General features: G+C 64.7%; 42 protein-coding genes and 4 pseudogenes. 23 read left to right on the top strand and 23 right to left on the bottom strand.

Features of this window, described 5'->3' with window-relative positions; genetic code table 11:
* A partial coding sequence (locus KVP70_RS20215; RefSeq protein WP_217943973.1) for a hypothetical protein occupies positions 1–218 on the top strand: 218 nt, incomplete at its 5' end.
* A 177-nt stretch (positions 219–395) separates the two neighbouring features.
* Entirely contained in the window at positions 396–4,403 is a 4,008-nt protein-coding gene (locus KVP70_RS20220) for an FAD-dependent oxidoreductase (RefSeq protein WP_217943974.1), read from the top strand.
* 117 nt (positions 4,404–4,520) lie between these two features.
* On the opposite strand, the gene qhpG is transcribed toward KVP70_RS20220, so the two are convergent.
* From qhpG to KVP70_RS20245, 5 genes are read right to left on the bottom strand one after another with little or no spacing between them, the layout of a single operon-like run.
* Positions 4,521–5,999 (bottom strand): flavin-dependent monooxygenase QhpG, encoded by a 1,479-nt coding sequence (gene qhpG / locus KVP70_RS20225; protein ID WP_217943975.1) that lies wholly within the window; start codon positions 5,997–5,999, stop codon positions 4,521–4,523.
* A 5-nt stretch (positions 6,000–6,004) separates the two neighbouring features.
* Entirely contained in the window at positions 6,005–7,417 is a 1,413-nt protein-coding gene (locus KVP70_RS20230) for a radical SAM/SPASM domain-containing protein (RefSeq protein WP_217943976.1), read from the bottom strand.
* The gene (locus tag KVP70_RS20235; protein WP_217943977.1) at positions 7,407–8,231 is read right to left on the bottom strand and encodes a hypothetical protein; all 825 of its coding nucleotides are present in this window, start codon (positions 8,229–8,231) and stop codon (positions 7,407–7,409) included. Before KVP70_RS20235 ends, KVP70_RS20230 begins: the two co-directional genes overlap by 11 nt.
* The gene (locus tag KVP70_RS20240) at positions 8,231–9,649 is read right to left on the bottom strand and encodes a hypothetical protein (RefSeq protein WP_229224961.1); all 1,419 of its coding nucleotides are present in this window, start codon (positions 9,647–9,649) and stop codon (positions 8,231–8,233) included. The genes KVP70_RS20235 and KVP70_RS20240 overlap by 1 nt, the downstream gene beginning before the upstream one ends.
* Before the next feature lie 6 nt (positions 9,650–9,655).
* A complete protein-coding gene (locus tag KVP70_RS20245) occupies positions 9,656–11,245 on the bottom strand; it encodes a ferritin-like domain-containing protein (RefSeq protein ID WP_217943978.1) in 1,590 nt (529 codons plus the stop codon).
* A gap of 356 nt (positions 11,246–11,601) precedes the next feature.
* Between KVP70_RS20245 and KVP70_RS20250 the strand changes: the two are divergent.
* The 7 genes and pseudogenes from KVP70_RS20250 to KVP70_RS20280 form a co-directional block, all read left to right on the top strand.
* Positions 11,602–12,828, top strand: a pseudogene (locus tag KVP70_RS20250) (MFS transporter); the annotation flags it as partial.
* Between the two features lie 87 nt (positions 12,829–12,915).
* The gene (locus KVP70_RS20255; protein ID WP_217943980.1) at positions 12,916–19,950 is read left to right on the top strand and encodes a hybrid non-ribosomal peptide synthetase/type I polyketide synthase; all 7,035 of its coding nucleotides are present in this window, start codon (positions 12,916–12,918) and stop codon (positions 19,948–19,950) included.
* 158 nt (positions 19,951–20,108) lie between these two features.
* A pseudogene (locus tag KVP70_RS20260) lies at positions 20,109–21,143 on the top strand (purine-nucleoside phosphorylase); the annotation flags it as partial.
* 63 nt (positions 21,144–21,206) lie between these two features.
* A pseudogene (locus tag KVP70_RS20265) lies at positions 21,207–22,139 on the top strand (purine-nucleoside phosphorylase); the annotation flags it as partial.
* A 152-nt stretch (positions 22,140–22,291) separates the two neighbouring features.
* Positions 22,292–23,161, top strand: a complete 870-nt coding sequence (locus KVP70_RS20270; RefSeq protein ID WP_217943981.1) for a creatininase family protein — start codon at positions 22,292–22,294, stop codon at positions 23,159–23,161.
* 45 nt (positions 23,162–23,206) lie between these two features.
* Positions 23,207–24,511 (top strand): YncE family protein, encoded by a 1,305-nt coding sequence (locus KVP70_RS20275; RefSeq protein WP_217943982.1) that lies wholly within the window; start codon positions 23,207–23,209, stop codon positions 24,509–24,511.
* A 43-nt stretch (positions 24,512–24,554) separates the two neighbouring features.
* Complete coding sequence (locus KVP70_RS20280; RefSeq protein ID WP_217943983.1) at positions 24,555–24,998, top strand: GNAT family N-acetyltransferase; 444 nt, start codon at positions 24,555–24,557, stop codon at positions 24,996–24,998.
* A 10-nt stretch (positions 24,999–25,008) separates the two neighbouring features.
* Here KVP70_RS20280 and KVP70_RS20285 read toward each other — a convergent pair whose 3' ends face one another.
* The 4 genes from KVP70_RS20285 to KVP70_RS20300 all read right to left on the bottom strand — a co-directional run bounded on the left by KVP70_RS20285 (position 25,009) and on the right by KVP70_RS20300 (position 28,908).
* Positions 25,009–25,719, bottom strand: coding sequence for a glycine-rich domain-containing protein (locus tag KVP70_RS20285; protein WP_217943984.1), 711 nt, complete (start codon positions 25,717–25,719; stop codon positions 25,009–25,011).
* An 89-nt stretch (positions 25,720–25,808) separates the two neighbouring features.
* Positions 25,809–26,291, bottom strand: a complete 483-nt coding sequence (locus tag KVP70_RS20290; RefSeq protein WP_217943985.1) for a hypothetical protein — start codon at positions 26,289–26,291, stop codon at positions 25,809–25,811.
* Positions 26,288–26,800 carry a lysozyme gene (locus tag KVP70_RS20295; protein ID WP_217943986.1) on the bottom strand — a complete coding sequence of 171 codons (513 nt, stop codon included), beginning with the start codon at positions 26,798–26,800 and terminating at the stop codon, positions 26,288–26,290. The genes KVP70_RS20290 and KVP70_RS20295 overlap by 4 nt, the downstream gene beginning before the upstream one ends.
* Positions 26,801–26,925: 125 nt before the next feature.
* Complete coding sequence (locus KVP70_RS20300; RefSeq protein WP_217943987.1) at positions 26,926–28,908, bottom strand: TonB-dependent receptor; 1,983 nt, start codon at positions 28,906–28,908, stop codon at positions 26,926–26,928.
* Positions 28,909–29,118: 210 nt separating this feature from the next.
* On the opposite strand from KVP70_RS20300, the gene KVP70_RS20305 reads away from it, so the two are divergent.
* A complete protein-coding gene (locus KVP70_RS20305) occupies positions 29,119–29,862 on the top strand; it encodes a substrate-binding periplasmic protein (protein ID WP_229224962.1) in 744 nt (247 codons plus the stop codon).
* Here KVP70_RS20305 and KVP70_RS20310 read toward each other — a convergent pair.
* Complete coding sequence (locus KVP70_RS20310) at positions 29,859–30,050, bottom strand: hypothetical protein (protein ID WP_217943988.1); 192 nt, start codon at positions 30,048–30,050, stop codon at positions 29,859–29,861. The two genes, KVP70_RS20305 and KVP70_RS20310, sit on opposite strands and share 4 nt — an antisense overlap.
* Before the next feature lie 718 nt (positions 30,051–30,768).
* Here KVP70_RS20310 and KVP70_RS20315 point away from each other — a divergent pair.
* Positions 30,769–34,464: a ubiquitin carboxyl-terminal hydrolase gene (locus KVP70_RS20315; RefSeq protein ID WP_217943989.1), complete on the top strand. Its 3,696-nt coding sequence runs from the start codon at positions 30,769–30,771 to the stop codon at positions 34,462–34,464.
* A 65-nt stretch (positions 34,465–34,529) separates the two neighbouring features.
* Here the strand turns inward: KVP70_RS20315 and KVP70_RS20320 are convergent, their stop codons facing one another.
* From KVP70_RS20320 to KVP70_RS20340, 5 genes are read right to left on the bottom strand one after another with little or no spacing between them, the layout of a single operon-like run.
* On the bottom strand, positions 34,530–34,736 hold the full coding sequence (locus KVP70_RS20320; RefSeq protein ID WP_217943990.1) for a hypothetical protein: 207 nt from the start codon (positions 34,734–34,736) through the stop codon (positions 34,530–34,532).
* 31 nt (positions 34,737–34,767) lie between these two features.
* Entirely contained in the window at positions 34,768–35,700 is a 933-nt protein-coding gene (locus tag KVP70_RS20325) for a PaaX family transcriptional regulator C-terminal domain-containing protein (RefSeq protein WP_217943991.1), read from the bottom strand.
* Positions 35,697–37,028, bottom strand: coding sequence for a permease (locus KVP70_RS20330; protein WP_217943992.1), 1,332 nt, complete (start codon positions 37,026–37,028; stop codon positions 35,697–35,699). Before KVP70_RS20330 ends, KVP70_RS20325 begins: the two co-directional genes overlap by 4 nt.
* Entirely contained in the window at positions 37,025–37,285 is a 261-nt protein-coding gene (locus KVP70_RS20335; protein ID WP_217943993.1) for a DUF2249 domain-containing protein, read from the bottom strand. The genes KVP70_RS20330 and KVP70_RS20335 overlap by 4 nt, the downstream gene beginning before the upstream one ends.
* A complete protein-coding gene (locus KVP70_RS20340) occupies positions 37,282–37,749 on the bottom strand; it encodes a hemerythrin domain-containing protein (RefSeq protein WP_217943994.1) in 468 nt (155 codons plus the stop codon). Before KVP70_RS20340 ends, KVP70_RS20335 begins: the two co-directional genes overlap by 4 nt.
* A gap of 144 nt (positions 37,750–37,893) precedes the next feature.
* Here KVP70_RS20340 and ubiU point away from each other — a divergent pair, with 144 nt between their 5' ends.
* Genes ubiU through ubiT form a run of 3 tightly spaced genes read left to right on the top strand, consistent with a single transcriptional unit; the run spans position 37,894 to position 40,336 of the window.
* Positions 37,894–38,931 carry a ubiquinone anaerobic biosynthesis protein UbiU gene (ubiU, locus tag KVP70_RS20345; protein WP_217943995.1) on the top strand — a complete coding sequence of 346 codons (1,038 nt, stop codon included), beginning with the start codon at positions 37,894–37,896 and terminating at the stop codon, positions 38,929–38,931.
* 14 nt (positions 38,932–38,945) lie between these two features.
* Positions 38,946–39,848, top strand: coding sequence for a ubiquinone anaerobic biosynthesis protein UbiV (gene ubiV, locus KVP70_RS20350; protein ID WP_217943996.1), 903 nt, complete (start codon positions 38,946–38,948; stop codon positions 39,846–39,848).
* A complete protein-coding gene (gene ubiT, locus KVP70_RS20355) occupies positions 39,845–40,336 on the top strand; it encodes a ubiquinone anaerobic biosynthesis accessory factor UbiT (protein WP_217943997.1) in 492 nt (163 codons plus the stop codon). The genes ubiV and ubiT overlap by 4 nt, the downstream gene beginning before the upstream one ends.
* On the opposite strand, the gene KVP70_RS20360 is transcribed toward ubiT, so the two are convergent.
* Entirely contained in the window at positions 40,333–41,040 is a 708-nt protein-coding gene (locus KVP70_RS20360) for an anaerobic ribonucleoside-triphosphate reductase activating protein (RefSeq protein ID WP_217943998.1), read from the bottom strand. The genes ubiT and KVP70_RS20360 overlap by 4 nt on opposite strands.
* 1 nt (position 41,041) lies before the next feature.
* Positions 41,042–43,255: pseudogene (locus KVP70_RS20370) on the bottom strand (ribonucleoside triphosphate reductase).
* A 188-nt stretch (positions 43,256–43,443) separates the two neighbouring features.
* On the opposite strand from KVP70_RS20370, the gene KVP70_RS20375 reads away from it, so the two are divergent.
* From KVP70_RS20375 to KVP70_RS20385, 3 genes are all read left to right on the top strand, one after another.
* On the top strand, positions 43,444–43,872 hold the full coding sequence (locus KVP70_RS20375) for a GNAT family N-acetyltransferase (RefSeq protein ID WP_217944001.1): 429 nt from the start codon (positions 43,444–43,446) through the stop codon (positions 43,870–43,872).
* Positions 43,869–44,513: a dihydrofolate reductase family protein gene (locus KVP70_RS20380; RefSeq protein ID WP_217944002.1), complete on the top strand. Its 645-nt coding sequence runs from the start codon at positions 43,869–43,871 to the stop codon at positions 44,511–44,513. Before KVP70_RS20375 ends, KVP70_RS20380 begins: the two co-directional genes overlap by 4 nt.
* Before the next feature lie 330 nt (positions 44,514–44,843).
* The gene (locus tag KVP70_RS20385; protein ID WP_217944003.1) at positions 44,844–45,308 is read left to right on the top strand and encodes a GNAT family N-acetyltransferase; all 465 of its coding nucleotides are present in this window, start codon (positions 44,844–44,846) and stop codon (positions 45,306–45,308) included.
* Positions 45,309–45,319: 11 nt separating this feature from the next.
* On the opposite strand, the gene KVP70_RS20390 is transcribed toward KVP70_RS20385, so the two are convergent.
* From KVP70_RS20390 to KVP70_RS20405, 4 genes are all read right to left on the bottom strand, one after another.
* Positions 45,320–45,904, bottom strand: a complete 585-nt coding sequence (locus KVP70_RS20390) for an SCO family protein (protein ID WP_217944004.1) — start codon at positions 45,902–45,904, stop codon at positions 45,320–45,322.
* Complete coding sequence (locus tag KVP70_RS20395; RefSeq protein WP_217944005.1) at positions 45,901–46,716, bottom strand: formylglycine-generating enzyme family protein; 816 nt, start codon at positions 46,714–46,716, stop codon at positions 45,901–45,903. Before KVP70_RS20395 ends, KVP70_RS20390 begins: the two co-directional genes overlap by 4 nt.
* Positions 46,717–46,718: 2 nt before the next feature.
* On the bottom strand, positions 46,719–48,134 hold the full coding sequence (nirK, locus tag KVP70_RS20400; protein WP_217944006.1) for a copper-containing nitrite reductase: 1,416 nt from the start codon (positions 48,132–48,134) through the stop codon (positions 46,719–46,721).
* Positions 48,135–48,428: 294 nt separating this feature from the next.
* Entirely contained in the window at positions 48,429–50,699 is a 2,271-nt protein-coding gene (locus KVP70_RS20405; RefSeq protein WP_217944007.1) for a nitric-oxide reductase large subunit, read from the bottom strand.
* Positions 50,700–50,878: 179 nt separating this feature from the next.
* On the opposite strand from KVP70_RS20405, the gene KVP70_RS20410 reads away from it, so the two are divergent.
* The 6 genes from KVP70_RS20410 (at position 50,879) to KVP70_RS20435 (ending at position 56,891) form a co-directional block, all read left to right on the top strand.
* Positions 50,879–51,307: an Rrf2 family transcriptional regulator gene (locus KVP70_RS20410; RefSeq protein ID WP_229224963.1), complete on the top strand. Its 429-nt coding sequence runs from the start codon at positions 50,879–50,881 to the stop codon at positions 51,305–51,307.
* 97 nt (positions 51,308–51,404) lie between these two features.
* The gene (locus KVP70_RS20415; RefSeq protein ID WP_217944009.1) at positions 51,405–52,673 is read left to right on the top strand and encodes an MFS transporter; all 1,269 of its coding nucleotides are present in this window, start codon (positions 51,405–51,407) and stop codon (positions 52,671–52,673) included.
* 25 nt (positions 52,674–52,698) lie between these two features.
* The gene (locus KVP70_RS20420) at positions 52,699–54,084 is read left to right on the top strand and encodes a NarK family nitrate/nitrite MFS transporter (RefSeq protein ID WP_217944010.1); all 1,386 of its coding nucleotides are present in this window, start codon (positions 52,699–52,701) and stop codon (positions 54,082–54,084) included.
* Between the two features lie 14 nt (positions 54,085–54,098).
* A complete protein-coding gene (hemN, locus tag KVP70_RS20425) occupies positions 54,099–55,517 on the top strand; it encodes an oxygen-independent coproporphyrinogen III oxidase (RefSeq protein WP_217944011.1) in 1,419 nt (472 codons plus the stop codon).
* Between the two features lie 9 nt (positions 55,518–55,526).
* A complete protein-coding gene (locus tag KVP70_RS20430) occupies positions 55,527–56,207 on the top strand; it encodes a Crp/Fnr family transcriptional regulator (protein WP_217944012.1) in 681 nt (226 codons plus the stop codon).
* A gap of 9 nt (positions 56,208–56,216) precedes the next feature.
* The gene (locus KVP70_RS20435) at positions 56,217–56,891 is read left to right on the top strand and encodes a carbonic anhydrase (protein ID WP_217944013.1); all 675 of its coding nucleotides are present in this window, start codon (positions 56,217–56,219) and stop codon (positions 56,889–56,891) included.
* 31 nt (positions 56,892–56,922) lie between these two features.
* On the opposite strand, the gene KVP70_RS20440 is transcribed toward KVP70_RS20435, so the two are convergent.
* Positions 56,923–57,168, bottom strand: coding sequence for a DUF3079 domain-containing protein (locus KVP70_RS20440; protein ID WP_217944014.1), 246 nt, complete (start codon positions 57,166–57,168; stop codon positions 56,923–56,925).
* A 1-nt stretch (position 57,169) separates the two neighbouring features.
* Positions 57,170–57,544: a hypothetical protein gene (locus tag KVP70_RS20445; RefSeq protein ID WP_217944015.1), complete on the bottom strand. Its 375-nt coding sequence runs from the start codon at positions 57,542–57,544 to the stop codon at positions 57,170–57,172.
* Positions 57,545–57,671: the final 127 nt, after the last annotated feature.

Below are 57,671 nucleotides of genomic sequence, written 5' to 3' on the forward strand. Positions count from 1 at the left end.
GCCTCCAGGCCGACCTTGCCCTTGAACTCCGCCGTGTGCACCCGCCGTTTTTTTCCTTCACTCATTTGCTGTCATCCTTTCACGGACCACAGCTTAAACCATCGTCTCAGATTCGGGATCCACTATACCAAAGCGTGGATCCATCAGGCAAGCCGATTTGCGATTTCGGCTCGGACACCAGTTTGTTTTTTATTGAGAGCGATCATGAAACGCCATAAAGCCTTGTAAATCAGGGGTTTATGGCGTTTTTTTTCGCCCTCCGCCCAACCGCTAATGAAAAACAAACTGTTCCATTATTACAATTCGTGAGATTCTGCCGCACGATACGGTCCATACTGGTTCGGCTCCATCCCCCTCCGGCACCTCGTGTAAACATTCCACTTCACAGGACCATCATGAGCTATCTGACTTTTAAAACCGGCGCAGCCTCGGCGCCTGGCCGCGTGAATTCCCTGCGTTCGGCCTATTCGTCGTGGTTGCTGGCCAATCACGGCCATACCTATCGCGCGACCGTTGACCAGCAGTTGAAGCAGGCCAGCAATAAAAAATTGCTCAAGGCCGCGTCGCGCCCGGCCGGCGTCGCCGAGCCGCTCACGGTCGGCATCGTCGGCGGCGGCTTCGCCGGGCTGTTCTCCGGGCTGATATTGCAATCGCTGGGCATCGAATGCGAGCTGTTCGAGAGCTCCGACCGGGTCGGCGGCCGTATCCACACCTGGTATTCGTCCGACTACGATCCTGCCCATGAGGACACGTCCGGCCTCTACGGCGAAATGGGCGGCATGCGCCTGCCGCAGTTTTCCGCCGACATGCTGCCGGTGCAGCAGCTTGCGCTGGCGGTCAACGCGGTGCTGGAGCGGCACGGCCTGGACGAGCAGAAGGTCGTCTGGCGCAAGTTCTATTACGATTCGCCGGTCCAGCGCATGCGCTTCAACAATATGAAAGATCCCATCCTTAAACAGGATGCCGATCTCAACACGCTGAATTTCGACGTCGACAACGGCGGCGACGTGCCGCAGGTCTGGATGACTCCGAAGACCGGTAAGGACGGTCTCTACCTGCCGGTCAACATGGTGATGGGCCAGGTCAACGCCGACTTCATGGCCGCTATCACCGCCTCCTTCCCCGACGGCTTCGCGATGCTGATGCAGTACGACCAGTACTCCATGTGGGATTACCTGACCACCGTCTTCACGCTCGGCGATATGGGCCAGTACTACGATCCGGCGATGGGCGCCAAGAGCGATCTGCTGCCGTGGTCGATCGCCAGCTATCTGGAAACCACCTCGGTCGGCACCGGCATGTTCTCGGTGTCGTTCGTGGAGATGGTGATCGCCAACTACGACTGGGGCGGCAGCAAGAATCCCTACGACGCCAAGGACAGCAATGTGTACATGCTGACGGTGGCGCAGGGCATGCAGCGCTTCCCCGACGCCTGCCGCAGGGTGCTCGACATGGCGGCCGGCGTGCGCGAGGAAGACGGCAACAGCGCGCTGGTGCGGGTGGGATTGAAGAAGGACGCCAACGGCCGGTACACCTATGCGCCGGACAATCTGACGCCCGACGCGCAGCCGCCCGGCAGCGTCGCACCGGCCGCCGCGCCGACATCGCTGGCGCGGCAAGCGGCGCCGCAGGAAAAGCAGCGCGTGTTCCTGAAACATAAAGTCGTCGAGCTCTCGCACGACCCCGCGCTGTTCGATGGCGACGGTGGCATGAAGGTCAAGGTGCGCAAGTTGCAAGGCCCGTTCGACGAGCATGACCAGCCGCTGCGCAAGCGCGAACAGCCGGGCGACGAATTCATCGACAAGCATTATCGCTATGTGATCACCACGCTGCCGAACGGCGCGTATCTGAACGGCGAATTCAAGACCAACCTGCTCAACAATATTTCCTTCGACAAGGCCCAGGCGATCCGCGAGAGCCAATTCATGCCGTCGTTTAAAGCCTTCCTGACCTTCAAGACGCAGTTCTGGGCCGAGCTCGGCAAGCGCCAGGACAAGGGCCTGGGCGCGGCGTCGACCGATCACGCCAACCGCCAGATCATCTATCCGTCCTATGGCTACGACGGCAAGCAAGGCGTGCTGCAAGTCTATTGCTGGGCGCAGGACGCGCGCAAGCTTGGCGCGCTGGACGACGAGGCGCGCGTGGCCGAATGCCTGAAGGGCATCGCCCATCTGTACCCGGAAGTCGACATCGCGGCCCAATTCGCCGGCTACCACGACGGCAAGACCACCAAGACCTGGTTCTGGGACGAGAAGTCGGGCGGCGGGGCGTTTGCGCTGTTCAATCCGGGCCAGTTCAAAAACATCTATCCAGCGTTGCTCACACCGGAATTCGACGGCCACCTCAACTTCGCCGGCGAATGCTGCTCGGTGCATCACGGCTGGATCGTCGGCGCGCTCGATTCGGCCTACAACGCCGTCTACCACGTGCTGCAGCATGCCGGCCGCCACGATGCGATCGCCCAACTGCACAAGACCTGGGGCGTGGACGAGGCGCCCGATATCGAGCAGGACGAAGTCACCGCCAATCGGATGGAATACCAGTACGCCTACAACCTGGCCGACCGCGATCCCGCGTGGCCGGCCCAAGGCGCGGTGGACAGCATCTACCCGTCCGGCCACAAGGTATTCGAAGGCAGCGTGCCGGCCTTCATCCGCGACTTCGCCAAGGTGCCGCAATCGATGAAGGGCACGGCCAAGGACCGGCAAGTGTTGCGGATGCTGGGCGATCTGTGGGACGACAACGTGGCGCGGCGCACGGCCGCGCAGGCGGCTCAGCCGGCGCCGGTTGCGCCGCAAGACGACGCGGTGGCGATGCTCGAAGCGCTCTACTACGGAAAGAATTTCCAGACCATTCCGGCGCCGGCCTTCTGGCTCAAGGACGACGATGAATTCGCCCGCCAGCAACTGGCCGGCTTCATGCCCACGCTGCTGGCCGCGGTGAGCGAAAAAGACGTGCGCCAGCTGATCGAAAGCGCCAACATCCTGCACCCGGACCTGCTCGGGCCGTTGGCGCAGATCCGCTACGTGGCCGACTATCGCCGCTACCTGTCCGCCTGCACCACCATACCGAGCGGCTACTATCTGCCCAAGCCTATCGTGTTCTACAGCGTCAATGGCCAGGGCGACCTGACGCCGGTAGCGATCCAGCTTGAGGACAATGGCGAGCTGTTCACGCCAGGCATGCCGAACGCGCAGAACGCCTGGCTGTTGGCCAAGATGCTGACCAATTGCGCCGGCCAGACCTTGCATGACGTGGGCTTCCATCAACTGCTCACGCACCAGATCTGCGCCATGGTCTCGATCGCCCTGTTTTCCGAGGAAGTGTTCAATCCGGACGTCAATCCCGGTTCCAGCGCAGCGTTCCAGCAGCACCCGGTGTTCAAGCTGCTGCAGCCGCACCTGAGCAAGGCGTTGGAGTTTCAGCAGACCATCTACAATAGCGCTTTCGATCCGGACGCACTGTCCTTCCCGCAGACGCGCACCACCAATGGCAAGCCCGGCGTGTACAACATCGGCTTCGTCTACGACCAGATTTTCTCCTGTGGCCGGATCGGCAATTACCAGTTGCAGGACCGGATCTACGGCGACCCGGCGTTCCGCTTTCTTGACCTGGCCATCCCCAAGGATGCCCGCAAGCGCGGCGTGCACGAAACGCCGTTCTCGTATGCCTATGTGCATGACGCCACGCTGTGGTACGACGCGATTGCGGCGTTCGCTTCTCAGTTTGTGGACACCGTCTATGCCGACGGCGACAGCGCGGTGGCCGCCGACAGTCAGTTGCAGCGCTTCTTCGGCAAGCTGATCCCGGCCTTCAATTACCGCGACGGCGGAACACCGGCGCAACGCTTCCCCGACGAGGTGCTCACCACGGCCACGCTGAAAGAGGTGCTGGCGATGTTCATCTGGCAGTTTTCGGTGCAGCATACGGTGATCAACGACGGCGCCTACAATCAGGCCGCCTTCGTGCCGAACGCCTCGACGCTGATGCACGCGCCGCCAGCGGCCGATTCCTCGACCTGGACCGCGGGCGACGTGCTGGCCTGTCTGCCGGACCCCGGCGTCATCTATCCGGCGCTGGGCAAGATGACCTTCATGGACATCCAGATCAACGCATCGGTGACGGGACAGGGGCCGTACGCCGAAACCATCCTGGGCCGCAACACACCGGCGCCGGCAATCGACATCGTGCAGGACACCTATGCCTTCAGCGAGCCTGCCTTGCGCGAGGCGGTGTTCAGCTTCTACCAAGCCGCCAACAAGGTGGGGGCGGCGATCAAGCTGCGCCAGGCCAGGGACACGGCGCGCTACCTGTCGCTGCATCCGAACGCGCAGGCGATACCTGAAACCGTCGTCTTTAACCTGATCGAACCTGGCAACGTGATGAACACCATACAAACCTGAGCGCAGCCTTGAAGCACGGCGGCAGGCGACGATGGTTGCCCGCCGCCGTTTTATGTCGGCGCCGGCAAACTGTACAGTGACGCCATGCATTTCGAAATCTGAGACCGCACCGTCGGCTCAGCCAACACTTTCCAGCAAGCCGCGCTGCCACAGCCAGGCGGCGATGCGCTCGGCCTTGTGGCCGGGCATGCAGTCCGCCAGCATCTGCAACAGCTGGGCCAGCGGCAGCGGCTGCGCCAACCTGGCCAGATGCGGGAACAGCGCCTCGTTTTCCAGGAAGGCCAGCGGCCGCTCCAGATGGGGATGGTCGAGCGCCTGCTGCAGGCATACCCGGTCGTCAACCACGCAGGGCAGCTCGACGATCGCGGCGCCGCCGTGCAGGCGCAGCGGCCTGGCCGGGTTCAGGCCGGCCAGCGGCTTGAGTTCCGGCGGCTGGTAGCCGGCCAGCCGTGCGCGCTCCGTGGACAGCGCGGCCAGCAATTCCGGCCGCTCCGCGCCGTCGCCGACGGCCTCGCAGCGTGCGCGGGCTTGCCAGAAGGGCTGGTCGGCGCACCAGGCCTGGCCGTAATACGCTTCGGTCCAGTGCGCGTGGCGCGCGCAGGCCTCCACCAGCCTGCCCTCGAAGAAGCGGCGCGCCAGCGCATGGCGCTCGGGGCGCTCGTCGCCCAGCACGGTATGCAGGGCCACCGCCGCCTGCAGCGAAAAGCGCATCGCCTTTTCCACGCCGGACGAGGAAACCGGATCGAGCGCGAAGGCCGCGTCGCCCAGCTTCAGGCGGCCGTCCTGCCAACTGTCGGGCGCCAGGTAGGGCGTGGCCGAGCACATTTGCACCGCGCCCAGCAAGGGCAGCCCGGCCGCCGCGCGCAGCAGCTGGCTGTTCGCGCAGGCGGCGCGCAGGCGTGCCTCCGGCGCGGCCGTGCCGGCCTGCCGCGCCGCATGCGGATCGCACACCAGCATCAATCGATAGCGCCGGCCGGGCAGGCAGCCGGCCCACAGCCAGCCGTGTTCAAGCGCTTCGACCTGGGTGGCGCCGTCCAGCTGCGCCAGGGCCGACTGGTCGACCTCGCCCCAGATGGCCGCCAGCCGGGGCGCGCAGTCGATGCGGGACGCCGCGCCGCGGCCGCTGGCGTCGAGGATGTAGCGGGCGCGCACCTGGCGGCAGCGTGTTTCGGCGCACAGCAGGCTGGCCCGCCAGTCGCCCGCCGCGCCGGCCAGGTGCAGCAGGCGGGCCGGCTGTTCGAGCTCGACGCCACGGCGCCGCGCCAACGCCAGCAGGGCGGCGTCGAAGCGGCCCCGGTCGACGATGGCCGAGCCGGCCTGCTGCAGCAGGTCGGGCGTGCGGCTGCGCCACAGCACCCGGCTGCCCGCGTGGGCGACGTGCGGCACTTCCGCCAGCGCGTCGTTGGCGTCCAGCAGTTCGATGATGTTGCGCACGCCGGGCGTGAGCGCCTCGCCCACCTGCGCGCGCGGCCAGACGGCGCTGCGCTCGACCAGCAGCACGCTGTGGCCCAGCTGTTGCAGGCGCAGCGCGGCGCTGACGCCGGCCGGGCCGGCGCCGATCACCAGCGCGTCGAACAGGGTGTCGCCGTCGCCCATCGTTCTCAGTCCTGCGTGCCGGCCGGCGCGGCGTACCAGTCGGGCGCTAGCTGGCTCAGGCGTTGGTGCGCGCCTATCGTGTAGTGCAGCCAGCCGCGTATGTAGTCGCAGGCGCTGCGCCCGCGCGCCAGCACTTCGTGGTGGCAGCCGCCGCCGCACAGGTAGCGCGCCCAGCAGTCCGAGCAGGGCTGCTGCCGGTGCACATGGCGTTGGTTCAGCCAGATCGCCTGGCGGGCGCGGTCGACCCCGCCGTCGAGCGAGCCCATGGCGCCCTGTTCGTCGCCGACGAAGCGGTGGCAGGCCGACAGCTCGCCGTCGGCCGACACGCCGAAGTAGCCGGCGCCGGCGCCGCAGGGGTAGGGCCGGTGCGTGCCGCGCTGCAGTTCGCGCAGCGCGTTCTGCATGTTCATGAAGGGATAGCGGCGGCCCTGCAGCACGTTCTGCTCGAAGGCCAGGCCGCAGGCGATCATCGCCTCCAGCATTTCGCCCAGCTCGGCCTCGCCCATCTCGGCGCGGCCGTTGGCGGCGCGCAGCAGCGGCGAGAAGCCGACGCTGTGGAAGCCCATGCCGATGAACAGGTCGAGCGTGGCCGGCAGGTTCAGGTTGAACGGCGTGACGGTGACGCGCGCCGACACCTGCATGCGGCGCTGCGTCGTCAGCAGCGGCGTGATGCGTTCGAGGATGCTGTCGAAGGAACCCTTGCCGCCCTTGAAGGGCCGCAGCCGGTTGTGCTGTTCGGCCGCGCCGTCCAGGCTGACGGTGACGGCGAAGCCGTGCTGCTCGAAGAAGTCGGCGTCGTCCGGCCGCAGCAGGGTGCCGTTGGTGGTGATCGAGTAGCGGCAGTCGACCTGGCGCAACGCCGCCTGCCGGCTGGCGTAGTCGGTCACGCTGCGCAGCACCGCGCGGTTCGACAGCGGCTCGCCGCCCATGAAGGCCAGGTTCACCTTGGCGCCGGGCGCCGCCTGCGACAGCAGCAGGTCGACCGCCTTGAGCGCCTGTTGCTCCTCCATGCTCTTGGCCTTGCCGCCGAATTCGCCCTGCTGGGCATAGCAATAGGTGCAGCCGAGGTTGCACTTCTGCGCGATCGCCAGCGACAGCGCGTGCAGCGGCGGCGCGGCCAGCGGGGTGTCGTCGATCAGCGCCTCGGCGTGCAGGCCGCAGCTGTCGACCAGGCCTTGCAGCAGGGCCGGGTCGTCGCTGCCCAGCGCGCTGCGGAACTGTTCGGTCAGCCCGGGCGGCAGGTGGTACAGGCGCGTGCCGTTGACCATCAACAGCTGCGCGCCCTGGGCGTCGTCGATCAGGTGGGCGTGGCGCTGGCGCGGCCGCGAGGCCTCCACGATGCGGCTGCTCAGCGCCCGCGCCAGGGCGGCGCCGTCCGCCGCCGTGGCCTTGGCGGCGGACGGCGCGTCAGGATTCATCGGCATCCTTGCCACGGATGATGAAGCGCAGGTCCTCCTGCCAGGACTTGAACAGGTCGTCGTAGGAGTACAGCCGGGTGTCGGTGCGGTTGTCCGGGATGTAGGTGCCGGTGCGCTTCTTGGCGAACCACATGTCGCCGTGCGACAAACCATTGACGCCCGGTTCGACGTTGACATAGTCGGGGCGCGAGGCCGCCCAGTAATAGCAGGCGCACTCGCGGTAGTCGTTCTGCCACGGCGCGCACAGGCCCTGGGTCAGTTCGCCCGGCTGCAACAGCGCCGGATTGAAGGCCGCCGTGTCCGGCTCGAAGAAGGTGCGCAGGCGCAGCTCGACGGTGATGACGGGCGTGTCCGGGCCGGCCAGCACCTCGGTGCTGGCGTCGGTCTGGGCGGTGAACTCGCAGCTGACCATCTGGCCCTGCAGGTGCAGGATGCGGGCGATCGAGTTCGACCATTCCATGAAGGACACCGCGTTCGGGTTGGCCGCCGAGGCCAGCGTGCCGGAGCTGCCGTCGGGGAACACCGGCCCGGTGGTGTTGACCATGGTGCCAACCTCCAGGCCGGCAAAGCGCAGCAGGCGGCGCGTGACCAGGTGCTGGAAGGCGGGCTCGGCGTCGATCACGTAGTTGTTGTTCTCCACCAGCACGATGCCCTCGAAGGCGCGCCGCCACAGGTTGCGGAAGTCGAATTCCAGGCCGGGGAAGCAGTTGGAGATCGCGCTGCGCGGCAGGATGGAGGCGGGATTGCCGGCGCCGCGGTGGTGGATTTGCGCGGTCAGGTTGTTGGCGCTCAGGCTGGGCTGTTTTGCGGCCATCACAGGTCTCCTGCAGGATTGTTGGGGGGGCTGAACATGGCGTTGCGGGCGGCCTTGACCACCATGTCGATGTGGCGCCGGGTCAGCGTCAGGCTGCGGCCGTCGGCGCCGCGCATCAGCGCCGGCATCTTGCGCAGCGCGATCGCCGACAGGTCGCCGATTTCCTCGGGCAGGCGCAGGGTCTGGGCGAACCATGGCGCGCCGCCGGCCGACAGGGCGCTGAACACCCGCTCGTGCAGGGCGCGCAGCGCCAGGTTGTCGACCAGCGAGGCGGCGGCGATCGGCTCGTAGTAGCGCTCGAAGTCGCTGCTGTTCTGCCGCACCATGGTGCTGGCCACGTTGAGGCGGCCGTTGACCGGGTTGCCGTTCATGATCGCCGTGTTCATCAGCCGCACCGTCTCCAGCGCGCGCAGCACCAGTTCGGTGGCCTGTTCCAGCGAGACCTCCTCTTCCGGCACGGTGGGGCCGTGCAGCAGCTGCTCCAGCTCGTCGGAGACGACGCGGATCGGCAGCGTGTCCGGCGCGTAGGCCGGCGGGCCGGCGCCGATGGTGGCCTGGGCCACCAGCGTGCTGCTGTCGGCCAGGGTCAGCACCACCCGCACCAGGCCGTCGCATTCATCGTCCAGGTAGCCCCAGCTGACCTGCTGGCCCTGGGCGTTGGCGTAGCCGGCGTAGATGCCGGCCGGGTTGGTCAAGGTCGGGCCGCTGCCTTCGGTGTAGTTGAGCCAGTCGCCGCGGGCGGCGTCGTACAGCACCAGCGCCTCGTGGTCGATGATCGGGTCGGGCACCAGCAGCGGTATGCCGTCGGCCTGCGGTTCCAGGCGCTGCAGGCGGCTGCCGTAGACCTTGCCGGCGGCCGGCGTGTAGCGCAGGCGGATCTCCGGAAAGTCCTCGCTGGGGGCGATGAACTGCACGTGGCCGAGCGGCAGCGTTTTGCCGGGCAAGTAGTTCTCGCACCAGCCTTGCAGCGCGTGGCGGCCGTGGTCCTGCAGGCGGAACAGGTTGGCGTGGACCTGGTCGTTGCGGTTGTTGGTGCGGCGGTAGATCTTGATGTTGCCCAGCTCGACGTCCCAGTGCAGATTGGCCAGCGCCAGGCCGTGCTCGGCCAGCAGGGCGGTGGTCAGCGGCTGCAGCTGCTCGGGTTCCTCGCTGGTGCGCGCATACACTTCGAGGAAGGGGGCGACCGGGCGCACCAGCTTGTTCTCGTCCTTGAAGCGGATGTTGTCGGGCACATAGGCGCGCACGATGCGGCCGCTGTGCGGATCGACCTCGAAACTCTCGCGCGGCACGATGCGGCGGTAGTTCATCGGGCTGTCCGGATCGGTCTCCAGGTCGTAGGCTTCGAGCGGCTCGGCCGCGCCGCCCAGGCGGGCCACGGACAGCGGGGGCAGGATTCTCAGTTCCAGTATCGGCATCATGGTCTCCTAGAGCAGGGCGGTGTCGATGGTGCCCGACAGGATGCGCAGGATCAGCTCGCGCATATTGCGGTCGGCTTCGCGCAGCGACGCCAGATAGGCGTGGCGGGACTCGGGCGCCAGCAGCTGCAGCGCTTCGACCACGCTGGCCGAGGCGGTTAGCAGGTCGAGGTGGCCGCGCCACTTGTTGGCCTCGCCGAACGGGCTGTTGAGGGTGTAGGGCATCTGGAACGGCGGCCCGGCGAAGCCGGCGGCCGGCTTGTCGGCCGAGACCGGCGACTGCATCAGGATCTCGGAGACGGCGCGCAGGTTGTACATCTCGCCGAAGGTGGCGTTGACGATGGCGCCGCGCGGGGTGATCGCGCCGGCCGCGTTCAGGCCGCCGTACAGCGTGAAGCTGTGGATCAGGTAGTTCAGCAGCATGCGGTAGCGGATGTTGTGCAGCGTGGCCCACAGCGCCGATTCGGGATGGGTGATGCGGGTGCTGGTGGCGTTTTCATCGCTGCCCTCGTCGTCGGGATCGAGCGAGACGTAGGGATTGATGGCGACCTGGCGGGCCGGCGCCCAGGCGGCGCGCCCGGCGGGACCGCTGGTCAGCAGGCCGGCCTTGCTCTGCGGTTGCAGCGCCTGCCATTGCGGCGCGGCGAAATCGAGCGGGCGGGCGGCGTTCCAGTGTTCCGCCGTCAGCGGCGCGAGCTCGACCAGCTCGCGCATCTCGACATAGATACGCAGGAAGCGCACGAAGTGCGAGGCGGTGGTGCCCTTGGTGGCCTCGCCCTGCTCGGCGATGGCGTGCAGCGCGGCGACCATGTCGTCGCGGCAGGTCTGCGGCACCACCAGCACATCCGGCGTCTGCGTCGGCTGGCCGCTGGGGCGGCCGCGATGGCCGCCCTGGTAGCCGCGGCCCCACTCGGCGAAGTCGGCCTGGGCCGGCAGGGTCGAAGCGTCGAAGGCGGCGTCCGGGATGTAGTCGGGATCGGCCACCAGTGGAATCAGGGTGTTGAACAGCGCCGCCACCTGCTGCGGGTCCTCGACCTTGGCGTGCACGCGCAGGCGGATCTCTTTGCCCAGCGCGCCGCCGTCCCAGCCGACCGGCGATTCGGCGTACACATACTTGGCCAGCGAGTCGAGCGTCAGCGGTTCGAGCGTGAACGGGAAGGGGTAGAACGGCGAGTCCCAGGGCTCGTCCTCGCGTTCCATGTGCAGCGGGGAGCCGATCAGGCGCAGCGAGTTCTGCACCGAGATCAGGTGGCCCATCTCTTCTTTGGCGATGCCCAGTATCACTTCCTGCCAGGTGCGCACGCTGTCGCGGAACGCCTCGGGCACCTGCGGGCCGCCCAGCGAATAGGCGGCGTACAGGTATTGCACCATCAGGCAGTGTTCGATTTCGGCGTCGATCGACAACAGGTAGGTGATGTAGTCGCGCGGCGAAAATTCCAGGTTCAGCGCCGCCGTGCCGGAGGACTTGGCGCTGGCGGCCGGCGCGACCGTGCCGCGCAACAGCTGCGGCGTGGTCGACGGCAGGCCTTGTTCGGTGCCGGTGCGGGGCAGGACGGCGGAGGGGGCGCCGAGGTGGCGGCGGATCTGTGCAGCTCGCATTTCTTGTCCTTCTCATGTAGGACATCCCGTGGGGATGCGTTGCATTTGGCGGTATGCCGGCGCCGCCGGGGCGGGCTGACAGTGCTGCGAGTATCGTCATGGCTTACAAAATCGTCAACGATAAAAAATCACCATGGTGGCGAAAATACCACCCGCGACGCTTGCATGCTGCGCCACCGGGGCGGGCGATCTGGCGTGGCTATTGGCGTGGGCGACGGATGGGAAAGTGTCAAGAGGGGGCGGTGGGTGGCAGAAAAAATGTGCACGACGGCAGGCGTTCCGCCCATGTATAATGCCGCGCTCGCTCGGTTCGGACCGCCGCGACACCACCCGACGCGCACCCTTCCTGACTCCCCATGCCAGCTTCTTTTTCCCGCACTTCCTCGGACGACACGTCCGCCTTGGCCCCTCTCAAGCATGCGGCGTTCCGCATGCTGTGGTGTGCCTGGCTGACCGCCAATGTCTGCATGTGGATGAACGACGTGGCCATCGCCTGGATGATGAGCTCGCTAACCGCGTCGCCGGTCATGGTGGCGCTGGTGCAGACCGCGTCGACCTTGCCGGTATTCCTGCTCGGCTTGCCCTGCGGCGCCTTGGCCGACCAGGTGGACCGGCGCCGCTACTTGATCCTCACCCAGTGCTGGGTGGCGGCGGTGGCGTTGCTGTTGTGGCTGGCGATCCTGTCCGGGATGAGCTCGCCTGCGATGCTGCTGGGGCTGACCTTCGCCAACGGCATCGGCCTGGCCATGCGCTGGCCGGTGTTCGCCGCCATCGTGCCGGATCTGGTGCCGCGCGCCCAATTGCCGGCGGCGCTCGCGCTCAACGGCGTGTCGATGAACGCCTCGCGCATCATCGGTCCGCTGGTGGCCGGCGCGCTGATCGCCAGTGCCGGCACGGCCTGGGTGTTCGCGCTCAACGCCGTCCTGTCGACGCTGGCCGCGCTGCTCATCATGCGCTGGCGCTATGCCCAGGCGCCGGTGCTGGCGGGGCAGCAGCGCCTGACCGCCGCCATGCTGGACGGTGTGCGTTACGCCCTGCGGTCCGCGCCGCTGAAGGCGGTACTGCTGCGCATCTTCCTGTTCTTCTTTCACTCGACCGCCTTGCTGGCGCTGTTGCCGCTGGTGGCGCGTCACTTTCAAGATGGCAGCACTGGAACCTTCACCGTTTTGCTGGCCTGCATGGGGGGCGGCACGGTGCTGGCCGCGCTGTTCCTGCCTCGCTGGCGCCTATCGATGTCACGTGAGATGCTAACGCTGCGCGGCGCGATGGTGTTGTCGGCCGCGATGTGCGGCGTGGCGTTTTCCACGCATGTTTATTTTGCCGCGCCCATCATGTTCGTGGCGGGCATGGCCTGGATCGCGACCGCCAACGCGCTGATCGTGTCGGTGCAGCTGGCATTGCCCGACTGGGTGCGCGCTCGCGGCATGGCGATGTATCAGATGGCCATCATGGGCGCGAGCGCGTCCGGCGCCGCCTTGTGGGGCCAGGTCGCCGCGCTCGGCGGCCTGAAAACCAGTCTGGTCTGCGCGGCCCTCTCGGGCGCGGCGGCCATGTTGTTGGCGCACCGGCTCAGCGCTGATCGCATCTAACGTTTTGGGCCACAGGCCACCCGGCGCCACGCTGCGCGCCGGCTCTCCGACATCGACACCACCTATCAGGAAATTCCCCCCATGAGCAATAGCACCTACGACAACACCGCAGCGCCGGTTGTGGCGCCCCCCTCACGAGGCCAGCGCGCCATGTGGTTCTTGTGGAATCTGAATCCCGACGGCGCCGAGTACGGGCTGCCGATGGCATGGACCATCCGCAGCCCGCTCGACGTCGCCGCGCTCGAAGCGGCCCTGCACGAGCTGGTCCAGCGCCACGCCGTGCTGCGCACCACCTACGCCGCGCCGCACGGCGACATGGTGCAGCTGATCCATCCGCAGGGCCGCGCCGGCTTTCAGCAGATCGACGCCGCCGGATGGGACGCGCAGCGGCTGCACGCGCGCCTGACCGAGGCGGCGCATTTGCCGTTCGACCTGAAGAACGGCCCGGTATTCCGCTGCCACCTGTACACCCGCAGCGACAACGAGCACGTGCTGCTGTTCAATAGCCACCACATCGCGACGGACACCTGGTCGCTGATCATCATGATGGACGAGCTGGGCGTGCTGTATCGCGACCGCGTTGCCGGGCAAGCCTCCGCGCCGGCGCCCGAGGGGCTGTCGTACACCGACTACGTCGCATGGCAAAGCGATCTGCTGGCGTCGCCGCGCGGCGACGAGCACTGGACCTACTGGCAAGCGCAACTGGCCGGCCCGGCCCACCTGGACCTGCCGACCGACCGTCCCCGGCCGCCGGTCCAGCACCACGCCGGCGCCGGCCACGCGTTTCAGCTGAGCGAAGAACTGACCCGGCAAGTGCGCGCCCTGGCCAGGCAGGAGGATGTGACGTTCTACACCGTGCTGCTGGCGGCGTTCTACGCGCTGCTGTACCGCTACACCGGGCAGGACGACCTGGCCGTCGGTTCGCCGCGCTTCGGCCGGCCGCCGCAGGGCTACGAGCGCGCCGTCGGTTACTTCGCCAGTCCGTGCGCGCTGCGCGTCCATTTGGCCGGGGACACCCCGTTCGCCCAGTTCCTGCACCAGGTGCGCGAGGTGCTGGTCGGCGCCAAGGATCACCAGGATTTCCCGTTCCCCTTGCTGGTGGAGCGCCTGGGCCTGCCGCGCGATCTGAGCCGCAGCCCGGTGTTCCAGGTCGCCTTCACCTACCAGAAATCGCAGCTGTCCCACATGCAGGGCGTGGCGGCGGCGCGCATGGGCCTGGCTGGCGCCAGCCTGGATCTGGCGGGCCTGCGGCTCGACTCCTATCCGCTGGAGCTGCGCAGCGTCAAGTTCGACCTCGACTTCGTGGTGGAGGAAGTGGACGGCTCGCTGCGCGGCGTGTGCTGGTACAACACCGATCTGTGGGACGCGGACAGCGTCGCCTATCTGGTCGAGCATTTCCAGACCCTGCTGCTGGGCGCCACCCGCGCGCCCGAGCTCGCGCTGGACCGGCTGCCGATGCTGACGGAGCGCGAACAGCGCATCCGCGCCGAACACAACGCCACCGACGCGCCGTTCCCGCAAATCTGCGCCCATCGCTGGTTCGAACAGTGGGCGGCACGCACGCCGTCGGCGCCGGCGCTGCGTTACGGCGACGACAGCATGTCCTATGAGGAGCTCAACCGGCGCGCCAACCGCCTGGCGCATCACTTGCGCGGACTGGGCCTGCAGCGCGGGCAACTGGTCGGCCTGAGCATGGAGCGCGGACAGCCCGAACTGGTGGTCGGCCTGCTGGCCATACTGAAAGCCGGCGGCGCCTACCTGCCGCTGGACCCCGAGTATCCGCAAGACCGGCTGGCCTACATGCTGGAAGACGCCGGCGTCGCCTTGCTGCTGACCCAGGAGGCGCTGCGCGCGCGCCTGCCTGCCAGCGCCGCGCGGCTGGTGTGTGTCGACACCGACCTGGCCGGCATGGCCGATGCGCCGGACGACCATCCGCAGGCCAGCCCGGCGCCGACCGACCTGGCCTATGTGATCTACACCTCGGGCTCGACCGGACGTCCCAAAGGCGTGATGCTGGAACACCAGGGCCTGTCGAATCTGGCGCAGGCCATGATAGACGGCTTCCAGGTAGCGCCGGAGAGCCGGGTGCTGCAGTTCGCCTCGTTCAGCTTCGACGCCTCGGTCAGCGAGGTCTTCATGACGCTGTGCGCCGGCGCCAGCCTGTGCCTGGCGCCGAAAATGGCGTTGATACCGGGCGCCGCGCTGGTGCATACCATCAATCGCCATGCGGTCTCGGTGGTCACGCTGCCGCCGTCGGTGCTGGCGCTGCTGCAACCGGCCGACCTGCCAACGCTGAAGACGGTGGTCACGGCGGGCGAGGCCTGCGGCTTGGAACTGGTCAGGCGCTGGAGCGCCGCGGTCCGCTTCATCAACGCCTACGGCCCGACCGAGGCGACGGTGTGCGCGACCATGACGGTGCTGGCGCCGCAGACGCAGTGCGTGAGCATCGGCCGGCCGCTGGCCAACACCCGGCTGTACGTGCTGGACCCGCTGCTACAGCCGGTGCCGCGCGGCGTCGCCGGCGAGCTGTATATCGCCGGCGTCGGCCTGGCGCGCGGCTATCTCGGCCGTGACGACCTGACCGCCGAGCGCTTTGTCGCCAACCCGTTCGGCTCCCCTGGCGAACGCATGTACAAGACCGGCGACCTGGCCCGCTATCTGCCGGACGGCAGCCTGGAGTTCCTGGGCCGCCTCGACCATCAGGTCAAGATACGCGGCTTCCGCATCGAACTGGGCGAACTCGAAGCCGTCATCGGCGAGCATGCCGCCATCCGCGACACGCTGGTGCTGGCGCGGCGCGAAGCGAACAACGACCAGCGCCTGGTGGCCTACGTGATCGCCCGCGACGGCGCGGTTGTCAGCGGCGCCGACCTGCGCGCCCACATGCAGGGCAAGGTGCCGGACTTCATGGTGCCGGCCGCGTTCCAATTCCTCGACGCCTGGCCGATGACGCCCAACGGCAAGATCGACCGGCGTGCGCTGCCGGCGCCGGCCGGCCGCTCCGCCGACGCCGGCATCGCGCCGCCGCGCGACCAGCTGGAGCAGCAGATCGCCGCCATCTGGCAAGCGGTGCTGAACCTGACGGCGGTCGGCATCGACGACAGCTTCTTCGACGTCGGCGGCCACTCGATGAGCATCGTCGAGGTCGAAGTGCTGCTGGAGGAGAAGCTGGGCCTGACGGTGCCGACCATGGACCTGTTCCGCTTTCCGACCATCCGCGCGCTGGCCAATCACCTGCGCACCGCGCTGAGCCACGGGCACGACCTGGACGCGCAGTCGCGCGAACATCTGCACGCCGTGCCGCCCGGCGCGCCGGCCGGCAACGACATCGCCATCATCGGCATGGCCGGCAAGTTTCCCGGCGCCGCCAACGTGGCGGAGTTCTGGCGCAACTTGCGCGCCGGCGCCGAGTCCATCACGGAGCTGACGGATCAGCAGTTGCTCGACGCGGGCGTCGACCCGCAACTGCTGCGCGAGCCGCGCTATGTCAAACGCAAGGGCATCCTGGACGACGTGGCCTGTTTCGACGCGCGTTTCTTCGGCTATCCGCCGCGCGAGGCGCAGTTGATGGACCCGCAGCAGCGCCTGTTCCTGGAACTGGGCTGGCAGGCGCTGGAGCACGCTGGCTACGGCGGCGCCGACTGCGGCCGCGTCGGCGTCATTGGCGGCGTCGGACGGGCAGGGTATCTGCAGCATTTCCTTGACGTCCGTCCCGAGTCCGCCGCCGAACTGTTCCAGACCACCATCCTGAACGAGAAGGATTTCCTGTCCACCCGCCTGGCCCACAAGCTCAACCTGCGCGGCCCCGCGCTCACGGTGCAGACCGCGTGTTCGACCTCGCTGGTGGCGGTGCACCTGGCGTGCCAGCAGCTGCTGCAGGGCGACAGCGACATCATGCTGGCCGGCGGTGTGTCGATCGAGGTCCCGCACGCGACCGGCTATCTCTACCAGGAAGGCCACATCCTGTCGCCGGACGGCCGCTGCCGGGCGTTCGACGCCGGCGCCGGCGGCACGGTGCGCGGCAGCGGCGGCGCGCTGGTGGTGCTCAAGCGCCTGAGCGACGCCCAGCGCGACGGCGACACCGTCTGGGCCGTGATCAAGGGCTCGGCCATCAACAACGACGGCAACGGCAAGGTCGGCTTCACCGCGCCCAGCGTGGACGGGCAGGCCGACGTGATCGGCCAGGCGCTGCGCCGGGCCGGCGTCGATGCGCGCAGCATCGGCCTGGTCGAGGCGCATGGCACCGCCACGCCGCTGGGCGATCCGATCGAGGTCGCCGCGTTGACCCAGGCGTATCGTCGCTACACGGACGAGCGCGAATATTGTCTGCTCGGTTCGGCCAAGGCCCATGTCGGCCACCTCGACACGGCGGCCGGCGTCACCGGCTTGATCAAGGCGGCGCTGTCGCTGCACCACGGTGTAGTGCCGGCCATGCCGCACTTCCAGTGGCCCAATCCCAAGCTGGACCTGGCGCGCAGCCCGTTCCGCATCAACACCGCGCTGGCCTCCTGGCCGGTGTCGGACCTGCCGCGTCGCGCGGCGGTGAGCTCGTTTGGCATAGGCGGCACCAACGCCCACCTCATCCTGGAGCAGGCGCCGCCGGCCCTGCCCACGGCGGCCGGGCTGCCGCAGCAGTTGTTGACGTTGTCGGCCAAGTCGGCCACGGCGCTGGAGGCGATGAGCCGCAATCTGGCGGACTACCTGCGCGAACATCCGGGCGCCGACCTGGCTGATGTCGCCTACACGTTGCAAGCCGGGCGTGCGCCGCTGCCGCACCGGCGCGCCGTGGTGGGCGCCGATGCGGCCGGTGCGGCGGATGCGCTGGCGGCCACGTTCGCACAGCCAGCATCGGCGGCGATGGCGGACGGCGCCGCGCGGGTGACCTTCCTGTTCCCAGGCCAGGGTCTGCAACAAGTCAACATGGGGCGCGGCCTGTATGCGTCGCTGCCCGAGTTCCGTGCCGAGGTCGATGCCTGCGCCGAGTTGCTGTGGCCGGTGCTGGGTCTCGATCTGCGCACGTTGCTGTATCCGGCGCCGGAGGCCGAGCAAGACGCCGCGCGGCAGCTGGCGCAGACGGCGATCACGCAGCCGGCCATGTTCGTGGTCGAGTATGCGTTGGCCCGCCAGCTGATGCATTGGGGCGTGCGTCCGCACGCCATGATGGGACACAGCCTGGGTGAATATGTGGCGGCCTGCCTGGCCGGCGTCATGTCGCTGCCCGACGCGCTCAAGCTGGTCGCCGCGCGCGGCCAGCTGGTGCAGGGCCTGCCCGCCGGCGCCATGCTGGCGGTCGAGGCCAGTCCGGCGCAGGTGCAGCCTTTCCTCGGCGCCGGGGTGGACCTGGCGGTGGTCAACGGCCCGCGTGCCTGCGTGCTGGCCGGGACGATGGAGGCGATCGCCGCACTGTCGGTCCCGCTGGAGCAGGCCGGCTTGCGCAGCAGGCGCGTGCCGACCTCGCACGCCTTCCATTCCGCCATGCTCGACCCCATCCTGGACCAGTTCAGGGCGCGGCTGGGTGAGGTGGCGCTGCACGCGCCGCAGATTCCGTACATCACCAACGTGACGGGATCGTGGGTGACGGCCGAGCAGGCCACCAGCGCCGACCATTGGGTACGGCATATGCGCCAGACCGTGTGCTTCGCGCAAGGGTTGGAGCTGTTGCTGGAGACGCCGGACGGCCTCTATCTGGAAACCGGTCCGGGGCAGACCTTCAGCGCCATCCTGCAGCGCCACCCCAACAAGCAGAACGTGCGCTTTGCCGGCCCGACGCTGGCCGGCGCGACCCAGCCATCGGACTGTGCGGCCTTGCTGGCCAGCCTGGGGCAGCTCTGGTGCAACGGTGTCGCGCCCGATTGGTGGCGCCTGCACGAGCACGCGGCGCGGCGCCGCATCGCCTTGCCGGTGTATCCGTTCGATCGCTCCCGCTACTGGCCCGAGGCGCGCCAGGCCACGACGTCGTCCGCCACGCGCTTCGCGGCCGTGACGCGCGTTGAAGCGGCATCCGCGCCGGCGCCGCAGACTACGCCCGCGCGCCGGCTCGCGCCGCGCGATGCGTTCGAGCTGGAAGTGGGCAAGGTGTTCGCGGAGATATTGGGCGTGGACGAGCTCGCGCTTGACGACAATTTCTTCGACCTCGGCGGCAGCTCCCTGTCGTCCCTGAACGTCATCCTGCGCCTGGAGCGGAGTTTTGATTGCAGCCTGTCCAGCGCAGTCCTGTTGGAGCATCCGACGGTCGAAAGCCTGGCCCAGGCGCTGCGTTCCGGCAGCGCGGCGGGCGCTTCACGCCTGGTCGGCATGCGCACCGGCGGCAGCCGCGCGCCGCTGTTCTGCATCCATCCGTATGGCGGCCACACCATGGGCTATGTCGAGCTGACGCGCTGCCTTGGCGCCGATCAGCCGGTGTACGGCGTCCAGGCCCGTGGCTTGCAGGGCGCGGAGGCGCCGCTGGATAACATCGAGGACATGGCGGCGGACTACATCGCCTTGATCAAGTCGCGGCAGGCGACCGGGCCCTACCATCTGGCCGGTCATTCGATGGGCGGATGCATCGCCTATGAGATGGCGCGGCAGTTGCGCCAGGCCGGCGATGAGGTGGCGCTGCTGGCGCTGATCGACTCGCGCGCGCAGAACGCCAGCGCGCAGCCGCTGTATCGCAACGGCGCGTACGGCCAGCTGGCCGGCACGGACTGGCTGCATGACGACGTGGTGTTGCTGGGCATTCTGCTGCCGCGCCTGCCCATGGATTGGGACCAGCTGCGCGGCGTGGCGGGGCCGGAGCAGTGGTCGCATGTGCTGGAGGCGGCCATGCGGCAGGGGCTGTTGCCGCCGGAGGCCGGGGCAGGGCAGGTGCGGCAGATGCTGGCCGTGGCCCAGGCCAACGATACCGCGCTGCGCGCTTACCAGCCGCCGTCCGCCGATATGCCGGTCTTGCTGTTTTGCGGCACCGAGGGGTTCGCCCAGCAATTTGGCGAACCCGAATTGGGCTGGCGCGAGCTGGTCCCGGACGGGTTGGAGCTCGTGACCATTCCGGGAACGCACCACACCGTCATGGCAGGAGCGGGCGTGGCGGCGATCGCCGAACGCCTGGCGGTGGCCTTGAGCGGGACTCGGAACTGACCGTCGTCGATCACGTCGGACTGCGCGGCAGCGCACAGCACTGGTGCAAAAAATAAAATAGTGCACCGCGCATGTTCGACGTAAGCCGGGATTGCGGGTTGCAAGATGGCATGCGGTTTGCATGTACCATTGCAACTCGTTTAACAGGTGCCCAAGCCATGTCATATTCCATCGTGCGTCGTCTCGATCTCCTTTTGCTGGGCTTGATCTTGGGCGGCGTCGCCGATTCAGCCAGCGCCGCCGCACACGGGCCGCGCCCGGTGAAGGTCATGTTGATCAGCATGTTCGCGCAGGAAGCGGCGGTCTGGACCGACAAGCTCGGGCTGGATCAGGCGATCCCTGTGCCGGGGCTGTCGCCGCGCTATCCTGCGGTGCGCTGCAACAGCGACGACGTCTGCCAGATGACGACCGACATGGGCAAGGCCAACGCCGCAGCCTCGGTGTCGGCGCTGGCGCACAGCGGCCTGTTCGACCTCAGGCAAACATATTTCATCATCGCCGGGATTGCCGGCGTCGATCCGGCCCAGGGCACAACGGGCACGGCGGCATGGTCGCGCTATCTGGTGGATTCGGACCTGGCGTGGGAATTGGACGCGCGCGAGCGGCCGGCGGGCTGGTCGACCGGCTATCTCGGCATCAACACCAAGACGCCCGGCGTCAAGCCGCCGCTCGGCTATGGCAGCGAGGTGTACAAGCTCAACGACCGCTTGCTGGACAAGGCGCTGTCGTTGTCGCGTGGCGTGGCGCTGGCCGATTCCGAGCAGGCCCAAGCCTATCGCGCGCTGTACGCGGCCGCGCCCGGCAACCAGCCGCCGCAGGTCACGCAGTGCGATTCCATGACGGGCAATAACTGGTACCACGGCGATTTGCTTGGGCGGCGCGCGCGCGACTGGTTCAAGCTGCTCACCGACGGCCAGGGCACATACTGCATGAGCTCGCAGGAAGACAACGCCAGCTACACCGCGTTGAAGCGCGCCGCCGGCGCCGGTTTGCTGGACGACCAGCGCGTGGCGGTACTGCGCGCGGCCTCGAACTTCGACCGTCCGCATCCCGGCCAGACGCCGCTGGCGTCGTTGTCCGCCAATTCCGGCGGTTTCGCGCTCGCGCTGCAGAACCTGTATCTGGCGGCCGCGCCGCTGGTGCATGACATCGTCGAACATTGGCCGGACTGGCGACAGCAAACACCGGAGAAGGAAGCGCCGGTCGGTCATATCGACGGCGCTCCGGCCGGCGGAGCGCCGTTGGCGCCGAAGGTGATGATCGTCAACATGTTCGGCGGCGAAGCCGCTCCCTTCATCAAGGCGCTGCGGCTGACGACCGGCCGCAAGGTGCCGGGCCTGTCGCCGCGCTATCCAGAAGTGCTCTGCGATCGCGACAATATTTGCCAGGTCACCACCGACATGGGCTACAGCAACGCCGCCGCCTCGCTCAGCGCCTTGTTCTACGCCAGCGGCTTCGACCTGCGCAATACCTACTTCATCATTGCCGGCATCGCCGGCATCAATCCGAATCTGGGCACCGTCGGTTCGACCACCTGGGCCGACTACGCCATCGATTACTCGCTGGCGCATGAGATCGATGCCCGCGAAATGCCGGCGGGCTGGGCATCTGGCTACTTCGGCATCGACACCGATACGCCGTCCAGGAAGCCGGCGCTGCGCTATCGCACCGAAGTGTTCCAGATCAACCGTCAATTGGTGACGCGCGCCTTCGCGCTGTCCAAAAACGTCACGCTGGGCGACTCGGAAGCCGCGCGGACCTATCGCGCCGGCTTTGCCAGCGGCCCCGCCAGCCGGCCGCCCATGGTGCTGCGCTGCGATACCGTATCGACCGACACCTGGTTCGGCGGCAGCGCGCTGGCGAACCGGGCGCAAGCGTGGTCCTCGCTGCTCACCGACGGCAAGGCCTCGTACTGCACCGCCCAGCAAGAGGATAATTCGACGCTCGAAGTGCTGAGGCGCGCCGCGGCGGCCGGGCGGGCCGATTTCAAGCGGGTGCTGATCTTGCGCGCCGGCTCGGATGTGGACCGGCCGCATCCGGGCCAAACCGATAGCGACGTACTGCTGAACTACACCACGCAGGGCGGCTTCGAGCCGGCCGCCGCGAACCTGCTGGCGACCGCCCGGCCGGTCATCCAGCAGATTGTCGGTCAATGGAGGCACTGGAAGAAGGGCGTGCCGGCGCGCTAGACGGTACGGTCTTGCCAACTTAATGACGCCATTCTCTGCCGGATCGCATAAAATTGTCATCTGCCGCTATACTTGGACGGCCGAGGCAGGTCCACATTGCAGAGTGAGGTATTGTGAGGGATAAGTTGGATGATGAACATACGCGGGGCTGGATGTTGACCGGTGCAGGCCATTGCGCCGGCCTCCTGGTGGCCGCCGCTTCATTGCTGACTCTGCCGGTAAGGGCGGCCACTTCCGCCGAGCGCGGCGAAGGCGTGGGCCGCGCGGGGCAGGGCGGCGCCAGCGTCATGTTGGAAGAGCTCACCAGCACGGAATTGCGCAGCCGCATAGAACACGGCGCGACCACGATCCTGATCCCCATCGGCGGCGTGGAGCAGAGCGGCCCCTACATCGCCCTTGGCAAGCACAACGTCCGCGCCGGGATCATCGCGGCCATGATTGCCCAGAAACTCGGCAACACGATGGTCGCGCCGGTGGTGTCGTATGTGCCGGAAGGCGCGGTCACTCCACCGGCCGGCCACATGCGATTCAGCGGCACCATTTCGATCCCGCCGGCAGCTTTCGAGGCCGTGCTCGAAGGGGCAGCGGCAAGTTTTCGTCAGCACGGCTTTCGCGACATCATCTTCATCGGTGACCATGGAGGCTATCAGCAAAACGAAGTGAGCGTGGCGCAAAAGCTGAACCGCGCCTGGGGCAAAAGCGACCCCGCCCGCGCCTACGCGCTGCTCGATTACTACGATGTCACCCAGACCGCGTTTATTGACGATCTGAAGAAGCAAGGCTACAGCAGTGCTGAAATCGGCCTGCACGCAGGGCTGAGCGATGCCTCGCTGATGCTTGCCACCGCGCCGTCGATGGTCCGCATCGAAGCGATGTCTCACGGCCCCAAGCCCGGGGTGGCGGATGGCGTGCGCGGTGACGCCACGCGCGCCAGCGCTGAACTGGGGCGGCTGGGCGTGCAACGCCAGGTCGAGGCATCGGTCAGCGCGATCAAAACCATCCTTCAAGAACGCCATCACTAAGCGAAGCGCCACGCCGGCGCCGCATCGACCATAGAGACTGCACTTATGAAAACCAGCAAGCCTACCAATCCATCAAACACAGGGCGCCGCGCTCGACACCTGGCCATCGCCGGCCTGGGCATACTCACCTTGGCGGGCGCGGGCCTGTACGGCCGGCATGCCGACGCCCAAGCGGAGAGCCCGGCCAGCGCACCGACTCTGAAGGGGGCCTATTCCCCCTTGCCCGGCATGCCGCCGTTGAGCGATCCCAAGAACGTCTACGGCGACACCGGGCCTGGCCGCATGAGCGCGGTTGTCAAGGACCACCTGGCGCGCGTCTATGTGCCCAACCTGCGCTCGAACGATGTGTATGTCATCGATCCGGAGACGCTCAAGGTGGTCGACAAATTCAAGGTGGGCATCGGCCCGCAGCACGTCGTACCCGCTCACGACCTGCGGACGCTCTGGGTGGCGAACAACGCCGAGCGTACCAACCGGGGTAGCCTGACGCCGGTGGACCCGCTCAGCGGCAAGCCGGGAGCGTCGGTGCCGGTGGACGATCCGTACAATATGTACTTCACGCCGGACGGCAAATCCGCCATCGTGGTCGCCGAGGCGCTGCATCGTCTCGACTTCCGCGATCCCAAGACCATGGCGCTGCAGTATTCGATCGAAACGCCGTCTTGCGGCGGCATCAACCATGCCGATTTTTCCAACGACGGCCGCTTCGCCGTGTTCACCTGCGAATTCGACGGCACCATCGCCAAGATCGACCTAGAGGGCCGCAAGGTGAGCGGCTACCTGAAGCTCAAGATGCCGTCCGCGCGGTATTCCGAGAAGGCGTCCGCAGGGGCGCTTGAGGCGGAGATCTGCACCAGCACCAAAGGCATGCCGCAAGACATACGCATCTCGCCCGATGGTAGCAAGTTCTATATCGCCGACATGGAGGCCGATGGCCTGCATGTGGTCGATGGCGCCGCGTTCAAGGAGATCGGCTTCATTCCGACCGGCGTGGGCACGCACGGAATCTACCCTAGCCGGGATGGCAAGCGCCTATATGTGGCGAACCGCGGCACTCACCGTATCCACGGCAAGCGCAAGGGCAAGGGCAGTGTGAGCGTCGTTGATTTCGCCACCGACAAAGTGGTCGTGAATTGGACGGTGCCTGGCGGCGGCAGTCCCGACATGGGCAACGTCAGCGCCGACGGCAAATATCTCTGGCTGTCTGGTCGTTTCGACGACGTGGTGTACCGTTTCGACACTGCCAGCGGCGACGTGCGTCAGGTCAAGGTCGGCCAGGAACCGCACGGCCTGACCGTATGGCCTCAACCAGGCAGGTACTCGTTGGGCCACACCGGCAACTTGCGCTAGGTGGCCTGTCTGGCATCGTCGCTGTTATCGTAGAAAAGAATTTATGAATATCACGTTGGAATCAGTAACGATCGAGAATTTCGAAGCGCTGATGGACATGGAGTTGCCACCGGCGCAGGCACGTTTCCTCGCCAGCAATGCCTATTCAATCGCACAGGCGCACTACTACCCCGATTGGCGCCCTCGGGCAATTTATTGCGATGGCGCGCCAGTCGGATTCGCCCTATACGATGTGACCGGCAACGACGAGCCAGGCCATTATGCAATTTACAGGCTGATGGTCGACCATGCTCGTCAGAATCAAGGGATAGGGCGACTGGCAATGGGGCAGTTGTTGTCGGAGATCCGAGGCTGCGCTGATGCCCGTCGAATTAGCATTTGCTACAAACCGGACAATGCGACCGCACGCAGGTTTTATGCATCGCTGGGTTTTGTTGAAACCGATATCGACGAGCTTGGGGAGATGGTCGCGGAGATATTGCTGTAACCGGAATGGATCAGTCGCCGCCGCAGCCTCCTCCGCCGCAACCGCCATCCCCGCCATCGCCGTCGCCACCACAGCCCGAATCCGAGCTGGAATGGGAATCTGCCCCGCCGTCAGATCCGCCGCCGCAACCGGCTGCTGATCCGCCAAGATCGGCGCCACAGTAGATGAGGGCGCCGTCGTCGCCCTGTCGTTTGACGCCGCTGCAGTCTGCGACGTACGCAAAACCATTGGGCACGTTCAGTTTGCTATCCAAAGCGAACAACAAGGGCAGGCGGGTGGGTTGACGCGGATTGATATTTTCCTCATGACAGGCATAGACCCAGCAGCGGTGTATTCCGGCGTTGCCTTGCTGGCCTTTGCTCAACACGATGGCGGGTGTGTGATGCAGGAAGCGGCCAAAGCCATGACGGCAGAACTGCTGGTAATTCTTGGTATGGAGGATGAATTCGTGCCATAGATCGTCGGCGACCTGGGACGGCATGGAGACGAATTTCCTGCCGCTTTTCAGGTGGGCCAGAAAAAATTGCCGCAACCCTTGCGCCACGAGCTGGCAATCCTTCAGGCTCAGATGAGGATGACTCTCGCGTAGTTTTTCAAACAAGCCGATGGGGAGCGTGTAGGTTCGGATGTAGGATTCGCGGCGCGACCGAATCTGGCGTTGCCACAGCAATGCGCTGAGGCCAGCAGTCAAACCGCAGGTTGCGATCAATATCGGGGTCATGGGTTACCTTACGAATTAGCGGTGAATAGTCCATGAGATTGTTGCCGGTTCATCTCTGAAAGGCAACTACCGTTAGTCCAGAACAAGCCCTAGCGGCCACGAAGCAGCGCCGGGCATTGAGATTGTTCGACCCGTCTGGATTCAAAGAAAAAGCCGTTCCAATTGAATACCATGCGGGACTGGTTCAGCATGAACAGATCCGTGCAGCCGGCATCAACTACTTTCACTGGATTTGGCAAGTGCAGCTTTCCTGCTCTGGCATGCCATTGTTCGCGCAAGTACCGCACCGGCTCCCGTGTAGTCTGTTCGTAAGTGGGCGCGGCGCATTCCTCTCCGGCGAATTTGAAGACTTCTGGTTCGACATCCACACACAATCCAACGAGCTTGCGTGCCTCAGCATCAGACATGCCGGCTATATCGGCCGTGTCCAGCACTGCCACCGTACGCCAATGTCCATAGAAGCTGGCCTTTTCTTCGGCAGCATATAAATGGCCTGTAGCTAGCAGGCTTAATGCCGTTCCAAGCCAGGCTAGTTCGCGCACCTTGCTGGCAGATTGAAGGTTCGGTTTCATTTTCGGAAAGGGGCGCTTTCCTCAGCCCGGCGGCTGATTAATCCTCTGGCGATGACTAACTTGCTGCCGTGTTTGGTTTTGACCCGCACGCGAGTCATGGATGACATCGTGGTGGCTGCTTCGCGCAACTTACCTTTGTCCACCAACTCAAGGACCTTGCCGGCGCCGTGTGGGCCTAAATTGAAAGTGTAGCTGACAAGGGCATCGAACTGGTCCTGATCGAGTACCTGGTGTTTTACCCGGATGCGAACGGTTCTTTCTGCGTCCGCCACGCGGGAAGAAAATTCTGCGGCCACGGCAGCATCACTGACAGGCCGCTTCAATTCCTCTGCGGTACACGGGCCCTTGTGTGCGAGGATTCCAGCGCCCCATGTGCAATTGCCTCGGCCCGGTCCCATGTCATCGTAATACCTGGCCTCTGCGCGTTCACGCGCGCGTAGATTTGATCGGCCGGCAAGGCTCATTTTCATCGGCGAGGTCGAGCCGGGATCTTGCTTGTCTAATGGCATATGTCCTCCAAACCAAGTGAAGACGCTTTCGCGCATTGGTCGAATTTACGACGATGGCGACTTCCCGGTTTGAGACGAGACAAGAAAATAATGCGGCATTTGCGGAGCAGCCTCCGCTTATCCGGCTACCAATCCCTGCGCACCCGCAGCATGGCGAAGGGCTGGGTACGCGTCACATTGTGCTCGACGAAATCGACCGCGCCGGCCAAGCGGTCGCCGGCATAGTGGGTGCGGTCATTGGTGACCACGCGCCCGGCGAGGTTGTTCAATTCCAGCGTCACCATCAGGTTGGCCGCCGGCCGGTAGTTGACGAACGCGCGGGCCCAGCCCGTGCCATTGCTGGTGTCGTGCTCGGCCAACTGCCAGCTGTCGTTGCTCCAGCCGTTGTCGAGCGACATGCCCCAGGCAGTCCGTTGCCGTGGCAAGTCCTGCGAAAACTCGATCCGCCAGGCCAGCGGCTGCTCGCCGGACAGCGCGCGTGTCTCCAGCGTGGTGGGATCGGTGACCGACGAGGAGCGCCTGGTCATCGACAACTTGAGCAGCCCCTGCGGCAGCGACCAGTTGTCGGTCGGCAGCGTGAGCAGGCCGGTGATATTGCCGGCGCTGGCGTCGCCGATATTGCCGGCGGCGTCGTAGCTGGCGTTCGGTGTGCGGATCGGCATGCGGTCGACCAGGTCGCTGATGCGCGATTGCGTATAGCTCAACACGGCGGAACCCCGTTCCCAGAAGCGGTATTCGACCGCGCCTTCGCACAGCCAGGTCTTGGCCGGAACCAGATCGGGCAAGTCGGCCCGCAGCGTCTTGTCGGCGATGCCGAAATAGCCTGCGGCATCGCCGAAGTTCAGCTGGCTGACCTCGCGCTCCATGCGCAAGCGCAGCAGCAGCGACGAGGTCGGCGACAACGACAGCCGCAACCTCGGCTTGGGATAGACGTAGGCCCTGGCCTCCGGCTGGTCGGCGCCGATGCGCAAGCTGGAGTGCTCGATTTTCAGGCCGGCTTCGGCACTGAGCGAGCTGTCGACCTGCCATGCCGAAGACAGCTGGCCTTCAAGGCGCGATTCCTGTACCCAGGCGCTGCCGGTCGGCGCCACGGCGGCGTTGGCGTTGGCCTGGTAGGTGTTGCTGTTGTCATTGGTGTTGACGGTCCGCTCAACACCGCCGCGTAGCGTGACCCCGTCCAGCGCCCGCCAACTCAGCTGTCCCGCCAGGACTTGTTCGTTGGCCGAGGAATTGGCGACCGAATACGATGGGCTGCCGCCCGCCGCAAACGTCGATTCGGCGCTCAGCTCCGATGTGCGATGCAGCGCCTTGAGGTCCAGGCTGGCGCCATGCGCCAGCTCGCGCGTGTAGCCCCAGCCCTGTTCCAGCGTGCGTCCGGCATTGTCGTTACTGCCCAGCGAGCGCGTCCCGGCGTCGTACTGGGCTTGCGACTGGTAGGTCCAGGGATTGACCGTGGCGTTCCAGCTCAGTTGGCCGTCCAGCAGATCCTGGGAGTAGTTCAGCTTGATCATCTTGTTTTCGGCGATGCCGGCACCCACGATGGTCACCTCGGCGGCCGGGGCGGCGCTGGCGTACTGCGTGGTCCTGCGCCCCTGTCCTTGCGACATATCCGGCGACCGCGACCTGGCCAGCGTGACGTTGATGCGCTGGTCCCCGTGCGTCAGGCTGTAGTTGCCATCGAGCGAGGGCTGGTGGATGCCGTCCGCCGTCAGGTAACTGGAGGCGCTGAGGGTGGCGGTAGCCAGGTCCATCTGCTTGAGCAGGATGTCGGCCACGGTTGGGTAGCCCTGCATGTCGACGCCGCCCGCGCCGCCGTTGATCACGTCGATGTGCTCGACGGCGGCCAGCGGGACACGGCCCAGCACTTCGCCGAGCGGATCGGTTTTGGACGCAGGGCGCTTTCCGTTGATGAGCACGTTGCCGGCCACGCCACGCGACGCATTTCCGGCATCGAAGACAAAACCGGGCAGGCGGGCCACCATGTCCATCGCTGTGCTGGCCTGAAACTGCGTGAAGTAGTCCGGCCCGTACGACTGCGCCACCACCACCGGGGCGGTCAGCGCGGTGGCCAGCAGGGCAGCGTGATGGAGGAATGTCTTTTGTCGCATTTCAACATTGTGCAATGAACACCATCAATGCGCAATTGCGAAATTCACCAAATCGCCGTGGAGATCGGCGGGCGCCGCACGATCCAAATGTGGCATTTGCGGAACAGCCTCCGCATATCGCTACTGAATCATGGGGCGGACGTTGATAATGTGTGTTTTCGGCACATATCGCCATCGGCAGACGGGTTCTCAATGCGTGGATGTAAATTTTTGATCGGCGTCTTATTGTCCGCCGTAACCATGCAGCGGGCGCTCGCCGTACCGCCGGTACGGTTTCTCATGTTGGAGAACCGCACCATGCCGTTTGGCCTGGTGGAACAGGGAGCGAATGGGCGCTTGATGCTGGCCGCCGGCATCACCAAGGATTGGCAGGACGCCCTGGCCAAGGAACTCGGCAGGACACCCGCTTACGTGCTGCTGCCCCGCAAGCGCCAGGATATGGCGGTGGTCCAGAAATTGGCGGATTTGCGCTGCTTCGTCAGTCCGGATTGGCTCACCAGCGAACAGGTGGCGCAGTACGACTGGCCTGCGCCGTTTTTCGATGTCGAGGAACGCCTGGTCGGTCCGGTCAACGGCAGGTCGCTGGACAGCATGGATGAATTAGCCGGCGCCCGCGTCGGGACCGTGCTCGGCTATAGCTACCGTAGCCTGGAGCCGCTGTTTGCCGACGGTCGCGCCAAGCGGGACGATGCGAACAACGAGACGTCCCTATTGCTCAAGCAAGTGGCCGGTCGCACCGATTTCATGGTCATGCGCAGCCTGGACTTCGAGTATCAACAGAAGACCGATCCGACGCTGAAAAAACTGCGGCTCACGGCGGTCGTCGTCAGTCGGTTTGCCATGTATTGCGCCCGTCCAAAGTACAGCAGCGTGACGCTGCGCGACCTGAGCAACGCGCAAGCGCGCTTGCTCAATGCGGGCGTACTGGACAGGATTTTGGCGCGCTATCGCTAGCGTATGCAGACGGCGGGCCGCTGGCGGCGCGTCACGGGGTAGGCCAGCACCCGGCGGATCGCCTCGAGCGGCACATGGTAGGTCCGCATATACGTCCAGGCGATGGCCGACCCCTTCGAGTTGGCCAGCCAGATGCCGTGCTCCACGACCGAGTTGATCACATTGTTGGTACGTTGGTCTCCATTCATGCTTAACTCCTTAGGCAAAACGGAAACGTTATTACATAGTCAAAAATCATGTCGCCACGTTGAGTCTTCGGCGTTGGCAAAGCGAGCCCGGTCATCGGCGCGCCCGGTGACTACTCAGCTAGCAACCGACCATTCTCGAATCTAGGAAAAACAGGGCAATCCGGACAAGCGGAAGGCCCAAAAACCATGTTAAGGTGCTAATAGTTCATTTGGCTGTTGTCGTTAAATGGATCGGTGCTGGCCGGCATCGAGAAAGTCATTGCAGAATAAAACCACAAGTGGACAATAAAAACAGTACTTGTAATCGCATTGCTTGGCGAAAGATTTCGAAGGATTTATCAATGCTAGTGATAAGAAGATCGCAACAGGATGTTCTCGGCGCTTGTTGCGAGGCAGCGCTGGTACGGAAAATAATGAGCGTAGTATCTAAAATTGACGGCGCCTGTTCCGGTCATGATCCCGAAACACTATTTCAGATGGTTACGAGTAGTGTGTCGCGCGCTCGCAACCATTATGGCTTAAGGACGACCGCTAGCATAGCGGACTATGTTGGATTGAGTATTGAATTGGGTACTAATTTCGATGAGGATACGACAGTCGCGGCAATTTTTAACTGTACTGAAGAACCGGTTGAGAGAAGACTGACGCGGATCTTCGATGAACTTAGCGATGACGATTGGATACGGCTGCGTAGGGCGCGGCATATTGCGGAGTAATGATGCCTCATTCATCTGATGACGAACGGCCGACTAAGAAGACGAAGATTTCCCCCGACGAGGCGCCTTCCGACGATATGGAAGAAAAGTATTGCCCCGGCAGCGAGCTGACCTTCCCTATCCCGAGTACCAATGCGGTCCAGCAACTGAGCTGGATATCGACCACGCTCGCGGTCGACCGTGATATTACCGAGCTGCCATGTTCTTTGTCCATGAAGGAAGACAGTCCTCCACCTCCCTTTGACTTGCGATTGCAATTATGGAACGTCCAAGACCTGGGCGGTGGTCCGAGCAGAACCGCGCATAGCCGATCCGATCCGGTAATTGAAGCGATAGCGCGGATCATTGCACGGGCCGATGCCGATGTCACAGCGATTATCGAAGTTCACCGTAAAGGCGCGGTATACAGTCCCAAGACATCTTTTGGTGATCCCCGGCCCCGTAATTTAATCGACTTGGATTGGGCTATATTCGTCTGCGTATATCATAAGGAACTTATTAGGGCATTCAATATCGCGTCCCCATTCGAACGCGGGCTTGCTCCTGAAAAATCAGCCGCAATACAAACCTTGTTGGTGAGAAATGGAATAACTTGGAGAAAGCTGGTTATCCAAGGAAAGCGAGCGTTTAACGCATCGAAGGAGATATCCGATGTGTTGTCGGCGACACTGGGAAATCGAGAACTGGTTGCGAAGTGTTTTAATTTGCGTTTTGAGGAGGTGATTTTAAAATACATTAAAAAGCTGGATGATTTTACCGCCTTTCAGCGGCGCTACCTTGATGCTATTGAACAAGCAGAAAAAAAACGAGCGTACGATCTCGCCGCTGGTCTGGAAGGTGGTGACGATGATGGCTTGGACGATGATGACGAAATTGACGACCAGGACGATTTCCCTGCGCTCAGCGAGAGTCGCGCAGAACCCAATCCTGATATTGGATCTAGCATGGATGTCGATTCGTATCCGGATAGGGATAACGGTATTGTTGGCACAGAATTGCCGGCTGATGGGAGTTTCCGCACAATCGGCACACTTGGAAAGCTGATTGAATTTTGGATGGAAAACTCTGCTGATCCAGAACCGTTCTTTCGTGGTTTTGGACTGAGTTCTCAAGCATTGGCTGCCCTGCTGAATATGATTAAAGCTGAGATGGAATTATCCAATCCAAAGACGACTGAGCATTTGATCGGAACTGCGCCTTGTACGATGGAGGTTCAAAATGAAGATGCTATGAGTGACGTACTAGACCATAAAGAAGATCAGAATGATGTGGGGAATCCTGCCGACAATTCCTTGCAACCAGATTCATCTGCTATTAAATCATCTGACCAAGCTGTTGCTGCCCCAATCGATCATTTCGGATTCAATGAGATTAATCGGATCGTGAAATGTTTGAATGGTCTGGGCGGTGCGACGTATGCATCGATACCTACGCTGGAGGAAGTGACTGCGGCTTGCGACGCCGGCAATCATCATTTTTACTACACCGGTGGCGAATCCTATGCTTTTATTTATCAGACCGCTCGCTGTACCCGTGCCGCGACGGCACCCTCCGATGGGCATGAAGAACCCCGGGACTTTCACTTTTTCGATGGTTTTACAGGGCGTGCACCTGGCTGCGCGAGCTTTATGTTCGGCGAAGCCACAGTTGATTTGATCGCCCACCACCCCCCTGCGGAAACGTCGAAAAACAAAGGCCGGACGGAAACACGCGTGCGTGAGTTCAATACCCTGAGAGAGGTACTTGGTTTACAAAGGAAAATTGAAAGACTTTGCTTTTATTTGGCAGATACCAATGCCAATACTCTCGGGGAGGCAAGTGAATATGTTCCTTTTACCAACGATAAGTTTACCAATGAACAATTTTTATCTATGTTATCGGACGACGCTGAGTGGTGGAAAAAATCGCTCTTTGCACATGCCCCAACTTCCCATCGGTCGACTCAAATACGCGGCAGTAAAAGTGACAAAAAATTAAACAAACCAGCTACTGTGGAAATCGAAATGGGCGATCTTGATCATTCTAATGTGGTAAGCCTGGAAAATCCAGGTCATGGATCAGGATCTATTTCCAACGACATAAGAAGATTAATAGACTCCCATACGATAGTCAGAACACCATCATCTCGTGTGGATCCCGTGCTTCTGGCCGCTGCTGTTGGAGCTGCTATAAATTCATTTCGACGGCAGCAGGACAATTACAATACCCGATTCAAGGCATTTGACAAAATTGTGACTGTGAAGGGTAGTGACTGGGCGCGGGTTACGCGTCAATGGATAGTGCCGCTCTTACACGCTGTTTCCCCTAGTGCATTGACTCATCAGCCTAAAGCCTTATTGCCTGAAATGCAAACGAAGCGAATTGAGAAATATTGCAATATTATTGGGGACTCGCCGATAATGAATGCCCTTTGTCGTGAAATAAAAAAGCCATCCACAGCTGAAAAAGTTGGTGAAAAAATATTGCACTCGGACCCCAAGGCAGCGGCGCGCATACTTATTTTGCAGCGGATTATTAAACTAATGTCTGATCACTCTCCTTGTGTTGTCGATTATTCGGTTAGGCTTCCAGCAACGTATGGACGCATGCAATCTAAGGTGCCTACTTCGCCACGCCAGTTGGGCGGGAATCGATCAGATGACGCCCCTGGGATCGTGCCGGCGTTTTCACTTGCGACCGTTCCGGTTCTTTCTAATGTCGCCAGTAACATATCGCAACTCGATCAGATGCTTGATGATACGGATGGTGTCAGTAACGGCAAAACAGGAATATGTAATGTTTCAAATAGTTGCTACCTTTCCGCCGGCCTTAGCCTGCTGGCATCGATAGTTAGTTACTATAATATATTTGAACCAAAACCCTTAGACGATTCAGCAGATATTATTTTACTTCGTGGAATAGTGTATAAGATACTCACCAAGGTACGTGGAGGAATATTGGTGCAGGTCCCAGAAATCGAGGAACTACTTAAGCAGCTTGATAGTATGAAACTATTGCCCAAGCCTGCGCCGGGGGTGGGTGCCTCTGCCGCAGATGCACAGCAGGACCCAGGCGAGGTTATATTCAGGAAACTTCTTGGCGTCTTCAATAAGGACACAAATGAAGTGCATATCAAATTTACAGTGATTGAAGATTTTACCGATGCCGTATTAACCGATATCCTCGATCCACCGGAAGGCATTGGTGCGGTTGAAGCCGGCACGATGAGACGACGTAACAATAGCGACTATAATAAAGAAATGATGCTTGAACTGGAAATGCCACTCCAGATACCGTTGGGTGGAATACAAGGCATAATCAGTCAGCTCTCGGTGGGCAGCGAGGTCACTGATGTCAATGTGACAGTCGCGGGGAAGGCAAAACGCGGTTCGGCGCTGCGGTCATTCGAATTTAGCGACGCGCCCAACGCGATCACAATTGCACTTAAACGGGCTCAATCACAGAAAAAGGATGAACGCGAAATAGGAGTGCCATTGCAGTTGTTGTTGGGAGGCGTGAATTACCGTCTCAAGACGGTTATATTTCACCATGGAGCAAGCTTGAACTCGGGGCACTACACCTGCAAAACGTATGGACTTAAAGGGGATGTGTGGCAAGATCGGGACGATGAAAAGGTTGGACTCGGCGATATCGATTCCATTACGAGCATAAAAAAAGGTTATATGTTCGCGTATGAGAAAATTGACGCGCAAGCCTGACCGCCCAAGAATGCCGACACAATCCCATGTGCCTATAATCAAAAATCATGCCGCCACTTCGAATCTCATCGCTTGGGCGGGCGCGGCGTCTCGGCCGCCACCTTGCGCGGACTGGCCGCGCCGAACAGCGCTTCGACCATCGGGTCGCGCCGTATCGTCAGCTTGTTGGCGCGCAGCGGCTGGATGATGTCGTCGACCAGGCGGTGAATGCGGCTGCCTTCGCGGCTGATCGTCACGCTCAAGGTGGGACCACTGTAAGAGTCCATCGTCATAAGCTCCATGCTTTTTCTCCTAATTTGTTAGTCATGCCGTGATCAGTTTGTCCGACGACAGCATCGGCCGCCGCAATCTCGGGGCGCTGGCCGGCGCGGTTTCGCTGGCGGCGGTGCTCAGCGCCAGGATGTGGCGGCGCGCCTGTCCCGCGCAGCGGCAATACAGCGCCACGTAGGTCTGGTAGGCCGCCATCGCCGGCCAGGCGGCGGGCAGCAGTTCTTGCGGCAGCAGCGGATCGCTGCGGCGGCAGTGCTGGTAGCCGTGGCTGACCAGCAGCCGCGCCATGAAGGCCTGCTCGTCGCTGATCGCGCCCGGCTGGTCGAGCAGCGCGCGCAAGGGCTCGAAGCGTTGCAGGAATTGCCGGTAGAGCGCGGCGGTGCCGTCGAGGTCCCAGTCGGTGCGGCCGAACAGCGGCTGGCGCGTGGCTGCGGCCAGTTGCGCGCCGCTCACGTCGAACAAGGCCAGGCCCAGTTCTTCCGCCGCCGGCATGGCGCCGTCCAGCGCGCTGCGATAGGCGCTCGGCCGCGCCAGCAGGTTGGGCGCCAGCAGGCAGTAGTCCAGGGCCAGCAAGCGCTTGCGGGTGGCGGCGTAGCGCGCGGCGTTGATGCCGCCGGTGTTGACCAGGATGGTCCAGTCTTCGGCAAAGCTGCGCTCCGGCGGGATGTTGTGGCGCTGGCGCGCGGCCCATACCGCCGCCGCCGTGGCCGGGGCCAGTTGACACAGGCTGCGCCGGCCGTGGCGTTCGACCCGCAGCGCCTGGTGGTCGGCCAGGCGGCACAGCGCGGTGCGGATCGCCCGTTCCTGGAAACCCAGCGGTTGCATCAGCGCGATGGCGCTGCCCAGCCATTGGCTCTTTTGCCCGAACAGCTGGGCTTCGCTGAACATCAGTATCAGCATGGTGTTCAGGCGCGGCCTGGCTTGCAGCAGGCAGGTTTCGATGTGGCTTGCGGTGGTGTTGCTCATGTGGTTGCCGTGACGGTAAAAGGTGGCGTGGAGGGCGGACGCAGGCGCCGGTACAGGCGCAGCGCGGTGGCCAGGTTGTACCAGAGCCACAGGCAGGCGATGCCCATCAGCGCGGCGGCCGGCCGTGCCAGCAGGTCCGGTCGCCAGCAGGCGGCGGCCAGCATCAACAAAGCCAGCGCATGGGTGCGGAATTGCCGGTGGGCGGCGAGCTCGGGGATGATCTTGTTGATGCCGGGAAGCTTGGGCTGGCCGGGCGCGGCGCTTTCCTGCAGGTGGTACCAGGTCAGGAAGGGTACGATCTTGTACAGCATGCCGGCGATGGCGGACAGCGCGAAGCCGGCGATCAGCAGCACGCCCAGCAACAGCGGCCGCAGGTTGTCGTGGGCGTCGCCCGGCCACAGCCACAGCGCCAGCGCCGCCAGCAGGCTGGCCATGGCGGTGCGCCAGTACAGCGTGGTGGGATCGGCGCTGGGACGCTTGCGGCGCGCCAGCAGACTCAGCGTGACGGCGCCGAACGCCGCGTAGCCGGCCACCAGCAGCAACAGGCAGGCTTGATGGAACAGCTGCGCCGGTCCGCGCAATCCGCTGCTGATGGACGCCGACGCCAGCAGCAGGAACATGGTGGTGGTGAAGCCGCCGGTCAGCAGCGGCGGGTAGGGCGGCGTCACCATGAACATCGGCACCACCTGGTAGGCGATGGCGATCACCAGCAAGCCCACCCAGCCCAGCAGGCCCCACATCGCGTGCAGGTCGGTCAGGCGTTGCAGCGGCAGGCCCGCCAGCGCGGGGACGGCGAAGGCGCCGGCCAGCAGGCCGCCCAGCAGGGTCGTGATCGCCAGCGAGGCCAACGACAGCCGTATGCCCGGCAGCACCGGGCCGGCGCCGGGGCCGCGCCGCCACAGCGCGAGCGTGCAGGCGGCGACGAACAGCAGCAAGGTCGCCAGCAGCAGCGCCAGCGCGCAGCGGAACAGCAGGGCTTGCTCCAGCCAGAAGGCGGCCGCCAGCACCAGCGTGCCCAGGCACAGGCCAATGTGGACCACGCCGCCCACCACGCCGACCCGCGGCAGCGCCACGCCGGCCACCACCGGCAGCAGCTGCAACAGCGCGCCCACCATCGTCATGCTGAGGCAACCGAGCACCATCAGATGCGTCAACGCCAAGGTCAGCGGCGACCAGCGCGTCAACAACGCGGCCGGGCCTTGCCAGGCCAGCAGCGCGGCCGCCAGCGCCGCAAACAGCGGCGCGGTCAGGAAATAGCGCAGCGGCAGCGACAAACGGGGATTGAGGTCGAACGACAGCGCGCGTTGGGGAGCGTCGGCGGATTTCATGCGGCGGGCGCGTCGGGAACCAGCCAGATCAGCACTTCGTAGCGAAAGTCCGCTTGCGCCGTGGTGCGGTGCGCATAGCCGTAGCGCCGCAGGATCTGGTACAGCGGCAGCGGATCGCGGTCGATCAGCACGCGCAGGCGTTCGTCGGGGCCCAGCTGGTCGAGCGCGTCGAGGATGCGCACCATGGGTTCCGGCGGCTCCAGGCCGCCTACATCGAGCAGGCGCACGTTGGCGGCGGCTTCCTGTAGCGAGCTCATGCCGCCACCTCGGCGTCCGCCGTGGTCCGCTCCAGGTAGTCCATGCTGGCGATGATGGCGTCGGCCTGCTCTTGCAGCACGCGGTCGGCGAGCGGATAGAGCACGCCTTCCTCCTTCAGGTTGTGCTGGCGCATCAGCACGCGCAGCGTGTCGGCGTGGTCGAAGTAGCTGTCGCTGTCGCGCTGTGCCAGCGCGGCGCCCATGTTGCGCAGGGTGTCGCGCATCTGCCCGTGTTCCATGCGCATGACGCTGGTCGGGCCGCAGGCGTTCTGCATCACGCGCTCCAGCCGCGCAAACAGCACCCGTTCCTCCTTGTCCAGATGGCGTTCGAACTGCCACAGGAAGGTGGCGAAACCGGTGGTGGCGGCGGCCCAGTCGCGGCCGGCGATGCTGGCTTCGGCAAGGTTGTACAGCTCGTCGCAGTGGCGATGATCCTGTTCGAGGTAATGGGCGATCGTTTGCATGGGCTAGTCCTTGAAAATGTGCAAGACCATTGTCCCACCGGCACAAGCTCAATTTCTTTGATTCAAATCAAGGATTTCAGGCTTGACGGCGCGATACAGTTCGTTCGCCGTTTGGCGATGAACTTTTACCCATGCTTGAGCCTTATGAAACCTTTCGATATTCCCCCAGCCGCCGGCCAGCGCCCGATCGAGCTGGTGTGTCCGGCCGGCAGCCTGCCGGCGCTCAAGACCGCCGTCGACCACGGCGCCGATTGCGTGTACCTGGGTTTTCGCGACGCCACCAACGCCCGCAACTTCGCCGGCCTCAACTTTGACGACGCCGCCATCGCGGCCGGCATCGCCTACGCGCACGAGCGCGGCTGCAAGGTGCTGCTGGCGCTGAACACTTATCCGCAACCGGACACCAGCGCGCTGTGGCGCAGCGCCATCGACCGCGCCGCCGCGGCCGGCGTCGACGCCGTGATCCTGGCCGACCCCGGCCTGATGCGCTACGCCTGCGACCACCATCCAACGCTGCGCCTGCACCTGTCGGTGCAGGGCTCGGCCACCAGCGCCGAGGCGATCAATTTTTATCACCAGCACTTCGGCATCGCCCGCGCGGTGCTGCCGCGCGTGCTGTCGCTGGCCCAGGTCGAGCACGTGGTGCGCAAGACCGGGGTCGAGATCGAAGTGTTCGGTTTCGGCAGCCTGTGCGTGATGGTCGAGGGCCGTTGCGCGCTGTCGTCCTATGTGACGGGCGAATCGCCCAACACCCACGGGGTCTGCTCGCCGGCCAAGGCGGTGCGCTGGCAGCACAGCGGAAGCAGCCTGGAGTCGCGCCTGAACGGCGTGATGATCGACCGCTACACGCCGCAGGAAAACGCCAGCTATCCGACACTGTGCAAGGGCCGCTTCGAGGTCGAGGATGAAACCTACTACGCGGTCGAGGAGCCAACCAGTCTGAACACCCTGGAACTGCTGCCGCAGCTGCTGGAGATGGGCGTGCGCGCGGTCAAGATCGAAGGCCGCCAGCGCAGCCCGGCCTACGTGGCGCAAGTCACGCGCGTGTGGCGCGAGGCGCTCGACCAGTGCCTGGGCAACGCCGCGCGCTACTCGGTCAAGCCGGGCTGGATGTCGGAATTGAACACCCTGGCGGAGGGGCAGCAGCACACGCTGGGCGCCTATCACCGTTCGTGGAAATGAAAGCTGGAGTCACCATGTTGAAACTTGCCCTAGGGCCGCTGCTGTACTACTGGCCACGCGCCCAAACGATGGAATTTTATGAAGAGATCGCCGCGACCCCGGTCGATATTGTCTACCTCGGCGAGACGGTGTGCTCGCGCCGCCACGAACTGCGCAGCGCCGACTGGCTGACGATCGCCGACCTGCTGGCCGCGCGCGGCAAGCAGGTGGTGCTGTCGTCGCTGGCGCTGATCGAGTCCAGCGCCGACCTGGGCGCGCAGCGCCGGCTGGCGGCCAACGGCCACTACCGGGTCGAGGCCAACGACATGGCCGCGGTGCACCTGCTGTCCGGCCAGGGCGGCTTCATCGCCGGCCCGCACCTGAACATCTACAATCCGCCGACGCTGGCGCTGATGCACGAATTGGGCGCGCGGCGCTGGGTGATGCCGCTGGAGATGGGCCGCGCCGGCCTGGGCCACATGCAGCAACAGCGCCCGGACGGCATGGAGACCGAGGTGTTCGCCTTCGGCCGCATGCCGCTGGCGTTTTCGGCGCGCTGCTTCACCGCGCGCAACCGCAACCTGCCCAAGGACGATTGCCGCTTCAGCTGCATCGACCATCCGGACGGGCTGATGATGCGCACCCGCGAGCAGCAGGATTTCCTGGTGCTGAACGGCATCCAGAGCCAGTCCGCGCTGGTGTACAACCTGGTCAACGAAGTGGCGCAGATGCAGGCGCTGGGCGTCGATGTCGCAAGGTTGAGCCCGCAATCGCAGCACATGCCGCAGATCATCGCCGCGTTCGACGCCGCGCGCGGCGGCGCCTCGACGGCGACGCCGACGGCGCAGGCGATGGAAGGTCTGCTGCCGGCCGCCGCCTGCAATGGCTATTGGTATGGCCAACCCGGACTTGACTATTGGATGGAGCACGCCGCATGAATCCCGTCACCATGAACCAAACCGGCGGCGCGCTGCCGCTGCCGGCGCCCCTGGCGGCGCTGGGCCGCTTGTTGCCGGCCTATCCCGGCGCGCTGCTGTGCGTGGCCGCGCTCAACCTGGTGCTGCGTCCGCATCTGCCGGAGGATGTGCGCGCCAGCCTGCGCGGCAAACACCTGCGCGTCCGCGTCAGCGACGCCGGCGTGGCGTTCGACTTCACCTGGCGCGAGCAAGGCTTCGCGGCCGTGCGCGCGCAAGGCGAGGCCGACCTGGAGATCGGCGCCTGCACGCGCGACTTCATCGCCCTGGCGCGGCGCGAGCTGGACCCGGACACCTTGTTCTTCTCGCGCCGCCTGTCGATGCAGGGCGACACCGAACTGGGGCTGCTGGTCAAGAATACCTTGGATGGGATCGCGTTGCCGCTGACGGAATTGAGCAAGCAGACCTTGACCCGCTTGCTCGACACCCTGCCGGGGCGGCGCCCGCGCTAGTGGTTGCGGCGCACGCTGAAACGGGGGAACAGCGGCTCGATACGTTCGAGCAGCTCGCCCCCCGGATAGCCGGCCACCGCGCTGGTCAACAGCGTCTGGTCCTGGCAGCCGGTGGCGCGGAACTCCTGCAACACATAATGCTCGACGCCGAGCGCCGACAGGGTCCGCGCCAGCGCCACCAGCTGCGTCGGCGGCAGCTGGGCCGGATGCACGGTGGTGCGGCATTCATAGGCAACGCCGCTGGCCTGTACGGCGGCGATGCTGGCCCGCACCGGATCGCCGCTGCCGGGCACGCCGGTCACGACGGGATACAGCGAGAACGGCGCCTTGACGTCCAGTCCCACCCAATCCACCAGAGGCAGCACGCTGGCCAGCCGGTCGGGGTAGATGCCGGCCGTCTCCAGTCCGACCCGGAAGCCGAGCGCGCGCACCTGGGCGATGGCGTCGCCCAGCGCCGGGTCCATGGTGGCCTCGCCGCCGCAGAACACCACCGCGTCCAGCAAGCCCACGCGCCGCGCCAGTGCGGCCAGGATGTCGTCCCATGGCAGCGGACTGGCGCCGGTGCGCGGCTGCAGATGCGGGTTGTGGCAATAGCCGCAGCGCCATGGACAGCCCTGCACGAATACCACGGCCGACAGCAGGCCGGGGTATTCGGTGGCGCTGAACGGCGTGTAGCCGCCCACCTTGAGCGTGGCGGCGCCCATGTCAGCGGCTGGCGTTCACAGCGGCTTCGCTGAAGAATTTGCGTTCATGGAACTCCCCCTGCTTGCCGATGTTGAAGGAGGCCAGCGGGCGGTGGTAGCCCATCACGCGGGTCCAGATCTCACAAGGCTGGCGTTCGGCGTTGTCCAGTTCGGTGATGGTGGTTTGCGGCAGATTGTTCATGTCACTCCTTGGTTGAGATAAAGGTCAAGCGTTGACGGCCTGTTTGCGCGCCAGCAGTTCGGCGTCGCATTTCGGGCAATAAGGGTGGCTGCCGTTCAGGTAGCCGTGTTTGGGACAGATCGAGAACGTCGGCGTGACCGTGATGTAGGGCAGGCGGAAGCGGCTCAGCGCGCGCCGCACCAGCGAGCGGCAGGCGTCGGCGCTGGTCAGCGCTTCCGTCATGTACAGGTGCAGCACGGTGCCGCCGGTGTACTTGCGCTGCAATGCGTCCTGCTGCTCGAGCGCCTCGAACGGATCGTCGGTGTAGCCGACCGGCAGCTGCGAGGAGTTGGTGTAGTAGGGCATCTCGGCCGTGCCCGCCTGGCGGATGGCCGGATAGCGCTTGCGGTCTTCCTTGGCGAAGCGGTAGGTGGTGCCCTCGGCCGGTGTGGCTTCCAGGTTGTACATGTGGCCGGTCTCGGCCTGGAACTCGACCATGCGCGCCCGCACGTGGTCCAGCAGGCGCAGCGCCAAAGCGCGGCCCCAGTCGCTGGTGATGTCGTGCTCGCCGCTCGGGTCGAAGTTGCGCACCATCTCGTTGACGCCGTTCACGCCCAGCGTGGAGAAGTGGTTGCGCAGCGTGCCCAGGTAGCGCTTGGTGTAGGGGAACAAGCCGTTGTCCATGTGGCGCTGGATCACCTTGCGCTTGATCTCCAGGCTGTCGCGGCCCAGTTCGAGCAGGCGGTCCAGCGCCGCCAGCAGGCCGGCCTCGTCGCCGCGGTGCAGATAGCCGAGGCGGGCGCAATTGATGGTCACCACGCCCAGCGAGCCGGTCTGCTCGGCCGAACCGAACAGGCCGTTGCCGCGCTTGAGCAGCTCGCGCAGGTCGAGCTGCAGGCGGCAGCACATCGACCGTATCATATTGGGCTTGAGTTCGGAATTGATGAAGTTCTGGAAGTAGGGCAGGCCGTAGCGCGCCGTCATCTCGAACAGGCGTTCGGCGTTCGGGCTGTCCCAGTCGAAGTCCTCGGTGATGTTGTAGGTCGGGATCGGGAAGGTGAAGGCGCGGCCCTTGGCGTCGCCGGTCATCATGATCTCGATGTAGGCCTGGTTGATCAGGTCCATCTCGGCCTGCAACTCACCGTAGGCGAACGGCATGTCCTCGCCGGCGATGCGGGGGATTTGCTCGCGCAGGTCTTCCGGGCAGACCCAGTCGAAGGTCAGGTTGGTGAACGGCGTTTGCGTGCCCCAGCGCGACGGCACGTTGAGGTTGTAGATCAGCTCCTGCATGTACTGCTTGACCTCGTCGTAGTTGAGGCCGTCCTTGCGCACGAACGGCGCCATGTAGGTGTCGAAGGAGCTGAACGCTTGCGCGCCGGCCCATTCGTTTTGCAGCGTGCCGAGGAAGTTGACGATCTGGCCGATCGCGCTCGACATGTGGCGCGGCGGGCTGGACTCGACCTTGCCCGGGACGCCGTTCAGGCCTTCGTTGAGCAGGGTGCGCAAGGACCAGCCGGCGCAGTAGCCGGCCAGCATGTCGAGGTCGTGGATGTGCAGGTCGGCCTCGCGGTGGGCCTCGCCGATGGCGGGCGGATAGACGTGGCTGAGCCAGTAGTTGGCGATGACCTTGCCCGAGACGTTGAGGATCAGCCCGCCCAGCGAATAGCCCTGGTTGGCGTTGGCGTTGACGCGCCAGTCCTGGCGCTCCAGGTATTCGTTGATGGAGGCGGCGACGTCGACCAGCGCGTGGCGGTCCTGGCGCAGCTTGGCGTGCTGCTCGCGGTAGACCACGTAGCTGCGCAGGGTTTTGCGGTAGCCGGCGTCGTACAGCACGCGTTCGGCGGTGTCCTGTATCAGTTCGACCGTCAGCCGGTCTTGCGGGCGCAGCGACGACAAATGCAGCAGCGCGCACTCGGCCAGGTGGCGCGCTTCGGGCAGGTCGGACTCGCCGCTGGCGCGGCCGGCTTTCAATAGTGCGGCCTCGATCTTGGCCAGCGTGAAGGCTTGCTCGCTGCCGTCGCGCTTGATGATCCGGGTGTGAATTAATCCTTGCATGCTTGCTCCTTGATCCCATATCTAGTTGGTTTGCCTAGGTTATGCACTAGATATGGTGTCGTCAACGAAAGTCAGCACAGTTTTGCAATTCCTTGATATGGATTGTCTTTGAGCTGTACTCAGAGGCCGGCGTCTGGCCGGCACGGAGGCTTTACGCGCAGTGTAAGAAAATTAATTAAAATAGCTGGATGACCTACACATTCTCTCCAGCGACACCAGACGCGACTGCGTTTAAAGCCCTCTATGACACCACAGGTTGGGGACCGCTTGACCGGCGCGACGAGTTTTACGAAGCGACGCTGCGCGGCTCCTGGGCATCCTTTGCCGCATATGACGCAGACCAATTGGTAGGCTTCGCCCGCGTCATTTCGGATGGCAAGCTGCATGCCTTCATTACGGAGATGATTGTTCATCCTGAATATCAGCGCCGTGGTCTTGGCGAGGAATTGATTAACACATTGGTTGCGCGATGCCGGGCTGCGGGGATTAATGACATCCAGCTGTTCTGTGCAAAGGGCAAAGCCGATTTTTATGTACATTGTGGGTTTGCCAAACGCCCGGACGACGCGCCAGGCATGCAGCATCGGAACGATGATTTGAATGGAGAATCCAAATGACGCGAGTTCGAGTTGAAAGCTTCACGATTTCCATCGACGGCTATGGGGCTGGACCGAATCAGGATCTCAATGAACCGCTCGGCGTGGGCGGGAAGGAGCTGCACCAATGGTTCATTCCAACCCGCACGTTCCAGCAGGCCCATGGTGCGGGCGATGGCACGACCGGGGTCGACGACGATTTTGCGGCGCGGGGATTTAAAAACGTCGGCGCGTGGATACTCGGGCGGAACATGTTCGGACCGGTACGTGGGCCTTGGCCCGACTTAAGCTGGAACGGCTGGTGGGGAGATAACCCGCCGTACCACGTCCCGGTTTTTATCTTGACCCATCATGCGCGGCCATCGATTCAGATGGAAGGCGGCACGATATTCCACTTCGTCACCGGCGGCATCCATGAAGCGCTGGACCGCGCCCGCGAAGCAGCGAACGGCAAAGACGTGCGCATTGGTGGCGGCGCCGACACGATTCGACAGTATCTTCAAGAGGGGCTGATCGACGAGCTGCACGTCGCGATCTCCCCGATTCTGCTGGGCAGTGGCGAGCGCCTGTTCGAAGGGGCCGACCTGCGGGCGCTGGGATATAAATGCGTCGAGTTCGTGGGAACGGAGAAGGCGACCCATGTTGTGCTCCGGCGCACCTGAGGCCCCGGTTGGGGCACGCCTGCGCGGTCGTTGTGGCGAACCTCCTATTTTCTCTCCTATTTTTTTCGGCTTTCCCCAATTTCGGTCGGCAGATCCGGAAATAGCCTGATGCTTGAAAAAATAGGGGAAAATCGAAGAGAAAATCGAAGTTTTGCCACAAGGAGAGCGGCGGCGCACCCCGTGTGCATACCCTTTAGGTTAGCTGAGGGGAAATGATCCTGAAGGCCTGCACTTCGCAGGCGAAAGCCAAACTGATCGGCGCTGAACACCGCTATCGTGGGTCAGTTCCTGAAGCTCTCTGCTGAAGCGTAATTTTCTCGGATACCACCAATGATTGATCATGAAAAATTGACCCCGCGTCGCGCCAGAATCGGTGATTTGTCTCGATTGTTGGAACTATTGGCCGATGACACCTTGGGGAAAAATCGAGAAGCTATCGGCAGTAGCGAAGCCTGTTATGTTCAGGCTTTCAACGCAATAGATAGCGATATCAATCAGTACTTGCTGGTTGGCGAGCTGGAGGGAAGGGTCATCGCAATGTTGCAATTGACATTCATACCCGGACTTAGCCGGCGTGGCGCGCTGCGAGCCAATATCGAAGCCGTGCGCGTTGACAGTGGCTTGCGCGGGCAGGGAATCGGTAGTTGGCTTATGCAGCAAGCCATCCTGCTGGCTCGTGAACGCAATTGTGGTTTGGTTCAGCTGACCAGCGATAAAAGCAGGGCGGAGGCGCATCGTTTTTACACCCGCCTCGGCTTTGTTGGAAGTCACGAGGGGTTTAAGCTCAAGCCATAGTTTCACCCTGCCTACTTGATCAACGCAGCCACCCGCTTGACGAACACCGGATCCGGTTCGGCATCGAGCCGGGTGCTGTCCACCAGCACCGTGCCTTTGTCATCGAGCAGCGCGATGCGGGTGGTGTGGTTGATTTCGCCGTTCTCCAGCCTGCGGTACTTGATGTTCAACGTGGCCGCCAGTGCGCGCGTCTGGCTGTCGCCGTCCGCCGTCACCAGCCGGAACTGCGCCGAATCGAGCTGATGCATCTTCAATAAACCGGACAGCGAGGCCGGCGTGTCGTGGCGCGGATCGAGGCTGATCATCAGCACCCGCAGCCGCTTGCCGTCCGGTCCCAGCGCGGCCACCGTGCGCTTGAGCGTTTCAATGATCACCGGGCAGGCCGCATGGCAGTCGCCGTAGAACATGGTGATCAGCACCGGCGTGCCCGCCATGTCGTGCAGGGCGAAGTGCTGGCCGGTGGCATCGGTCAGCGTGGCGTCGAGGCGATAGATCGAGTTGCCGGGCAGCGCGGCGGCCAGGGCCGTCCAGGCGCACAGCGGCAGCAGCAGCGCGGCGGCCAGGACGGCACGGCGCAGGGAGGCGATATTGTTCATGGCTTGCTTCCTTGAATCGGAGTGACGGGATCGCGCGCACAGCGAAATCCCAGGTTGGCGCCGTCCTGTCGCGCTTCCATCGCGGACAACAGGGCCAGGCGCATCAGTACGGCGTAGTTGCGGCGGTCGGCCAGCGACACCGCGGCGCCGCCGCAATAATCGAGCAGTTTTTGATCGCCGCTGGCGCGGCTGTCGGCATTGACGAACAGGCCGCTGTAATCCTCGACCCATTCCCACACCAGTCCATGCAAGTCATGGATGCTGTAGTAGTTGGCCGCTCCGGTCGCCACGCTGCGCGGCGGCTGCTTGCCGGCGTCGGCGTACCAGCCGAGGATGTGGGCCAGCCATGCCGGGTCGTCGCGGGCGTCGGGCCGGTGGTCGTCGGCGGCGGCCGCGAACTCCCATTCGTACCAGCGCGGCAGGCGGCCGCCTTCGGAGGCGCAATACGCCTGCGCGGCGAACCAGCCCACCCGCACCACCGGCGCGTCGGCGGCCAGCGGCGCGTAGTCGGTGGCGCCGCTCCAGCCGGACAGATAGGTAGGCGCCGCCAGCAGCGCCGGCGCCAGCCCGCGTTGCCAGGCCGGCGTGCGCCGCACGAAGTCCGCGTACTCGGCGTTGGTGACCAGCCGGCTGCGCAGCAGGTAGGGCGCCACCAGCGCCGGTGCGTCCACGCCGTCGGCCGGCAGCACGCTGCGCAGCGTGCCGCCGGCGATGGCGATGTAGCCCACGTCGGCGGCACCGACCCGGCCAGCCAGCGCCGCCAGCATCAGCAGCACCGGCGGCAACCCACCGGACGCGGCACGGGGCCTCATGGCTAGCGCGCCTTGCGCATGTCGCGCACCTGGGCCGGCGTCACCGCAGGCGTGCCCTTGTTCATCTCCACGCCGACATAGTTGATGACGGCGGCGATGTCGTCGTCGCTCAGGTCCTGCGGCGGCATGACGCCGTTGTAGTGCTCGCCATTGACGACGATCTCGCCGCTGCGTCCGTTGAGCACGATGTGCGCCATCTCATACGGCCGCTGCTGGAAGAAGTCGGAATTGGCCAGCGGCGGGAACACGCCGGCGACACCCTTGCCGTCCGCCTGGTGACAGGCCGAGCAGGTGCTGTCGTAGACGGCCTTGCCGCGCAGCTGTTGGGCGCGGTCGACGCCCGCCACCACCGGCTTGGCGGCCGCCGGCGCGGCCTTGGCTGCGGTCGCGCTGCCCGCCAGCGGCTTCTTGATGCCCTTGCCGTAGATGTCCGGCCGCTCCGGGCCGCTGACCGCCATCAGGCCGATGGCGCCCTTGTTGAAGGCGCGCGTCAGCGAATGGTCGACCAGGGTCAGGTTGCCCGGCACGCGCGGCACGAATTCGACGATGGTCGAGCCGCCGGCCGGCACCATCGTGGTCTGCACATTTTCCTGGTAGTGGCTGCCGCCCTCGGTGTACACGCGGTCGAAGATGGTGCCGATGATGTGGAAGCTGGACGTGATGTTGGGACCGCCCACGCCGAAGTACAGGCGCACCTTCTCGTTGGCCTTGGCGGTCAGCGCGTTGTTGCCGGTCAGCGCGCCGTCGGCGCCGTTGAACAGCACATAGGTCGGCTTCTCGTCGATGGCCTTCTGCATGTCGAAGCCCTGCACGCCGGGCGCGCGGTAGGCGCCGCTGGTGTAGAAGTCGCCCTGCATCACATAGTATTCGCGGTCGACCGGGGCCATGCCTTCCTTGGGCTCGACCAGGATCATGCCGTACATGCCGTTGGCCACGTGCATGCCGACCGGCGCGGTGGCGCAGTGGTACACGTACAGGCCGGGCGACAGCGCCTTGAAGGTGAAGCTGGCTTCGTTGCCGGGAGCGATCAGGGTCTGCGCGGCGCCGCCGCCGGGACCGCTCACGGCGTGCAGGTCGATATTGTGGGGCAGCTTGTTGTCCGGCAGGTTCAGCAGGTGCAGCTCGACGGTGTCGCCTTCGCGCACCCGTATCATCTTGCCCGGCACGGTGCCGCCGAAGGTCCAGAAGGTGTAGCGGGTGCCGGGTGCGATCTCGCGCTCGACTTCTTCCACCGTCAGGTTGACGATCACCTTGGCAGGGGTCTTGCGGGTGATCGGCGGCGGCAGCAGCGGCGGCGCCAGCAGTTCCTGGGTGATGGTGGGCAGGGCCGTCTCGGCCGCGGTGGCCGCGGTGGCGGGGAGCATGGCGAGTACGGCGCTGGTAATGCCGGCTGCGACCAGTTTCAATTGCGTTTTCATTTTTTTATTCGCCTTGTGGTTGTGGGACGAAGCCATGCTAGGGGAAGCAAACAGCAAAGTCCTTGACCTGGATTATTAATTTCGAGAATCAGCGCGCATGATTTCGCCGGGGTTGAGGGCGTCGAAGGGATAGATGCCGTCCAGGATGGCGGGCTAGACGCAATCGAGGGACATCTTGGACTAAAGCACGCGGGTTCCAACCCCGCGCGCTTGGGTGGCGGGCGTGCCGTGCCACATAGGGGTCAGACCCCGCATGGGGTCTGACCCCGCCTGGCCGTGCGGGGTCAACGCAAATCAGGCGCGGTCGGCGGCGACGGCCGCCAGGCGGGCCTTGCCGCGCACGGTCAGCAGGCGCCAGGCGAACAGCGCCAGGAACAGCGTGCCGATGGCGAACACCACGTCACCGGGCACGCGCATCCAGACCAGGGTTTCCATCACCTTCGAATGGATCACCTCCGGCGAACGGGCGAACCACATGCCGGTGCTGACGCTGGCCCAGGCCTGGTAGATGCCGGCCGGCACCAGCGAGATGAACACCATCATCGCCAGGCCGATGTTCAGGCACCAGAACATCGGTTTCAGCAGCGCGTCGGACCAGGCCAGGCGGTCGCTCAGGCCGCGCAGGCAGAACAGCAGCAAGCCGATGCCCAGCATGCCGTACACGCCGAACAGCGCGGCATGGCCGTGGGCCGCCGTCATGTTCAGGCCCTGCATGTAGTACAGCGCGATCGGGGTGTTGATCGAGAAGCCCAGCAGGCCGGCGCCGATGGTGTTCCAGAAGCCGACCGCGATGAAGCACAGGATCGACCACTTGTAGGTCTGCACCCAAGGTGCGGCCTTGGAGCGCTGGTAGTTGCGCCAGGCTTCGACGCCGATCATCGACAGCGGCACCACTTCCAGCGCCGAGAACATGGCGCCGATGGCGATCACGAAGGTCGGCGTGCCGGTGAAGTACAGGTGGTGCAGCGTGCCCAGGATGCCGCCGAACAGGAACACGATGGTCTCCAGCACGATGGCGCTGTTGGCGGTGGCCGCGCGGATCAGGCCCAGGCGGGTGAACAGCAGCGCGATCACGGCGGTGGCGAACACTTCAAAGAAGCCCTCGACCCACAGGTGCACCAGCCACCAGCGCCAGTACTCGATCATCGAATAGTGGGTATGACGGCCCCAGGTCAGCGAGGTGGCGTAGAAGCCGCCGATGCACAGCGCGGCCAGGAACACCATCATGATCAGCCCGCGGCTTTCCGATTTCTTGACCAGCGCCGGCCACAGGGCGCGGCCCAGCAGCAGCACCCAGAACAGCAGGCCGACGAACAGCAGGATTTGCCAGATGCGGCCCATGCTGGTGAACTCCAGGCCCTGGTTGCCGATCCAGAAGGCGAAGGCCGTGCCCTTGTGTTGCAGCGAACCAATCCAGCCCATCGCGGTCGAGCCGACCACGATGAACAGCAGCGCGTAGAACAGCAGGTTCACGCCCAGCTTCTGGAACCTGGGCTCGTGGCCGGAGATGGCCGGCGCGATGTACAGGCCGGTGGCCAGCCAGGCGGTGGCGATCCACAGCACGGCGAACTGGGTGTGGATGGTGCGGCTGACCACGAACGGCAGGATCTGCGCCAGCGGATAGCCGAAGAAGCTCTGGCCCTCGACCGCGTAGTGGGCGGTGATGACGCCCATGCCCACCTGCGCCAGGATCAGGCCGATGACCACGAAGAAGTATTTCTTGGTCGCCAGCATCGACGGCGTCGGCTTCAGGTTGAACAGCGGATCGGTCTTCGGCGGCGCCGGATCGGCTTCCTCCTTGGCGGTCGAATGCACCATCACCATGGCGGCGATGGCGCCTATCATCAGGATGATGCTGGCGATCGACCAGACGCCGGCGCCGGTGCTGGGACGGTTGTCGATCAGCGGTTCGTGCGGCCAGTTGCTGGTGTAGCTCAGGTCGACGGAGCCGGGGCGGTCGGTGGCGGCCGCCCAGGCCGACCAGAACACGAAGGCCGGCAAGGCCTTCAGGTCGTCCTGGTCGGTCAGCGAATTGGCGTTCATCGCATATTGTTCGCGCAGGTGGTCCAGCGCGCGGTCGTCGCCGAACAGGCCGGTGTAGTGGCGCGCCACGTCGCGCACGGCGGCGGCGCGGTCGGCCGACAGCGTGATGCTGCCCTTGGCCGCGTCATAGCTGTTGTGGCGCATTTCTTCCTTCAGGCGGGCGTTCAACGCCGCCTGGTTGGCCTTGCTCAGATCGTCGAAACGGGCGCCGAACTCGCGCTGGGCCCAGATCTGGCGCAGCGCCAGCGCTTCGCGGTGCAGCCAGTCGGCCGACCAGTCGGGCGCGACATAGCTGCCGTGGCCCCAGACGGTGCCGAGCTGCTGGCCGCCGGCCGACAGCCAGGCTTGCTGGCCGCGGTCGACCTGGCCTTCGTCGAACAGCACGGCGCCGTCGGCGCTGAGGATTTGTTTGGGGATGGGTGGCGCGGTCAGGTAGATTTCCGCTCCCACCCAGCCGAGGACGGCGAAGGAGAGGGCGCAGATGACGGCGAGCCAGGTCCAGAGCTTGCGTGTGGCTTGCATGGCATGGTTCCTTAGGTTGGTGAAATGAGACGCGAGGCGGTCAAGACCGGATCGACGGAGCCGATTCTAGTCCCGTGGTTTAAACATGTATATTCGATTCCAGTTTTTCTTGATGCAGGTTATGAACAAATATTTTGGATGCGTGAATAATGGCGCTGCCGACTTCACTGGAGCCCTTCATGCGCCTTACCGCCTTCACCGATTACACGCTGCGCACCCTGATCTACCTGGCGGGCCAGCAGGGCCGGCTGGCGACGATCGCCGAAATCGCCGAGCTGCACGGCATGTCCCGGCACCACCTGACCAAGGTGGTGTACCAGCTCGGCCTGACCGGCGTGATCCGCACCGTGCGCGGCCGCCACGGCGGCATCGCGCTGGCGCGGGCGCCGGCGGCGATCCGCATCGGCGCCGTGGTGCGCGCCAGCGAGCCGGACTTTTATATGGCCGATTGTTTCGACGCCCGCCAGGCCCCCTGCGTGCACGCCGGGCGCTGCTGCGTGCAGGGCATGCTGGGGCAGGCGGTGCACGCCTACCTGGCGGCGCTGGACGCTGTGACTTTGGCCGATCTGGCCTGTCCTGTCCATGCGCCTGATGCCGTGGCGGCCTAGTCCTTTCGGCCTAGGCCGCTAGCCTGATTGCCTTGCCGATCTGGCCTTCCTGCCGATAGTCGGACAGAGCCGCAGCGCTTAAGCTGATGCCATCCCCATGTCCGTCAGGAGATTGAAAGTGTCTAACAATAACAAGGCCGTCCAGGTGCTCGTCAGCAGCACCCTGTCGTTCACGATCTGCTTCGCGATCTGGATGATGTTCGCCGTGCTCGGCATCCCCATCAAGAAGATGCTCGGCCTGAACGAAACCGAATTCGGCCTGCTGGCCGCCATGCCCGTGCTCAGCGGCTCGCTGGTGCGCGTGCCGCTCGGCATCTGGTGCGACAAATACGGCGGCCGCATCGTGTTCTTCCTGCTGATGCTGGCTACCGTGCCGGCCATCTACCTGGTCGGGCTGGCCACCGCCTACTGGCAGTTCCTGGTGCTGGGCCTGTTCATCGGCCTGGCCGGCGGCTCGTTCTCGGTCGGCACGCCCTATGTGGCGCGCTGGTTCTCCCGCGAGCGGCGCGGCCTGGCGATGGGCATCTTCGGCGCCGGCAATTCCGGCTCGGCGCTGACCAAGTTCGTCGCGCCGGCCATCATCGCGGGCTGGGGCTGGCAAATGCTGCCCACCGTGTACGCCGTCGCCATGCTGGTCACGGCGCTGCTGTTCTGGGTGTTCTCGGCCACCGACCCCTCGCACCAGAGCGGCGCCAGCGTGCCGTTCTCCGAGCAGCTCAAGGTGCTCAAGGACCGCCGCGTGTGGCGCTACTGCCAGTACTACTCGGTGGTGTTCGGCGGCTACGTCGGCCTGGCGCTGTGGATGACCAAATACTACGTCGGCGAATACGGCTTCGACCTGCGCCTGGCGGCCCTGCTGGCGGCCTGCTTCTCGCTGCCGGGCGGCGTGCTGCGCGCGCTGGGCGGCTGGATCGCCGACCGCTACGGCGCCCACAAGGTCACCTGGTGGGTGATGTGGGTGTGCTGGGTCTGCTTCTTCCTGCTGTCCTATCCGCCAACCGCGATGACCGTCAAGACCACCCACGGCGACCTGCAACTGCACCTGGCGCTGACGCCGTGGATGTTCACCGGCCTGCTGTTCGTGGTCGGCACCGCGATGGCGATCGGCAAGGCCTCGGTCTTCAAATTCATCGGCGACGACTTCAGCGACAACATCGGCGCCGTGTCCGGCGTGGTCGGCCTGGCCGGCGGCCTGGGCGGCTTCGTGCTGCCGATCATGTTCGGCGCGTTGCTGGACCTGACCGGCGTGCGCTCCAGCGCCTTCATGCTGCTGTACGGCACGGTCTGCGTGTCGCTGGTCTGGATGCATTACTCGTACCGCACCACAGCGGCAGCGCAGCCGGTCGCCGGCGCGGTCGCCGCCTGAGCCCAAAATCTACTAGGAGAAAATGATGAGCAAGTACATGATTAACACGTGGGAGCCGGAGAGCCCTGCGTTCTGGGGCAGCGGCGGCAGCAACACCGCCAACCGCAACCTGTGGATCTCGATCCCCGCGCTGGCGCTGGCGTTCGCCGTGTGGATGGTGTGGAGCGTGGTGGTGGTCAACCTGCCGGCCATCGGCTTCCAGTACAGCACCAACCAGCTGTTCTGGCTGACGGCCTTGCCCGGCCTGTCCGGCGCCACCCTGCGTATTTTTTACTCGTTCATGGTGCCGATCTTCGGTGGCCGCAAGTGGACCACCATCTCCACCGCCTCGCTGCTGATCCCGGCGATCGGCATCGGTTTCGCGGTGCAGGACGTCAGCACCGGCTATCCGACCATGCTGGTGCTGGCGCTGCTGTGCGGCTTCGGCGGCGGCAACTTCGCCTCATCGATGGCCAACATCAGCTTCTTCTTCCCGAAAGCGCAGAAAGGCTACGCGCTGGGCATGAACGCCGGCCTGGGCAACCTGGGCGTGTCGGCGGTGCAGTTCGTGGTGCCGCTGGTGATCACCGCCGGCGTGTTCGGCAGCCTGGGCGGCGATCCGCAAAGCGCCACCAAGGCCGGCCACACCACCACGCTGTGGCTGCAGAACGCCGGCTTCATCTGGGTGCCCTTCATCGTCGTCAGCAGCGTGCTGGCGTGGTTCGGCATGAACGACCTGGCCTCGGCCAAGGCCTCGTTCGCCGACCAGGCGGTGATCTTCAAGCGCAAGCATAACTGGCTGATGTGCTGGCTCTACACCGGCACCTTCGGCTCCTTCATCGGTTATTCGGCCGGCTTCCCGCTGCTGATCAAGACCCAGTTCCCGGATGTCAATCCGCTGCAATACGCCTTCCTCGGCCCGCTGGTCGGCGCGCTGGCGCGTGTCGTCGGCGGCATCATCTCCGACAAGCTGGGCGGCGCCCGCGTCACCGTCTGGACCTTCGCCGTCATGATCGCCGCGGTGTTCGGCGTGATCACCTTCCTGCCGCATGGCGGCACGGGCGGCAACTTCAACGGCTTCTTCTGGATGTTCATGCTGCTGTTCGCCGGCACCGGCGTCGGCAACGCCTCGACCTTCCGCATGATACCGGTGATCTTCCTGACCGAGCGCCAGCGCGCCAGCGCCGGCAAGCCGGCCGCCGTGCAGCAACAGGCCATCGTCGAAGCCAACAAGGAGGGCGCCGCCGTGCTGGGCTTCACCTCGGCGGTCGCGGCCTACGGCGCCTTCTTCATCCCCAAGAGCTATGGCACCTCGATCGCCATGACCGGCGGCCCGGACGCCGCGCTGTGGTGCTTCATCACGTTCTACGTCAGCTGCATCGCCATCACCTGGTGGTGCTACGCCCGCAAGAACGCGGCCATGCCTTGCTGAACGGAGCCACGACCATGCCATCCGCCCGAGTGATCACACTGACCCCGTCGGTCGAATTCGACGCCGCGCTGGTGCGCAAGCTGAACCAGATGGGACCGCGCTACACCTCCTATCCGACCGCCGACCGCTTCGACGGCGGCTTCGGCGCCGCCCAGTACCGGGCCGCCGTGGCCGGCGTCGATCCGGCCATCCCGCTGTCGCTGTACGTCCACATTCCGTTCTGCGCGTCGCTGTGCTACTACTGCGGCTGCAACAAGATCATCACCCAGGACCGGCACAAGGCGGTCGAATACCTGGGCTACCTGTACCGCGAGATCGCGCTGCAGGGCGAGGTGCTCGGCGGTGGGCGGCGGGTAGACCAGCTGCACTTCGGCGGCGGCACGCCGACCTACCTGAGCGACAGGCAGATGGACGAGCTGCTGGCCACGCTGCGCGGCCAGTTCGCCTTCGCGCCGGACGAGCAGGGCGAGTTCTCCATCGAGGTCGATCCGCGCACGGTCACGCCGGCGCGCATCGCCACCTTGCGCCGGCAGGGCTTCAACCGCATCAGCCTGGGCATCCAGGACTTCGATCCGGCGGTGCAGCAGGCGGTCAACCGCATCCAATCCTACGAGGAGACGATGGAGGTGCTGCAGGCCGCGCGCGACTGCGGCTTCCGCTCCATCAGCGTCGACCTGATCTACGGCCTGCCGCTGCAAAGCGTGGCCAGCTTCGGCCCGACGCTGGACAAGATCGTCGCCGCCCGGCCGGACCGCATCGCCATCTACAACTACGCCCACATGCCGCAGTTGTTCAAATCGCAGCGGCTGATCAACAGCGTCGACCTGCCGGACGCGGAAACCAAGCTGGCCATGCTGGGCCTGTGCATCGAGCGGCTGACGGCGGCCGGCTATGTCTACATCGGCATGGACCACTTCGCGCTGCCGGAGGACGACCTGGCGCGCAGCCAGCGCGAGGGCAAGTTGCAGCGCAACTTCCAGGGCTATTCCACCCATGCGGACGCGCCGATGGTGGCGCTGGGCGTGTCGGCCATCAGCGCGGTCGGCGCCAGCTATAGCCAGAACGAGAAGATCCTGTCCGCGTACTACGAACGGCTGGACCGGGGCGAGCTGCCGATCGCGCGCGGCATCGTGCTCAGCGCCGACGACCTGTTGCGGCGCGCCGTGATCGGCCAGCTGATGTGCGACTTCGAGCTGGACTACGCCAGCCTGCCGCTGCCGGACGGCGTCGCCGCCGCCGACTATTTCGCCGACGCGCTGGAACGCCTCAAGCCGTTGGAGGAACAAGGCTTGCTGTGCATCGGCAGCAAGGGCTTGCGGGTGAAGATGCGCGGGCGCCTGCTGATACGCAACATCTGCATGGCCTTCGACAGCTACCTGCACGCGCCGCCAGTCGAAGGGCCGCAGCCGGCCCGCTATTCGCGCACCATCTGAGGACTGACCATGGAAAAAAACAAAATCAAGGTGCAGACCTTTCTGTCCCGTGTGCCGCTGTTCAATTCCATGGGACCGGAAGAACTGTCGCGCATCGCGCTCGGCACCACCGAGGTGCGGGTCGAGCGGGGCGGCATGATCTTCCAGCGCGGCGACCCGTGCGTGGGCTTCCACCAGGTGCTGTACGGCCAGGTCAAGCTGGCGTTCACCTCGCTGGCGGGCGGCGAGAAGGTCATCGAGCTGATCGGGCCGGGCCAGAGTTTCGGCGAGGCGCTGATGTTCATGGGCAGCCCCTACATCGTCTCGGCCCAGGCCACCGAGGACACGCTGCTGCTGCACGTGGCCAAGCCGGCGATCTACCGCGAGATCCACAACGATCCCGAATTCGCCTGCAAGATGCTGGCCGGCCTGAGCCAGCGCATGCACGGCCTGATGTGCGACATGGAGTCGTACTCGCTGCGCTCCGGCACCCAGCGCGTGGCCGGCTACCTGCTCAAGGAATTGCACGAGGACGAAGGCGGCTTGCTGACGCTGCCGGTCACCAAGGCGGTGCTGGCCTCGCGGCTGAACCTGACGCCCGAGCATTTCTCGCGCATCCTCGCCGAGTTGTGCACGCAGCAGCTGATCACCTTCAAGGGCCGCAAGGTCACCGTACTCGACGTGCCGGCGCTGCGGCGCTGCGCCGCCTGAGAGGCAAGCATGCACGACATCGAAAAATTCGTCAGCGGCTTCAGCCGCTTTCAACAGCAATATTTCAACAACGACGAGAGTCCCTACGGCAGCCTGCGCGCCGGCCAGCGCCCGCGCACCTTGCTGATCGGCTGTTGCGACTCGCGGGTCGATCCGGTGCTGCTGACCGGCAGCGATCCGGGCGACATCTTCGTGGTGCGCAATATCGCCAACCTGGTGCCGCCGTGTACGCCGACGGCCTCGGCCGGCGTCAGCTCGGCGATCGAGTTTGCCGTCTGCGAGCTGGAGGTCGAGCGCGTGATCGTGCTGGGCCACGCCGGCTGCGGCGGCATCCGCGCGCTGCTGGCGCCGCGTCCGGCGCAGCGCGAGACCGACTTCGTCGGCCAGTGGATGCGCATCGCCGAGCCGGTGGCGCAGCGCGTGCGGCGCGACCTGGGCCACCGCGACAGCGCCGAGCAGCACCACGCGTGCGAGCTGGCCAGCATCCTGCTGTCGCTGGATAATCTGCTGACCTATCCATGGCTCAAGCGCCGCGTCGACGAGGGCAAGCTCAAGCTGCACGGCTGGTATTTCGATTTGCAGAGCGGGGCGCTGATGGCGTACTCGCCGCGCCGCCAGCAATTCCTGCCGCTGGTATGCCCGCTGACCGCGCGCGAAGCCATAACGGCTGGGGGTCAAGTCTGACATTCGGACACGGCCTCTACCGTATCGGCCGCTACGGAAGAGGTTGTGTCCGAATGTCAGACTTGACCCCATCTTGTGCATCCGCATCGTCTGCGGCCGGCGGCTGGTCCTGCGCGTTCAGGCCGAAGCTCTCCCAACCTTCGCCGAATAGCTCGTAGGGATGCTGGCTGCGGTCCGAGCCGTTCCCGCAGATCATCGAATTGGCCGGGCAATAGCGGTCGCAGCCCCAGCAGATCAGCTCGGGCTTGGTTGGGCGCAGCGGAAAGATCTTGGCCATGTCAGGCGTAGCTCATCAGTTCGCCCTGGCGGTCGAACGCCAGGAAGCGCTCCATCTGCCCCTGCTGGATCGCGCCCAGCATCTTGTTCAGCGCGGCGTCGGTCTGCTGCGGGTCGGGCAGGCGTCCCTCGCTGCCGGACAGCGTGGTGATCAGCAGCACGTCCCAGGCCTGGCCCATGCCTTGCGCTTCCTCGGCCAGGTTCTTGAACGTGTCCAGCTCGCCCACCTGCTTGTCCACGCACATGACCGGCACCAGCGTGCTGCGCGCCGGCGCGTCCGGGTCCGCTTCGGCCACCGCGAAGGCCAGCAGCAGGCGTTGCGGCTGCGGCTGCAGGGCGGCGGCGATCAGTAATTCTTCAAATGTGGCGATATTCATATGCTTCCTCGGTAGTCGGTGATCCAGTCTGTATGTATAGCGCGTCCCGGCACGGCTGCCCATTGCCATGAATGACTAGTCCGGCTAGTTCCTTTGCCGTAGACCGGCCCGGAAAGCCATGACCCAG

Origin of the sequence: Duganella violaceipulchra, assembly GCF_019166075.1 — a bacterium.
In the GTDB taxonomy this organism is placed as follows: Bacteria; Pseudomonadota; Gammaproteobacteria; order Burkholderiales; family Burkholderiaceae_D; genus Rugamonas; species Rugamonas violaceipulchra.

Bases quoted from the DNA above. Each gene is read 5' to 3' on its own strand.
- KVP70_RS20220 (WP_217943974.1), top strand. From the start codon at position 396: ATGAGCTATCTGACTTTTAAAACCGGCGCAGCCTCGGCGCCTGGCCGC.
- qhpG (WP_217943975.1), bottom strand. From the start codon at position 5,999: ATGGGCGACGGCGACACCCTGTTCGACGCGCTGGTGATCGGCGCCGGC.
- KVP70_RS20230 (WP_217943976.1), bottom strand. From the start codon at position 7,417: ATGAATCCTGACGCGCCGTCCGCCGCCAAGGCCACGGCGGCGGACGGC.
- KVP70_RS20235 (WP_217943977.1), bottom strand. From the start codon at position 8,231: ATGGCCGCAAAACAGCCCAGCCTGAGCGCCAACAACCTGACCGCGCAA.
- KVP70_RS20240 (WP_229224961.1), bottom strand. From the start codon at position 9,649: ATGATGCCGATACTGGAACTGAGAATCCTGCCCCCGCTGTCCGTGGCC.
- KVP70_RS20245 (WP_217943978.1), bottom strand. From the start codon at position 11,245: ATGCGAGCTGCACAGATCCGCCGCCACCTCGGCGCCCCCTCCGCCGTC.
- KVP70_RS20255 (WP_217943980.1), top strand. From the start codon at position 12,916: ATGAGCAATAGCACCTACGACAACACCGCAGCGCCGGTTGTGGCGCCC.
- KVP70_RS20270 (WP_217943981.1), top strand. From the start codon at position 22,292: ATGTTGACCGGTGCAGGCCATTGCGCCGGCCTCCTGGTGGCCGCCGCT.
- KVP70_RS20275 (WP_217943982.1), top strand. From the start codon at position 23,207: ATGAAAACCAGCAAGCCTACCAATCCATCAAACACAGGGCGCCGCGCT.
- KVP70_RS20280 (WP_217943983.1), top strand. From the start codon at position 24,555: ATGAATATCACGTTGGAATCAGTAACGATCGAGAATTTCGAAGCGCTG.
- KVP70_RS20285 (WP_217943984.1), bottom strand. From the start codon at position 25,719: ATGACCCCGATATTGATCGCAACCTGCGGTTTGACTGCTGGCCTCAGC.
- KVP70_RS20290 (WP_217943985.1), bottom strand. From the start codon at position 26,291: ATGAAACCGAACCTTCAATCTGCCAGCAAGGTGCGCGAACTAGCCTGG.
- KVP70_RS20295 (WP_217943986.1), bottom strand. From the start codon at position 26,800: ATGCCATTAGACAAGCAAGATCCCGGCTCGACCTCGCCGATGAAAATG.
- KVP70_RS20300 (WP_217943987.1), bottom strand. From the start codon at position 28,908: ATGCGACAAAAGACATTCCTCCATCACGCTGCCCTGCTGGCCACCGCG.
- KVP70_RS20310 (WP_217943988.1), bottom strand. From the start codon at position 30,050: ATGAATGGAGACCAACGTACCAACAATGTGATCAACTCGGTCGTGGAG.
- KVP70_RS20315 (WP_217943989.1), top strand. From the start codon at position 30,769: ATGCCTCATTCATCTGATGACGAACGGCCGACTAAGAAGACGAAGATT.
- KVP70_RS20320 (WP_217943990.1), bottom strand. From the start codon at position 34,736: ATGACGATGGACTCTTACAGTGGTCCCACCTTGAGCGTGACGATCAGC.
- KVP70_RS20325 (WP_217943991.1), bottom strand. From the start codon at position 35,700: ATGAGCAACACCACCGCAAGCCACATCGAAACCTGCCTGCTGCAAGCC.
- KVP70_RS20330 (WP_217943992.1), bottom strand. From the start codon at position 37,028: ATGAAATCCGCCGACGCTCCCCAACGCGCGCTGTCGTTCGACCTCAAT.
- KVP70_RS20335 (WP_217943993.1), bottom strand. From the start codon at position 37,285: ATGAGCTCGCTACAGGAAGCCGCCGCCAACGTGCGCCTGCTCGATGTA.
- KVP70_RS20340 (WP_217943994.1), bottom strand. From the start codon at position 37,749: ATGCAAACGATCGCCCATTACCTCGAACAGGATCATCGCCACTGCGAC.
- ubiU (WP_217943995.1), top strand. From the start codon at position 37,894: ATGAAACCTTTCGATATTCCCCCAGCCGCCGGCCAGCGCCCGATCGAG.
- ubiV (WP_217943996.1), top strand. From the start codon at position 38,946: ATGTTGAAACTTGCCCTAGGGCCGCTGCTGTACTACTGGCCACGCGCC.
- ubiT (WP_217943997.1), top strand. From the start codon at position 39,845: ATGAATCCCGTCACCATGAACCAAACCGGCGGCGCGCTGCCGCTGCCG.
- KVP70_RS20360 (WP_217943998.1), bottom strand. From the start codon at position 41,040: ATGGGCGCCGCCACGCTCAAGGTGGGCGGCTACACGCCGTTCAGCGCC.
- KVP70_RS20375 (WP_217944001.1), top strand. From the start codon at position 43,444: ATGACCTACACATTCTCTCCAGCGACACCAGACGCGACTGCGTTTAAA.
- KVP70_RS20380 (WP_217944002.1), top strand. From the start codon at position 43,869: ATGACGCGAGTTCGAGTTGAAAGCTTCACGATTTCCATCGACGGCTAT.
- KVP70_RS20385 (WP_217944003.1), top strand. From the start codon at position 44,844: ATGATTGATCATGAAAAATTGACCCCGCGTCGCGCCAGAATCGGTGAT.
- KVP70_RS20390 (WP_217944004.1), bottom strand. From the start codon at position 45,904: ATGAACAATATCGCCTCCCTGCGCCGTGCCGTCCTGGCCGCCGCGCTG.
- KVP70_RS20395 (WP_217944005.1), bottom strand. From the start codon at position 46,716: ATGAGGCCCCGTGCCGCGTCCGGTGGGTTGCCGCCGGTGCTGCTGATG.
- nirK (WP_217944006.1), bottom strand. From the start codon at position 48,134: ATGAAAACGCAATTGAAACTGGTCGCAGCCGGCATTACCAGCGCCGTA.
- KVP70_RS20405 (WP_217944007.1), bottom strand. From the start codon at position 50,699: ATGCAAGCCACACGCAAGCTCTGGACCTGGCTCGCCGTCATCTGCGCC.
- KVP70_RS20410 (WP_229224963.1), top strand. From the start codon at position 50,879: ATGCGCCTTACCGCCTTCACCGATTACACGCTGCGCACCCTGATCTAC.
- KVP70_RS20415 (WP_217944009.1), top strand. From the start codon at position 51,405: ATGTCCGTCAGGAGATTGAAAGTGTCTAACAATAACAAGGCCGTCCAG.
- KVP70_RS20420 (WP_217944010.1), top strand. From the start codon at position 52,699: ATGAGCAAGTACATGATTAACACGTGGGAGCCGGAGAGCCCTGCGTTC.
- hemN (WP_217944011.1), top strand. From the start codon at position 54,099: ATGCCATCCGCCCGAGTGATCACACTGACCCCGTCGGTCGAATTCGAC.
- KVP70_RS20430 (WP_217944012.1), top strand. From the start codon at position 55,527: ATGGAAAAAAACAAAATCAAGGTGCAGACCTTTCTGTCCCGTGTGCCG.
- KVP70_RS20435 (WP_217944013.1), top strand. From the start codon at position 56,217: ATGCACGACATCGAAAAATTCGTCAGCGGCTTCAGCCGCTTTCAACAG.
- KVP70_RS20440 (WP_217944014.1), bottom strand. From the start codon at position 57,168: ATGGCCAAGATCTTTCCGCTGCGCCCAACCAAGCCCGAGCTGATCTGC.
- KVP70_RS20445 (WP_217944015.1), bottom strand. From the start codon at position 57,544: ATGAATATCGCCACATTTGAAGAATTACTGATCGCCGCCGCCCTGCAG.